At 60.7% G+C, this 56559-nt stretch carries 54 protein-coding genes (2 of these 54 only partly in view); 16 read left to right on the top strand and 38 right to left on the bottom strand.

Annotated features, from left to right (window positions below; genetic code table 11):
* A protein-coding gene (locus ACZ3GY_RS06780) for a GGDEF domain-containing protein (RefSeq protein WP_463564930.1) crosses the window boundary here: on the top strand, nt 1-255 show its 3' end. 702 nt of this gene lie to the left of the window's left edge; the window shows 255 of its 957 coding nt (coding positions 703-957); the start codon falls outside the window, past its left edge; its stop codon occupies nt 253-255.
* Between the two features lie 46 nt (nt 256-301).
* Here ACZ3GY_RS06780 and ACZ3GY_RS06785 read toward each other — a convergent pair whose 3' ends face one another.
* The 7 genes from ACZ3GY_RS06785 to ACZ3GY_RS06815 form a co-directional block, all read right to left on the bottom strand.
* The gene (locus tag ACZ3GY_RS06785) at nt 302-481 is read right to left on the bottom strand and encodes an HPP family protein (RefSeq protein ID WP_465909419.1); all 180 of its coding nucleotides are present in this window, start codon (nt 479-481) and stop codon (nt 302-304) included.
* A gap of 17 nt (nt 482-498) precedes the next feature.
* Nucleotides 499-825: an HPP family protein gene (locus ACZ3GY_RS06790; RefSeq protein WP_465909420.1), complete on the bottom strand. Its 327-nt coding sequence runs from the start codon at nt 823-825 to the stop codon at nt 499-501.
* A 14-nt stretch (nt 826-839) separates the two neighbouring features.
* Nucleotides 840-1088 carry a DUF1272 domain-containing protein gene (locus ACZ3GY_RS06795; RefSeq protein WP_465909421.1) on the bottom strand — a complete coding sequence of 83 codons (249 nt, stop codon included), beginning with the start codon at nt 1086-1088 and terminating at the stop codon, nt 840-842.
* A complete protein-coding gene (locus ACZ3GY_RS06800; protein WP_463564927.1) occupies nt 1081-2091 on the bottom strand; it encodes a GlxA family transcriptional regulator in 1011 nt (336 codons plus the stop codon). Before ACZ3GY_RS06800 ends, ACZ3GY_RS06795 begins: the two co-directional genes overlap by 8 nt.
* Before the next feature lie 95 nt (nt 2092-2186).
* Entirely contained in the window at nt 2187-3212 is a 1026-nt protein-coding gene (locus tag ACZ3GY_RS06805) for a DNA topoisomerase IB (protein WP_465909422.1), read from the bottom strand.
* A gap of 276 nt (nt 3213-3488) precedes the next feature.
* The gene (locus ACZ3GY_RS06810) at nt 3489-3758 is read right to left on the bottom strand and encodes a hypothetical protein (RefSeq protein WP_225832207.1); all 270 of its coding nucleotides are present in this window, start codon (nt 3756-3758) and stop codon (nt 3489-3491) included.
* Nucleotides 3759-4111: 353 nt separating this feature from the next.
* Nucleotides 4112-5191, bottom strand: coding sequence for a patatin-like phospholipase domain-containing protein (locus ACZ3GY_RS06815; RefSeq protein ID WP_465909423.1), 1080 nt, complete (start codon nt 5189-5191; stop codon nt 4112-4114).
* Between the two features lie 128 nt (nt 5192-5319).
* Here ACZ3GY_RS06815 and ACZ3GY_RS06820 point away from each other — a divergent pair, with 128 nt between their 5' ends.
* From ACZ3GY_RS06820 to ACZ3GY_RS06835, 4 genes are read left to right on the top strand one after another with little or no spacing between them, the layout of a single operon-like run.
* Complete coding sequence (locus tag ACZ3GY_RS06820) at nt 5320-5628, top strand: PepSY domain-containing protein (RefSeq protein ID WP_465909424.1); 309 nt, start codon at nt 5320-5322, stop codon at nt 5626-5628.
* Between the two features lie 35 nt (nt 5629-5663).
* Nucleotides 5664-5942 (top strand): PepSY domain-containing protein, encoded by a 279-nt coding sequence (locus tag ACZ3GY_RS06825; RefSeq protein WP_442964012.1) that lies wholly within the window; start codon nt 5664-5666, stop codon nt 5940-5942.
* 1 nt (nt 5943) lies between these two features.
* Nucleotides 5944-6612: a response regulator transcription factor gene (locus tag ACZ3GY_RS06830; protein WP_225832213.1), complete on the top strand. Its 669-nt coding sequence runs from the start codon at nt 5944-5946 to the stop codon at nt 6610-6612.
* Entirely contained in the window at nt 6609-7931 is a 1323-nt protein-coding gene (locus ACZ3GY_RS06835) for a sensor histidine kinase (protein ID WP_463564923.1), read from the top strand. The genes ACZ3GY_RS06830 and ACZ3GY_RS06835 overlap by 4 nt, the downstream gene beginning before the upstream one ends.
* A 148-nt stretch (nt 7932-8079) precedes the next feature.
* Here ACZ3GY_RS06835 and ACZ3GY_RS06840 read toward each other — a convergent pair whose 3' ends face one another.
* Complete coding sequence (locus tag ACZ3GY_RS06840; protein WP_465909425.1) at nt 8080-8676, bottom strand: NADPH-dependent FMN reductase; 597 nt, start codon at nt 8674-8676, stop codon at nt 8080-8082.
* Nucleotides 8677-8914: 238 nt separating this feature from the next.
* On the opposite strand from ACZ3GY_RS06840, the gene ACZ3GY_RS06845 reads away from it, so the two are divergent.
* The 3 genes from ACZ3GY_RS06845 to ACZ3GY_RS06855 all read left to right on the top strand — a co-directional run bounded on the left by ACZ3GY_RS06845 (nt 8915) and on the right by ACZ3GY_RS06855 (nt 13191).
* Nucleotides 8915-10234 (top strand): Na+/H+ antiporter family protein, encoded by a 1320-nt coding sequence (locus tag ACZ3GY_RS06845; protein WP_465909426.1) that lies wholly within the window; start codon nt 8915-8917, stop codon nt 10232-10234.
* Between the two features lie 116 nt (nt 10235-10350).
* Nucleotides 10351-12033, top strand: a complete 1683-nt coding sequence (gene ctpM, locus ACZ3GY_RS06850; protein ID WP_465909427.1) for a methyl-accepting chemotaxis protein CtpM — start codon at nt 10351-10353, stop codon at nt 12031-12033.
* 93 nt (nt 12034-12126) lie between these two features.
* The gene (locus ACZ3GY_RS06855; protein WP_463564920.1) at nt 12127-13191 is read left to right on the top strand and encodes an AI-2E family transporter; all 1065 of its coding nucleotides are present in this window, start codon (nt 12127-12129) and stop codon (nt 13189-13191) included.
* A 268-nt stretch (nt 13192-13459) separates the two neighbouring features.
* Here ACZ3GY_RS06855 and nuoN read toward each other — a convergent pair whose 3' ends face one another.
* The 24 genes from nuoN to cspD all read right to left on the bottom strand — a co-directional run bounded on the left by nuoN (nt 13460) and on the right by cspD (nt 40913).
* Nucleotides 13460-14959, bottom strand: a complete 1500-nt coding sequence (gene nuoN, locus ACZ3GY_RS06860) for an NADH-quinone oxidoreductase subunit NuoN (protein ID WP_465909428.1) — start codon at nt 14957-14959, stop codon at nt 13460-13462.
* A gap of 5 nt (nt 14960-14964) precedes the next feature.
* Nucleotides 14965-16494: an NADH-quinone oxidoreductase subunit M gene (nuoM, locus tag ACZ3GY_RS06865; RefSeq protein ID WP_465909429.1), complete on the bottom strand. Its 1530-nt coding sequence runs from the start codon at nt 16492-16494 to the stop codon at nt 14965-14967.
* Nucleotides 16495-16535: 41 nt separating this feature from the next.
* Nucleotides 16536-18383: an NADH-quinone oxidoreductase subunit L gene (gene nuoL, locus ACZ3GY_RS06870; protein WP_465909431.1), complete on the bottom strand. Its 1848-nt coding sequence runs from the start codon at nt 18381-18383 to the stop codon at nt 16536-16538.
* Nucleotides 18380-18688: an NADH-quinone oxidoreductase subunit NuoK gene (nuoK, locus tag ACZ3GY_RS06875; RefSeq protein ID WP_070883764.1), complete on the bottom strand. Its 309-nt coding sequence runs from the start codon at nt 18686-18688 to the stop codon at nt 18380-18382. Before nuoK ends, nuoL begins: the two co-directional genes overlap by 4 nt.
* A complete protein-coding gene (gene nuoJ, locus ACZ3GY_RS06880) occupies nt 18685-19194 on the bottom strand; it encodes an NADH-quinone oxidoreductase subunit J (RefSeq protein ID WP_465909432.1) in 510 nt (169 codons plus the stop codon). Before nuoJ ends, nuoK begins: the two co-directional genes overlap by 4 nt.
* Entirely contained in the window at nt 19194-19742 is a 549-nt protein-coding gene (gene nuoI, locus ACZ3GY_RS06885; protein ID WP_463564916.1) for an NADH-quinone oxidoreductase subunit NuoI, read from the bottom strand. Before nuoI ends, nuoJ begins: the two co-directional genes overlap by 1 nt.
* A 10-nt stretch (nt 19743-19752) precedes the next feature.
* The gene (gene nuoH, locus ACZ3GY_RS06890) at nt 19753-20745 is read right to left on the bottom strand and encodes an NADH-quinone oxidoreductase subunit NuoH (protein WP_225832231.1); all 993 of its coding nucleotides are present in this window, start codon (nt 20743-20745) and stop codon (nt 19753-19755) included.
* Entirely contained in the window at nt 20742-23486 is a 2745-nt protein-coding gene (gene nuoG / locus ACZ3GY_RS06895; protein ID WP_465909434.1) for an NADH-quinone oxidoreductase subunit NuoG, read from the bottom strand. The genes nuoH and nuoG overlap by 4 nt, the downstream gene beginning before the upstream one ends.
* Before the next feature lie 106 nt (nt 23487-23592).
* Complete coding sequence (gene nuoF, locus ACZ3GY_RS06900; protein ID WP_465909435.1) at nt 23593-24954, bottom strand: NADH-quinone oxidoreductase subunit NuoF; 1362 nt, start codon at nt 24952-24954, stop codon at nt 23593-23595.
* Complete coding sequence (gene nuoE, locus ACZ3GY_RS06905) at nt 24951-25451, bottom strand: NADH-quinone oxidoreductase subunit NuoE (RefSeq protein ID WP_465909436.1); 501 nt, start codon at nt 25449-25451, stop codon at nt 24951-24953. Before nuoE ends, nuoF begins: the two co-directional genes overlap by 4 nt.
* A 10-nt stretch (nt 25452-25461) precedes the next feature.
* Entirely contained in the window at nt 25462-27243 is a 1782-nt protein-coding gene (gene nuoC, locus ACZ3GY_RS06910; protein WP_465909438.1) for an NADH-quinone oxidoreductase subunit C/D, read from the bottom strand.
* A gap of 59 nt (nt 27244-27302) precedes the next feature.
* Entirely contained in the window at nt 27303-27980 is a 678-nt protein-coding gene (locus tag ACZ3GY_RS06915; RefSeq protein WP_463564910.1) for a NuoB/complex I 20 kDa subunit family protein, read from the bottom strand.
* A gap of 10 nt (nt 27981-27990) precedes the next feature.
* Nucleotides 27991-28404 (bottom strand): NADH-quinone oxidoreductase subunit A, encoded by a 414-nt coding sequence (locus tag ACZ3GY_RS06920; RefSeq protein WP_463564909.1) that lies wholly within the window; start codon nt 28402-28404, stop codon nt 27991-27993.
* A 453-nt stretch (nt 28405-28857) separates the two neighbouring features.
* On the bottom strand, nt 28858-30453 hold the full coding sequence (locus ACZ3GY_RS06925) for an isocitrate lyase (protein ID WP_225832237.1): 1596 nt from the start codon (nt 30451-30453) through the stop codon (nt 28858-28860).
* Between the two features lie 476 nt (nt 30454-30929).
* A complete protein-coding gene (locus ACZ3GY_RS06930; RefSeq protein ID WP_465909439.1) occupies nt 30930-31736 on the bottom strand; it encodes a secretin N-terminal domain-containing protein in 807 nt (268 codons plus the stop codon).
* Nucleotides 31733-32353, bottom strand: coding sequence for a DUF7931 domain-containing protein (locus ACZ3GY_RS06935; protein WP_465909441.1), 621 nt, complete (start codon nt 32351-32353; stop codon nt 31733-31735). Before ACZ3GY_RS06935 ends, ACZ3GY_RS06930 begins: the two co-directional genes overlap by 4 nt.
* Nucleotides 32354-32402: 49 nt before the next feature.
* Entirely contained in the window at nt 32403-32828 is a 426-nt protein-coding gene (locus tag ACZ3GY_RS06940) for a GNAT family N-acetyltransferase (protein WP_465909442.1), read from the bottom strand.
* A complete protein-coding gene (locus tag ACZ3GY_RS06945; RefSeq protein WP_463564904.1) occupies nt 32821-33990 on the bottom strand; it encodes a ribosomal protein uL16 3-hydroxylase in 1170 nt (389 codons plus the stop codon). Before ACZ3GY_RS06945 ends, ACZ3GY_RS06940 begins: the two co-directional genes overlap by 8 nt.
* A gap of 80 nt (nt 33991-34070) precedes the next feature.
* Nucleotides 34071-35441 carry an adenylosuccinate lyase gene (gene purB, locus ACZ3GY_RS06950; RefSeq protein WP_463564903.1) on the bottom strand — a complete coding sequence of 457 codons (1371 nt, stop codon included), beginning with the start codon at nt 35439-35441 and terminating at the stop codon, nt 34071-34073.
* Nucleotides 35442-35564: 123 nt separating this feature from the next.
* Complete coding sequence (hflD, locus tag ACZ3GY_RS06955; protein WP_465909444.1) at nt 35565-36185, bottom strand: high frequency lysogenization protein HflD; 621 nt, start codon at nt 36183-36185, stop codon at nt 35565-35567.
* On the bottom strand, nt 36182-37297 hold the full coding sequence (gene mnmA, locus ACZ3GY_RS06960; protein ID WP_225832249.1) for a tRNA 2-thiouridine(34) synthase MnmA: 1116 nt from the start codon (nt 37295-37297) through the stop codon (nt 36182-36184). Before mnmA ends, hflD begins: the two co-directional genes overlap by 4 nt.
* Before the next feature lie 77 nt (nt 37298-37374).
* Nucleotides 37375-37821: an NUDIX hydrolase gene (locus ACZ3GY_RS06965; RefSeq protein ID WP_465909445.1), complete on the bottom strand. Its 447-nt coding sequence runs from the start codon at nt 37819-37821 to the stop codon at nt 37375-37377.
* A gap of 74 nt (nt 37822-37895) precedes the next feature.
* Nucleotides 37896-40124: an NADP-dependent isocitrate dehydrogenase gene (locus ACZ3GY_RS06970; RefSeq protein ID WP_465909447.1), complete on the bottom strand. Its 2229-nt coding sequence runs from the start codon at nt 40122-40124 to the stop codon at nt 37896-37898.
* 519 nt (nt 40125-40643) lie between these two features.
* Nucleotides 40644-40913: a cold shock domain-containing protein CspD gene (gene cspD / locus ACZ3GY_RS06975; protein WP_225832255.1), complete on the bottom strand. Its 270-nt coding sequence runs from the start codon at nt 40911-40913 to the stop codon at nt 40644-40646.
* A 220-nt stretch (nt 40914-41133) separates the two neighbouring features.
* Between cspD and clpS the strand changes: the two genes are divergently transcribed.
* Nucleotides 41134-41496, top strand: a complete 363-nt coding sequence (gene clpS, locus ACZ3GY_RS06980; protein WP_225832257.1) for an ATP-dependent Clp protease adapter ClpS — start codon at nt 41134-41136, stop codon at nt 41494-41496.
* Nucleotides 41497-41525: 29 nt separating this feature from the next.
* Nucleotides 41526-43796 carry an ATP-dependent Clp protease ATP-binding subunit ClpA gene (gene clpA / locus ACZ3GY_RS06985; RefSeq protein ID WP_463564899.1) on the top strand — a complete coding sequence of 757 codons (2271 nt, stop codon included), beginning with the start codon at nt 41526-41528 and terminating at the stop codon, nt 43794-43796.
* Between the two features lie 134 nt (nt 43797-43930).
* Here the strand turns inward: clpA and infA are convergent, their stop codons facing one another.
* The 4 genes from infA to trxB form a co-directional block, all read right to left on the bottom strand.
* A complete protein-coding gene (gene infA / locus ACZ3GY_RS06990) occupies nt 43931-44149 on the bottom strand; it encodes a translation initiation factor IF-1 (RefSeq protein WP_002553999.1) in 219 nt (72 codons plus the stop codon).
* 100 nt (nt 44150-44249) lie between these two features.
* Nucleotides 44250-44957: an arginyltransferase gene (locus ACZ3GY_RS06995; protein WP_465909448.1), complete on the bottom strand. Its 708-nt coding sequence runs from the start codon at nt 44955-44957 to the stop codon at nt 44250-44252.
* 68 nt (nt 44958-45025) lie between these two features.
* Nucleotides 45026-45727: a leucyl/phenylalanyl-tRNA--protein transferase gene (gene aat, locus ACZ3GY_RS07000; protein WP_465909449.1), complete on the bottom strand. Its 702-nt coding sequence runs from the start codon at nt 45725-45727 to the stop codon at nt 45026-45028.
* A gap of 47 nt (nt 45728-45774) precedes the next feature.
* Nucleotides 45775-46725, bottom strand: a complete 951-nt coding sequence (trxB, locus tag ACZ3GY_RS07005; RefSeq protein WP_465909450.1) for a thioredoxin-disulfide reductase — start codon at nt 46723-46725, stop codon at nt 45775-45777.
* 204 nt (nt 46726-46929) lie between these two features.
* Here trxB and ftsK point away from each other — a divergent pair, with 204 nt between their 5' ends.
* The 6 genes from ftsK to cysG all read left to right on the top strand — a co-directional run bounded on the left by ftsK (nt 46930) and on the right by cysG (nt 54501).
* Nucleotides 46930-49338, top strand: a complete 2409-nt coding sequence (gene ftsK, locus ACZ3GY_RS07010) for a DNA translocase FtsK (protein ID WP_225832265.1) — start codon at nt 46930-46932, stop codon at nt 49336-49338.
* 18 nt (nt 49339-49356) lie between these two features.
* Complete coding sequence (lolA, locus tag ACZ3GY_RS07015; protein ID WP_463564894.1) at nt 49357-49983, top strand: outer membrane lipoprotein periplasmic chaperone LolA; 627 nt, start codon at nt 49357-49359, stop codon at nt 49981-49983.
* Nucleotides 49984-49990: 7 nt separating this feature from the next.
* Nucleotides 49991-51316 (top strand): replication-associated recombination protein A, encoded by a 1326-nt coding sequence (locus tag ACZ3GY_RS07020; protein WP_465909452.1) that lies wholly within the window; start codon nt 49991-49993, stop codon nt 51314-51316.
* Nucleotides 51313-51687 carry a fluoride efflux transporter CrcB gene (crcB, locus tag ACZ3GY_RS07025; protein WP_465909453.1) on the top strand — a complete coding sequence of 125 codons (375 nt, stop codon included), beginning with the start codon at nt 51313-51315 and terminating at the stop codon, nt 51685-51687. Before ACZ3GY_RS07020 ends, crcB begins: the two co-directional genes overlap by 4 nt.
* Nucleotides 51688-51703: 16 nt before the next feature.
* Complete coding sequence (gene serS, locus ACZ3GY_RS07030; RefSeq protein WP_463564891.1) at nt 51704-52984, top strand: serine--tRNA ligase; 1281 nt, start codon at nt 51704-51706, stop codon at nt 52982-52984.
* A 119-nt stretch (nt 52985-53103) separates the two neighbouring features.
* Nucleotides 53104-54501, top strand: coding sequence for a siroheme synthase CysG (gene cysG / locus ACZ3GY_RS07035; RefSeq protein ID WP_465909454.1), 1398 nt, complete (start codon nt 53104-53106; stop codon nt 54499-54501).
* Between the two features lie 162 nt (nt 54502-54663).
* Here cysG and ACZ3GY_RS07040 read toward each other — a convergent pair whose 3' ends face one another.
* Both ACZ3GY_RS07040 and ACZ3GY_RS07045 read right to left on the bottom strand, forming a co-directional pair.
* Nucleotides 54664-55659, bottom strand: coding sequence for a TRAP transporter substrate-binding protein (locus tag ACZ3GY_RS07040; RefSeq protein ID WP_463564889.1), 996 nt, complete (start codon nt 55657-55659; stop codon nt 54664-54666).
* Between the two features lie 161 nt (nt 55660-55820).
* A protein-coding gene (locus ACZ3GY_RS07045; protein WP_465909455.1) for a glycosyltransferase crosses the window boundary here: on the bottom strand, nt 55821-56559 show its 3' portion. It continues 563 nt past the right edge of the window; only the last 739 of its 1302 coding nucleotides appear in the window; its start codon lies beyond the right edge, outside the window — the gene reads right to left on this strand; it ends in the stop codon at nt 55821-55823.

Below are 56559 nucleotides of genomic sequence, written 5' to 3' on the forward strand. Positions count from 1 at the left end.
GGCGAAGAGTTCGTGGTGCTGCTGCCCGATATAGATTCGGTAGGCGGTAGCATCTTCGCTGAGCGTCTGCGTGGCGTGGTCGAGCGCTTACAGATCAGCCATGAGGGGCAGGTGATTCCGTTCACCATCAGCCTGGGCGTGGCCGACCTGAGCGAGCCCTGCAACGACCATCAGCAACTCATCGAGCGGGCCGACCAGGCCCTGTATAGCTCCAAGCGCAACGGCCGCAACCAAGTGACCGTTTTCGGCGCCTGATGGCTCGTCCTGTTACCTACCCGAATAGCAGGACGGTCGTCGCATATCACCAGTATTTGGGATAGCGGGCTTGGCGACTTGCGTTGTTATAGATCAACGCCACCAGAACCACTAGTAGAGCGCCACTGAGCGTGGGGTAGAGCAGAAAATCCCAGCCTGGCTGCGCCAGGAAGACGATCACCGGATTGGAACCAGCCGGTGGGTGCACGGTGCGGGTCAGCATCATCAGTGCAATGGCACTGCCTACTGCCTACTGCCTACTGCCAGCGACACGGCCCACCAATGCGGCCCGCAGAGGTTCAGTAAGACCAGGCCCGTGAACGTACTCAGCAGGTGTCCGAATACCACGTTACGCGGTTGCGAGAAGGACACATCGGGAAAGCCGAACACCAGCACGCACGATGCGCCAAAAGAGCCCAGCAGCAAGCTCAGGGTCAACACGTCCCCAAGTCCGGCAATCGCCGCAATCGCTATCACACCGCCCAACCAGGCGATCAGCACCTGGCGGAGGTTGGGGCGCGGGGGCAGGGCCACGGCGTCGCCACGAAGCTTGTTCACGAACTTGAGCATGGCGGTCTTCTGAATCAGGTGCGCTGGGCACAGCCAGCGGGGTTGTGGATCCGTAACGTTGACGGCGGGTTGGCGGGTAGTTTCGTGGCCGGCCGGATCGGGCGACGAACCAGCTCTCCCGTGCAATTCGGGCAACGGCCTTGCAGGTGGGTGTCGGCACAATCACTGCAGTAGGTGCATTCGAACGAACAGATGCGTGCTTCACTGGACTCGGGTGGCAGGTCGCGGTCACAGCATTCGCAATTTGGGCGTAGTTCAAGCATGGGATGTCTCCTGGCCGAAACGTTCGGCGTATTCCTGAGGGCTGATGGACAGATGTTTGTGAAAGACCCGGCGCAGGTTCTCCGGATGGCCGAAGCCGGTCAGGCGTGCGACCGTCGCGACGGAGGCCTGGGCGTCCTGGAGCAGCGCGCGAGCAGCCTCCAGGCGAATGCGTTCCACGTAGCGTGCCGGGCCGGTGCCTAACTCTCTGGCGAAAACCCGCGATAGGGTGCGCGGCGCCATTTTCGCTTCGCTGGCCAGCGCCTCCAGAGATAGGTCTGCACCCAGATTGGCGGGTATCCAGTCCAGCAATTCGGCAAGCCGGGGCGTACGGCTGGGTTCGGGGGCGAGCAGGGCGCTGAACTGTGCCTGGCCGCCGGGGCGGCGCAGGAACATCACCAGGCGTCGCGCCACGGCCAGCGCCATGCTGCGGCCGAGGTCGGCCTCCACCAGCGCCAGGGCCAGGTCGATACCGGCCGTCACACCGGCGGAGGTGAACAGGTGGTTGCTGCCACTGGCGCTGGCGGGGTCGTAGGTATGCAGGCAGTTGCTGTCGACGCGCAATTTATCGTGTTGGCGCAGGGTGTCGATGTCGGCCCAGTGGGTGGTCACGCGCTGGCCGTCAAGCAGGCCGGTGCGGGCGAGGATCAAAGCGCCCGAGCAGACCGAGCCCAGCCTGCGTATATGCGGCTCGGCGTCGCGCAGCCAGTTCAGCAGGGGTTGGTTTTCACACTGTGCGGTTTCACCGATACCGCCGGGAATCAGCAGGGTGTCCAGGCTGGCGGGGTCACAGTCCGCCCACGCGGCGTCTGCCACTACGCGCATGCCTGAAGAGCTGCGCACGGCGCCTGCCTGCTCAGCGAGCATCAGCAAGCGATAGGCGTCGCCCAACCCCTGGCGATTGCGCTCAGCGTTGGCGGAGGCGAACACCTGCAAGGGGCCGACTACATCCAGACTCATGAAGTCGGTGTAGATCAACGCGGCGATGCATCTGCTTTCGTCCATGGCAATCCCTCGGGGAAGATGGACGAAGTGTGCGCGGGCGAGAAGGTGGCGGCAATGACATTATTCCCACAGATCTCGCCACTTCGAAGATGGGCTCAGGCCGTTGGGATCTTTTCCAGAAAGCGCATCAGCAGGCTTTCTTCGGAGCGCAACCCTTTACGTGCTGCTGCCAGGCGCAAATCGGCCAGCTCACCGGCATGGAAGGCGTCTATCAGGGCGGGGTGGATATAGCACTTGCGGCACACCGCCGGGGTGTTGCGCAGCTCCTCAGCAACCTGTTTGACCATCGCCACCACATGCTTCTTGGCCGAGTTCTCGGGCTGCCACTCCAGTTCACGCAACAGCGTCAGGGCCAGAGCGCTTCCTGCCCAGGTGCGGTAATCCTTGGCGGTGAAATCGGCTCCCGTCAGCTCGCGCAGGTAGTTGTTGATGTCGCTGGAGGTAACGGTGTGGCGTACGCCATTCGCGTCCAGGTACTGGAACAGGTGCTGCCCTGGCAGCTCCAGGCAGCGCCGGATGATGCGCGCCAGGCGCCGGTCGCTGACCTCCACTTCGTGCTCGATTCCGCTCTTGCCGCGGAAGTGGAAGCGTATGGCGCTGCCCTGCACCTCGACGTGGCGGTTTCGCAGCGTCGTCAGGCCGTAGGAGCGGTTCTCTTTGGCATAGCGCACATTGCCGATGCGGATCAGCGTGTTGTCGAGCAAGGTAATGACCGTGGCCATTACCTTTTCGCGGCCGTGTTCGGGCAGCAGCAAGTGTTGTTCCACCGTCTGGCGCAATTTCGGCAGGGCTTTACCGAATAGCAGCAGGTTGGCGTACTTGTCGGTGTCGCGGACTTCGCGCCAGCGCGGGTGGTAGCGGTATTGCTTGCGACCACGTGCATCGCGGCCGGTGGCCTGCAGGTGGCCCTTCGAGTCCGGGCAGATCCATACGTCGACGTAGGCGGGTGGAATGGCCAGCGCGTTGATGCGAGCGATCTGCTCGGCATCGCGAATGCGTTCACCGCCGGGTTCGAAGTAGCAGAACTTGCCGCGCAGCTTACGCCGGGTGATGCCCGGGCCGCTGTCATCGACGTAGTGCAGATCGTTGGGTAGTTCGGGGATCAACGGCGAGTCGTTCATCGACGACACTCCAATACGGTAATGGAGGCGCCAACCAAGAGGTAAGCGACGCAATGCGTCATCGGAAACCGCTGTACTTCAACGACGTAATGCATGCAGGCCAGCTCGTTGCGACGGATAAGTACTTAGCCAGCCGAACACGATCTTAAGTTCAGTGTTTCCGAATGCGGTGAACCGGGAAATAAAACAGGGGAGGGATGTTTCAGTACCGAGACAAGTTGCCGCACCGGAGGTGCGGCAACTTTCATGACATAGTGAAAGTGAGCGACTACCGCTCTATTCCGGCATGCTCCACGGCGCGAGGTTAAAGCCTTTGCTGCTCAACTCGTCGCGGGATTTTTTCAGGGCCTTGGCCAGCTCCTGTGGGTCGCTGTAAATGCTGCTGGTGAGTTGCGTACGATCGATCAGGCGAGTGCTGGTACGGTCTACGACCGTAAGGCTCAGCACGCCGGTGCCGTCCTGGGGAGCCCAGGCTACACAGTGAAAAGGTTGAAAGGCACGATCGGCAATCAGCAGTGCATCATTGAAACGCAGCGAAGCGTTCATGGGGTCGGTTCTCCGAGGTTTTCCCAGTGACTCATAGTGTCAGCGAGCTTGTTAACGCTGACGTTCATAGCTGTTGATGTTTCGATGAGCCCTGCAAGTCACATCCGAATCAATTAATTTTTCAAAAAACCGAAAATTAAATTGTGAAGTTGACGAGCGTCAAAGTTTTCAAGGGTTAGGACACTCATTGCGTTACCAACCATTGAAACGACACCAACAGTTAATAGGAAAATAACCTGAGTATTCGGTTCCGTTTGGTTCCGTGTTTTTTATCAATAATGGCAAGCGTTTAACGGCAGTAGGCGAGCCGCTGCCAGTTTTCCGACGTTTACGTCGTGAAACGCTGCCGGAATCTACAGTGGCTGCAGGCGATCAGCCAGGCTGCCTGCCTCTAGCAGCTCGAGAAACTCATCACCCAGGCGCTGGCTTTCGTCCATTGCCAGGCGCCAATATCGCTCGCGCCCGGCGTCATCACCGAGAAAACGGCTGAAATCCTTGCGATCTGGCAGCTTGCCGTAGGGCAGACGTGCCAGGTATTCGCGCGACGGAGCGAGGAGCAGGACATTCTGCAGGCGTGTGGCATCACCGCGACGCCAGGGCATGCCCTTGTCGAACCAGCCGGGAATGATGCGATCAGTAAAATGCGGGTACAGCACGATGTCATCACCGCTGTACGGCAGATCCAGGTGGTAGTCGAGCAAGCCGCCATCTCGATAGGTGCCCGGGCCCACGCCGGGGATGTCGCGTACGCCCTGCATCACGAATGGTATCGAGCCCGATGCCAGCAGCGCATGGCGCAAGTTGCCGATATCCAACGGCAGGCAGCGCGAAGGAAAATCGGTGAGCGGGTGCAGCGGTGGTGCCAGGCGCGCGTCGTGGAGAATCACCCGCTCGAAGTGGCGGGCCAGACGCGGGCGCCCCAGGATATTGCTGCCCATCACCGACGAGAGGCCCAGCCCCAAAGCGCGCCGGCCATCTTCGGCAAGCCGACCATGGCTTTTTACCACCATGATATTGAGCCGGTAATGAGCATTGTCGAGTACATCGGCATCTTGCTGTTGCAGCAGTTCATCGAGCATTTGCGTGCAGCGCCGGGACACCTCGAGCATGCTCACGCCCTTGGTGAAACGCATGCCGGTATACAGCTCGCCCAGGCGCCGTAATGCCACAGCGGGCTCTGGCAGACAGGCACTGGCGAAGCGCCAGGAACCAATCGAGGCGCCGATCAGTGAGCGTTCCCGCGGTGCGCGCGCCAGCCAGTCGCCGAACAAGGCGATATCCAGCCCCTGGATGCCGAGTGCCTTGGGGCCACCAGCCGCACCGGGCAGGGTACCGACATCCGCCGGCTGCAGATTACGTTCGCGAATGCGTGCCAGGGCACGGCGGCCAGCCTTGAGGGTAAGGGCGGGGTACTTGATCTGAATGGCGCTCATGCGGGGCTCCAGTTGCGAGCGGCCAGTATAGAGGGCGCAGGTATGCAGGTCTGTGGAGCAATTCAGTTTGAGTTAAGTCGCCTCCCTTAATCTGAACACCGTCGAAACAGATCACCAAGGAGTTAACCGTGAAGAAATTGACTGCATTGTTCGCCGCTGCCGCCCTTACCGCCACCGCCGGTATCGCCCAGGCCCGTGACCTGGGTCCGGATGAAGCGCTGAAGTTGCGTGACGCCGGTACCATCCAGTCCTTCGAAAAACTCAATGAGGCTGCCCTTGCCGCACATCCGGGCGGTAAACTGGAGGACACCGAACTCGAGGAAGAATATGGTCGCTACCTCTATCAGGTAGAAGTGCACGACGCCCAGAACCGCAAATGGGATGTCGAACTCGACGCGACCAATGGCACCATCCTCAAGAACCATCAGGATGATTGATGAAAGGCAACCCGGTTTTACGCTTCATTTCCATCATGCTGCTGGTGACGCTGACCTGCGCCGCCAGCGCGCGTGACCTCGACCAGGACGAGGCGCGGGATCTGCGCTTGAGCGGCGTGATCCTGCCGCTCGACCAGTTGATGCGTGAGGCGCTGCAGCGTTACCCCGGCGCGACTCTGCTCGAGGCCGAGCTGGAGGAAGAGGACGATGTCTTCGTTTACGAAGTGGAACTGCTGACCCGCGAGGGCGTGGTTCGCGAGTTGGAACTGGACGCCCACGACGGGCGGATTCTGAAGGATGAGGTAGACGACTGACATGCGCCTGTTGCTGGTGGAAGACCACGTTCCTCTTGCTGATGAGTTGATCGCCTCGCTGACCCGCCAGGGTTACGCGGTGGACTGGCTGGCCGATGGCCGCGATGCCGTGTACCAGGGCGCCAGCGAGCCCTATGACCTGATCATTCTCGACCTCGGTTTGCCCGGCAAACCGGGGCTCGAGGTGTTGCAGGAATGGCGTAAGGGTGGCCTCGCTACCCCGGTGCTGGTGCTCACCGCCCGCGGCTCGTGGGCCGAGCGTATCGAAGGGCTGAAGGTCGGTGCCGACGATTACCTGACCAAACCGTTTCACCCTGAAGAGCTGCAGTTGCGCATCCAGGCGCTGCTACGTCGTGCCCGCGGTTTGGCCAATCAGCCGCAACTGCAGGCTGCCGGCTTGCATCTGGATGAAGGCCGGCAGTGCGTCAGCCGTGGCGAGCAGGAGATCGAGCTGACCGCTGCAGAGTTTCGTCTGCTGCGCTACTTCATGATGCACGCCGGGCAGATTCTCTCCAAAAGCCACCTGGCCGAACACCTCTACGATGGTGAAACCGAGCGTGACTCCAACGTCATCGAGGTTCATGTCAATCACCTACGCCGCAAGCTCGGCCGTGAAGTGATCGAAACCCGTCGTGGCCAGGGCTACCGGTTCTGCGGTAGCGCCGCTTGAGATCGATTCAGCGGCGTCTGAGTCTCGGCCTGATCAGCGTACTGTTGATCATTGGCCTGTTACTGGCACAGACCTGCCTGTGGCTATTCGACAACAGCCTGCGCCGCTACATGCAGTCGGGGCTCGAGGAGGAGGCTCAATCGTTACTGATTGCCCTGGTACGCGGCCCTTCCGGTATCCAGTTGGATGAATCGCGGCTCAGTGCAGCCTTTCAGCGACCATACTCCGGGCTTTATTTCCGTATCGACTTTGCCGACAAGAGCTGGCGTTCACGCTCATTGTGGGACAGCGAACTGCAGCCCTCGGATATCGATGGCCTGCAGCCCGAGCTGCAAGACGGGCCACAGGGACAACTGCTGGTCGCCTACCGCGGCGAGTACCGACGCTTTGGTCAACAACTGACCATCTCCGTGGCACGCGATTACACGCCTGTTTTGGAAAGTTTTCGGCGCGTACAGCGCATCGGCCTTGGCCTGGGCCTGGGTAGCCTGGCGCTGATTCTGTTATTGCAACGCATCGCCGTCAGCCGCGCTCTGCGCCCACTGGAGCAGACCCGGGTGCAGATCGCCCAGCTGCAGCAAGGCCAGCGTTCGGAACTGGATGAGCGGGTACCCGAGGAACTCGAGCCACTGGTCGAGCAGATCAACCATCTGCTCGCCCACACCGAAGACACCCTGAAACGCTCGCGCAACGCCCTCGGCAACCTCGGCCATGCCCTGAAAACGCCGCTGGCGGTATTGGTCAATCTGGCCTCGCGGGACGAACTGCGTGCTCATCCAGAGCTGCGCGACAACCTGATCGAACACCTGCAGCAGATCGAACAGCGTATCGCCCGCGAACTGGGCCGTGCCCGGCTGGCCGGCGAAGCCTTGCCCGGTGCGCATTTCGATTGCAAGGAAGAGTTGCCGGGGCTGTTCGCCACCCTGGGCATGATCCACGACAGCGGCCTGGAGTTGAGTTGGCAGACGTCGCCGCCGGATTTGCGCCTGCCACGCGACCGCGAGGATTTACTGGAGCTGCTCGGCAACCTGCTGGATAACGCCTGCAAGTGGGCGGACAGCCAGGTGCGCCTGCAGATCGTACAGACGGGCGATGCTTATGTGCTGAGTGTCGATGACGATGGCCCAGGGATCGAAAGCGAGCGCCGCGAGGATGTGCTGAGCCGGGGCATTCGCCTGGATGAGCAGACCGCTGGGCATGGTTTGGGCTTGGGCATCGTGCGCGATATCGTCGACGCCTGGGGCGGCACGATATCGCTGCATGACAGTGATCTGGACGGCCTCTGCGTCAGGATCGAGCTGCCGCTGCGCGGCCGTTGATCTGTAGCCTGCTACTGAGCGCCGTAACGAGAGTTTCCCCGGATTTCGCTTCACTCTACCCAGGCTACAGGGCCGCGGATCGCTGCTAACGTTTTGATCCCCGTCTTGCCGGAGGCATCCATACAGTCGATGAATGCCTCGCTGTTGCTTACATGCCGTTGGTGAACGCCGGATCGCTCAGGTCGATATTGGCGCGAACCCGCTTCAGCGCTTCACCGTACTGAGCAAGGATGTCCAGGGTGTAGTCGATACGCGCGCGAATGCGGCTGTCGTCTTCGCTGGCCGGCTGCTCGTCATTGAGCACCTTGGTCACCTGGCGGATGATCAGGTGCTCCGGTAGGTAGTTCACGCGGCAGTTCTTGTAGCTCGAGCTGCGCAGCTCGGCGATCGGGCTACCGCCGCCAATACCCGACGATACACCCACCAGCAGACCCGGCTTGTGGGCCAGCTCGGCCTTGCTGGCATAGATGAAGAAATTCTTGATTGCCGGCCCGGCCATGCCGTTCCACTCGGGGGCGATCACCACCACCGCATCGGCACTTTTCAGGCGCTGGCTGTAATCCGGCCACGTGCCTTTGTCTTCGGCAGGCCACAGGGGCAGGGGGCCGGTGCCCAGATCGATGACCTGGCTCAGCTCAGCGCTGGTCTTGCCCAGGGCAATCAGACGTTGACGCAGAAAATGGGCGACTTTTGCGGATTGGCTATCAGGGCGGCTTGAACCGGCGACTAGAACGATATCGAGCATATGGATCTCCATGGGTAAAAAGGCGTGAGGCTAACGCCCGCTATCGCAAGCGCAAAGGACGTTTGTGCTATTTGCTTAGAACCGTTCTCGAGGGAGCCTCATGAATCTGGCCGCAAGGCCTGTGCCGATTTTGACACCTAGGTCAGCTTCCGGCAGAGTGCGACGCTTTTTGTGGCCTGCCACCCTTGGCGGTCATCCCAATGGGCCGTGGCTTGCGCGGCGATTCCAGGAGCCATTCATGAACGCAGTTATCGCCGCCGTCGGCATCATGCTGATTCTCAGCCTTTGCCGAGTGCATGTTGTGGTGGCGTTGATCGTCGGTGCTCTGGCAGGTGGGATGATCGGCGGCCTGGGTATCGAAGGCTCTCTGGCTGCGTTCAACAAGGGGCTGGGTGGGGGCGCTACCGTAGCGCTTTCCTATGCATTGCTGGGCGCCTTCGCCGTGGCGATCGCCAAATCCGGTTTGGCCCATGCCCTGGCCGACAAAGCACTGGTTCTGGTTGGGCGCCAGGACGCACGCGGTGGTGGCGGTGCGCTGAAGTGGATGCTGGTTGGCCTGCTGTTGACGGTGGCGATCTCCTCGCAGAATATCCTGCCGATCCACATCGCCTTCATCCCATTGCTGGTACCGCCGCTGCTTTACGTCATCACTCGGTTGCAGATTGATCGGCGGCTGATCGCCTGCGTGATCACCTTCGGACTGGTTACGCCTTATATGTTTCTGCCAGTAGGCTTTGGCAGTATTTTTCTCAACGAGATTCTGATGGCCAACGTAGCTCGCAGCGGCGCGGATGTCAGTGGCGTGAACGTCAGCCATGCCATGCTGATTCCCGCCCTGGGGATGTTCACAGGCCTGCTGCTGGCACTGTACAGCTATCGCGGCAAGCGCCATTACGACCTGGCGATGGTCGAACGCACAGAACGTGTAGGCGTTGCCTACAGCGCACGCAGCCTGCTGGTGGCTGGCGTTGCGGTGGTTGTCGCCTTCGCCGCTCAGTTGTGGCTCGACTCCATGATCATCGGTGCACTGCTCGGTTTTGTGGTGTTCTCCGCCTCGGGAATCGTGCGGTGGAAGGAAACCGATGACCTGTTCACTGAAGGCATGAAGATGATGGCGATGATTGGTTTCATCATGATCGCCGCTTCGGGCTTCGCCGAGGTCATGCGCGAGACCGGCGAAGTCAAGGGGCTGGTCGATGCCAGTGCCCAGTGGATTGGCGACAGCAAGGGGCTTGGTGTGTTGGTGATGCTGCTGGTCGGCCTGTTGGTGACCATGGGTATCGGTTCTTCATTCTCCACGGTGCCCATCATCGCAGCGATCTTCGTGCCGCTGTGCATGGCGCTGGGCTTCAGCCCACTGGCCACCGTCGCCATAGTCGGGACTGCGGGGGCTCTGGGCGATGCCGGGTCGCCTGCTTCTGACTCGACCCTGGGGCCTACCTCCGGCTTGAACGTGGACGGCCAGCACAACCATATTTGGGACACCGTGGTGCCCACCTTCCTGCACTACAACCTGCCACTGATGGTGTTCGGCTGGGTGGCTGCGATGGTGCTGTAGCACGACAGGCGCAGTTTCCGCGTGGCTGCTCGCGAACTTAAGGTTTGCCGGCGCCTGCCGATGACGTGAGTAGAAGCCTTTCCCGTTGGCTTCGCCTGGCCACAAGGAAAATAACAATGCGCCTGACCTTGAAATCCAAAGTCGTGCTGTTGGCACTGGTTCCCGTTCTGCTGTTCGCCCTGGTGCTCAGTGGCGCTGCCGCCAAAGTGCTATATGGCCTGGCTGAGGAGGAAGTCGCCGAGACCCGCGAGCGCCTGCTGGATGAAAAGCGCAACGAACTGCAGAACTACAGTTCGATTGCCCTCGGTGCCGTACAGAGCCTCTATGAAGCTGCTCCCAACGGCGACCTGGCCAGCCGCGCGCAAGCTATCGCTATCCTTTCGAAGATCAAATACGGCAAGGACGGCTATTTCTTCGGTCACGACTCCAACGTCGTCAGGCTGTTTCGCAGCGACAGCCCAGTGGATGTCGGCAAGAGCCTCACTGACCGGCGGGACGTCAATGGTGTCTACGTCAACCGTGAGTTGGTGCGTGTCGCCAAGGACAACAGTTACTACGTCAATTATTCCTCACCGCTACCTAGCAACGAATCGATCCAGGTGCCCAAACTCGCCTACAGCTATTACTTGCCGAAATGGGATATGGCGCTCGGTACGGCGATCAATCTGGACGGCGTTGAGGCGCAGATCGCTGCTGTGCGTGAGGGTATCGATCAGCGAGTGAGCACCATCATCACCAGTATCCTGGTGATCGCTGTGGTGCTGCTGGTGGTCTTCGGGGTGGTCGGCGCGATTCTCGCCAACACCTTCCTGCGTCCGCTGCAGCAGATCAAGGCCAATCTCGACGATATCGCGGCCGGGGACGGGGATCTGACTCGTCGCCTGCCGGTAACCAGCCGTGATGAGCTGGGTGAGTTGGCCGGTTCGTTCAACCGTTTCGTCGACAAGGTGCACGGCCTGGTACGGCAGATCGCCGACATGACCGGACAACTGACCGAATTGGTCGGTCAGGTTGCCGCCCAGGCGCAGCGCTCCGAGCAGGCCATGGAGCGCCAGCGCCATGAGACGGATCAGGTAGCCACGGCGATCAACGAGATGTCCGCTGCTGCTCACGAAGTGGCGAAGAGTGCCCAAGGGGCTGCGGAAGCTGCCCAGCAGACTGATCGCGAAGGTCAGGCGGCCAAACAGGTGGTCGACGGCAGCATTGCCCGCATTCATTCCTTGGTTGGCGACATTCGCGGTAGCGGCACGTCACTCGATAGCCTGCAAAAGGACGTTCACTCCATCGTCAGCGTGCTCGACGTGATCCGCTCGATCGCCGAGCAGACCAACCTGCTGGCCCTCAACGCGGCCATCGAGGCAGCACGTGCCGGCGAGGCTGGCCGTGGTTTCGCCGTGGTTGCCGATGAGGTGCGAGCGCTGGCCAGCCGCACCCAGCAAAGTACCCAGGAGATTCAGGGCATGATCGACCGCCTTCAGAGCGGCACCCGGGATGCGGTCAATGCCATGCGCCAGTCCAGCGATGCCGGCGACATCACCAGTGAACAGGCCAACAAAGCGGGTGCCTCGCTTGATGCCATCGCCGGGCTGATCGGTACCATCAATGCCATGAACGCGCAGATCGCCAGCGCCGCCGAGGAGCAGACCGCAGTCGCCGAAGAGATCAACCGCAGCGTGCATCAGATCGCCGGCGCGGTGGACAGTGTCGCCGACGAAACCCGCCAGGGCGCGCAGACGGCACGCAGCCTGGCGCAGCTGGGGCAGGGCCTGGAGCAACTGGTGCGGCAGTTCAGAATCTGAGCAATACGGGCAAGGATGCCCTTCTGGAGAAGTTTCTCGCACTTTGTCCGGACCACAGCAGACTAACGGGCATACCCCTTCTGTGATCCGACCATGCCCACTACCTCCCTCGAAAAGAAAACCTTCATCCTGCTGCTCGTCCTCGTGACGATCGCCTTCATCTGGATCCTGCTGCCGTTCTACGGCGCGGTGTTCTGGGCGGTGGCGCTGGCGGTGGTGTTCGCCCCCTTGCAACGGCGTATGGCCCGGCGCATTGGCGGGCGCGGCAACCTGTCGGCTTTGCTGACGTTGGTTATTTGCCTGTTAGTGGCGATTTTGCCGGTGATCTTCATCACCTCGGCGATGGTGGCGGAGGGCACCAGCATCTATCAGCGTATCGAGTCGGGCGAGCTGGATGTCGGTGCCTACGTTACCAGCACCAAGGAAATGCTTCCTGCGTTTCTGCAGCAGCAGATCGACCGCATCGGCATGGGCAACCTGGACGGCCTGCGTGAGCAGATATCCAGTGGCGCCGCAGCCGGCAGCCAGTACCTGGCTACCAAGGTGTTCTCCATTGGCCAGGGCACCATTCAATTCGTGATCAGCTTCTTCATCATGCTGTATCTGCTGTTTTTCCTGCTGCGTGATGGCCAGGAGCTGGTGCGTGATATCCGTATGGCAGTTCCGCTGGGCGACAACACCAAGCGCCGCTTGCAGATCAAATTCACTCGGGTGGTTCGCGCGACGGTCAAAGGCAATATCGTGGTAGCAGCGGTACAGGGTGCACTGGGCGGTTTGATCTTTTGGGTGCTGGGCATTCCCAGCCCACTGCTGTGGGGTGTATTGATGGCCTTCCTGTCGCTACTGCCCGCTGCAGGCGCCGGCATCGTCTGGGCTCCTGTTGCCATTTACCTGTTCCTCAGCGGCAGCATCTGGCAGGCCGTGGTACTGACCCTGTTCGGCGTGCTGGTAATCGGCCTGGTGGATAACATCCTGCGACCGATCCTGGTCGGCAAGGACACTCGCTTGCCCGATTACCTGATTTTGATCTCTACCCTGGGCGGCATGGCGCTGTTCGGCCTCAACGGCTTTGTTCTCGGCCCGCTGATCGCCGCATTGTTCGTGGCCAGCTGGAACCTGTTCAGCGCCGGCAAGAAGACGGTCAGATTGCCTGAATAAGAGCTGACACAAACCAAAACGGCTGCCCTTTGGGCAGCCGTTTTTTGTTGTCACGCAGAGCCATCGGATCATGGGTAGCCTGGGTAGAACGAAGCGAAACCCGGGAGCGGTAGCCCCGCGAGTGAGCGTACTCGTCTTCAAACCCATCCTGCGCATCGCTTCGCTCAGCGGCAGGCTATGTGATGGCTTGTCTGCGGCTGCCCGGCCCGCTTTCGATGCTAGATGAAAAATGGCTGCCCAGTGGCAGCCATTTTTCGTTGCGTTGCGGTCAGAGCGCGGCGCCGAGACCGGCCTGTTGCACCAGCTCCAGCAGTGGTTGCGGGTAAACGCCGAGGATGAAGGCCAGAATGGTTACCAGGATCAGCATGATCCCACCGGCACGCTGGCCCCAGTTGAACTGGGCATCATGGCGATGCAGATTGGGCTCGGCCAGGAATAGCGTGACCATCACCCGCAGGTAGTAGAACACCGCGATGGCACTGCCCAGAATCATCGCACCGATCAGCCACCAGAGCTGCGCCTGGACGCCTGCGGCAATCACGTAGAATTTGCCGATGAAACCTGCGGTGAGCGGAATACCAGCCAGCGACAGCATCATCACCGTGAGTACCGCCGTCAGGTATGGACGGCGCCAGAACAGACCGCGGTACTCGTACAGCGCGTCAGCATCACGGCCGTTGTAAGGCGTGGACATCAGAGTGATCACACCGAACGCGCCAAGACTGGTGAGCACGTAGGTGGCCATGTACACGCCAATGGCTTCCACGGCCAGGCCCTTGCTGGCAATCAGCGCCACCAGCAGATAACCGAAGTGGGCGATGGACGAATAACCGAGCAGACGCTTGAGGTTGTTCTGTACCAGAGCCAGCAGGTTGCCGAACAGGATCGAGGTGATGGCGATGACCGTCAACAGATCGTTCAGCCAACCACCGGCGGTGGCCGGGGAGAGCTGATAGAGGCGCAGCAGCACCGCGAACACCGCAACCTTGCTGGCCGTGGCCAGGAACGCAGCCACAGGAGCTGGAGCACCTTCGTAGACGTCTGGCGTCCACAGATGGAACGGCACCATGGACAGTTTGAACGCCAGGCCGATGAGCATCATGCCGATGCCGATCTGTACCAGTTGGCTTCCGCTGGCACCGGCCAGGCTGGCACCGATTTCGGCGAAGCTCAGGCTGCCGGCGTCTGCATACAGCAACGCCATGCCGAACAGCAGGAAGGCACTGCCGGCTGCCGACAGCACCATGTACTTGATGCCGGCTTCCAGGGAGCGCTTGTTGAAGTAGGCGTAGGCGATCATCCCGTAGGTCGGTACCGAGAGCAGCTCCAGCCCGATGAACAGGCCCGCCAGGTGCTCGGTGCTGACTAGCACCAGGCCGCCGGCAGCGGAGAGCAGCAGCAGGAGATACATTTCCTCGCGGTTGCGCGGGTAGCCCTTGGTCTTGCCATCGTCGACCGTCGCTTCGCCCAGGTAGGCGTGGGTCAGGGTCACGCAAGCCAGTGTCGCGATCAGCACCAGGGCCATGTAGTAGCAGGCGAAGGTGTCGATCTGCATCAGCGGCGTGACCTGCAGCGGGGTGACGCCGATGGCTGGCAGCAGTGACAGCAGCGCCGCGTTGAGGCCGATCACCGAGAGCACGAAGGTCATTGCATGACTGCGTTTCCAGGCGATGGCCAGCATCACCACGACCACGGTGGCGCATGTGACCAGGAGCGGGAGCAGGGCGATCAGGTGTTGGGTGGTGAATTCCACAGCGTGATGTTCCATAACGTCTACTGGCCCGAAGCGAGTTGATTGAGGGCGCCGCTGAACCACTGCTGCACGCCTTGCATGCTGGCGGCGGAAGTGTCGAGCACCGGCTGCGGGTAAACGCCGAGCAGAATCAGCAGCACGGCCAGGCACAGCACCATGCTCAGTTCACGAAATTGCAGACCTGGCAGTGGGCTGTCGTTCTTGACCGGGCCGAAATGCGCACGGTGGATCATGATCAGAGAATACACCGAGCCCAATACCAGGCCGGTCGCCGCGATCACGGTAATCCACGGAGCGGTCGGGAAGCTGCCGATCAGGATCAGGAACTCGCCAACGAAGTTGCCGGTGCCCGGCAGACCCAGTGCGGCGGCGGCGAAGAACAGGCTCAATGCCGGCAGCCAGGACATACGTGCCCAAATGCCGCCCATCTCGCGCATGTCACGGGTGTGCAGGCGCTCGTAGAGCTGGCCACAGAGGATGAACAGCGCAGCAGCCGAAAGACCATGCGCCATCATCTGCACCACGGCGCCCTGCAGGGCGATCTGGCTGCCGGAATAGATGGCGATCAACACGAAACCCATATGCGACACGCTGGAGTAGGCCACCAGGCGCTTGATGTCGGTCTGCGCGAAAGACAGCAACGCGCCGTAGATGATCGCGAACACACCCAGGCCCATGGCGATGGGCGCGAACTCCACCGACGCATTGGGGAACAGCGGGAGTGCGAAGCGCAGCAGGCCGTAGGCCGCAGTTTTCAGCAGGATACCGGCCAGATCCACGGAGCCGGCGGTCGGCGCCTGGGCGTGAGCGTCCGGCAGCCAGGAGTGGAAGGGCACCACCGGGAACTTCACCGCAAAAGCGATGAAGAAACCGAGCATCAGCAGGTACTCGGTGCCTTCCGACAGCTGGGTTTTGAGCAGATCCGCATAGTTGAAGGTGAACACGCCGGTCTGGTTGAAGTGCACGAACACCAGGCCGAGGATCGCCACCAGCATCACCAGACCGCTGGCCTGGGTGAAGATGAAGAACTTGGTGGCCGCAGTGATGCGGCTCTTGCCAGGGCTGCCGCTATGACCCCAGAGCGCGATGAGGAAATACATCGGCACCAGCATCATTTCCCAGAAGAAGAAGAACAAGAACAGGTCGATGGCCAGGAACACACCCACCACACCGCCGAGGATCCACATCAGGTTGAGGTGGAAGAAGCCGACACGGTTGTGGATCTCGCTCCACGAGCAGAGTACGGAGAGCACGCCGAGCAGGCCGGTCAGGGTGACCATCAGCACCGACAGGCCATCCATCGCCAGATGAATGCTGATGCCGAAACGCTCGATCCAGCGCACCTGGAACTCGTGAGCCCAGCGCGGTTCGGCACCCGGCGCAGGCGCCTGGCTGAAGTCGCCGGTGCCCCACAGCCACAGGCCGAGGCCAAACAGCAGGGACATGGTCAGCAGGGCGATCCAGCGTGGCAGGGTGGCGCCAAAGCGCTCGCCTTGCCAGCACAACAGGCCGCCGATGAAGGGAATCAGGATTAGCCAAGGCAGAATCATGACGGACGGGATTCCTTAGAAAAAGTATTCGAGATCATCGGTCAGGCCACCAGCACGGCGGCGAGCACCAGCACGGCGCCCCCGGCGATGGAGATGGCGTACCAGCGCAGCTGCCCGGTCTCGCTGCGGCTCAGCACACCATGCCCGCCACGCGCCAGGCGCGGGATGATGCCGATGGCGCCATCGATGGGGTCGCGGGCGAGCACGCGGCAGAGGAACAGGTAGGGCTGCACGAAAATCTTGTCATAGAGCCAGTCGAAGCCCCAGGCAGCGAACCACCAGGCCGACAGGAAACGCCCCGGCGCACTGTTGGCGACAGCGGTAGCGAAGCTGCGCTTGCCGAGGAACAGCATGGCCGCCAGCAGGATGCCGGCCAGGGCGATGCAGCCCGAGACGATTTCCAGGCTGTGCTTGGCTTCGCCACCGGCATGGCCGGCGCTTTGCGGCAACACGCCTGCCAGCGGCGGAGTGATCCAGGCGCCGATGAAGGTCGACAGCACGATCAGCACCAGCAGCGGCAGGTTGTGAGCGATGCCATGACCGGCATGGGCCTCGGTCTTCTGCTCGCCATGGAAGGCGATGAAGATCAACCGGAAGGTGTAGATCGAGGTCATGAAGGCGCCCAGCAGGCCGGCGTAGAGCAGAGCGGAGTTACCGCTGGCGAAGGCTTCCCAGAGAATCTCGTCCTTGGAATAAAAACCCACGGTGATCAGCGGCAGCGCCGCCAGAGCCGAGCCACCGACGATGAAGCTGGCGTAGGCCAGTGGCAGCTTCTTCCACAGGCCGCCCATCTTGAAGATGTTCTGCTCGTGGTGGCAGGCATGGATCACCGAACCGGAGGCGAGGAACAGCAGCGCCTTGAAGAACGCGTGGGTCATCAGGTGGAAGATCGCCGCGTCCCAGGCGCCAACGCCCAAGGCGAGGAACATGTAGCCGATCTGGCTCATGGTCGAATAGGCGAGGATGCGCTTGATGTCGGTCTGCACCAGAGCGGCGAAGCCTGCCAGTACCAGCGTCACGCCGCCGACGATGCCGACCAGTTGGAGAATCTCCGGGGTCAGCAGGAACAGGCCGTTGGTACGGGCGATCAGGTAGACGCCCGCGGTGACCATGGTGGCGGCGTGAATCAGTGCCGAAACCGGGGTCGGACCGGCCATGGCGTCAGCCAGCCAGGTCTGCAGCGGCAACTGAGCGGATTTGCCGACGGCGCCGCCGAGTAGCATCAGGGTCGCCAGCCACAGCCAGGTATCGCCAGCCATGTACTTCTGCGGGGCCAGCACCATCAGCTCCTGAATGTTCAGGGTGCCGAGGTTGAGGAACAGCAGGAACAGGCCAATCATTAGGAACACGTCACCGATGCGGGTGACGATGAAGGCCTTCAGCGCCGCGTTACCGTTGGGCACGTGCTTGTAATAGAAGCCGATCAGCAGGTAGGAGCACAGGCCCACACCTTCCCACCCGAAGAACAGGGTCATCAGGTTGTCGCCCAGCACCAGCAGCAACATGCTGAAGATGAACAGGTTGGTGTAGGAGAGGAAGCGCGAGTAACCCTCTTCACCACGCATGTACCAGCTGGCGAACAGGTGAATCAGGAAGCCCACGCCGGTCACCACGCCGAGCATGGTCAGCGACAGGCCGTCCAGATACAGGGTGAAGCTCGGTGCCAGACCCTCGACGCTCATCCACTGCCACAAGGTTTGGGTATACACACCGTCTAACGGCGGCACGGTATTGAACTGCCAGATGATCACGGCGGTGGTCAGCGCCGAAAGGCCAACAGAGCCAACGCCAATGATCGCTGCAACAGTTTCTGAAAGGCGGCCACGGGAGAAGGCCAGGATGAACCAGCCAATCAGTGGGAACAGTAAAGTCAGGAATAGGACGTTCATCCGCGCATCTCGCTGGCTGCGTCGATATCGAGGGTGTGGAAGCGGCGATACAGCTGCAGCAGGATCGCCAGGCCGATGCTCGCTTCGGCAGCCGCCAGAGCGATGATCAGGATGAACATGATCTGCCCATCAGCCTGCCCCCAGCGTGCACCTGCCACGACGAACGCCAGGGCGGCGGCGTTCATCATCACTTCCAGGCTCATCAGTACGAACAGGATGTTGCGACGCACCATCAGACCGACCAGGCCGAGGCTGAACAGCACGCCGGCCAGCGCCAGGCCGTGCTCCATTGGAATACCGTTCATGGCGTAGCGTCCTTGATGTCATTGCGGCCCAGGTGATAGGCGGCGACCAGCGCGGCGAGCAGCAGCATGGAAGCCAGCTCCACGGCGAGCAGATAAGGGCCGAACAGGTGAATGCCAACGGCTTTGGCATCGACCGTGGTATGGCCGATGGTGGCGCCACTCGGTACGGCAAACAGCGCGTACAGCAGTTGCCCCAGCAGCACGGCGGAAAGCAACCCAGGGCCGATCCAGATACCCGGTGTCAGCCAGGTGCGTTCCTGCTGCACGGAGGCCGGGCCAAGGTTGAGCATCATCACCACGAACACGAACAGCACCATGATCGCGCCTGCATAAACGATGATTTCCAGGGCGCCAGCGAACGGCGCGCCAAGGCTGAAGAACACCATCGACACAGCGAGCAGGGAAATGATCAGGTAGAGCAGGGCGTGCACCGGATTCTTGCCGGTGATCACGCCAAAGGTCGAGGCAACCGCGACCCCTGCTGAGAAATAGAAGGCGAATTCCATTATGGCAACAACCCCTTGACGTTGATCGGCTCGGCTTCGTTCTGCGCAGCGCCTTTCGGCTTGCCGGCAATGGCCATACCGGCCACGCGATAGAAGTTGTAGTCGGGGTATTTACCGGGGCCAGAGATCAGCAGATCTTCTTTCTCGTAGACCAGATCCTGACGTTTGAACTCGCCCATCTCGAAATCCGGAGTGAGCTGAATCGCCGTCGTCGGGCAGGCTTCCTCGCACAGACCGCAGAAGATGCAGCGCGAGAAGTTGATGCGGAAGAAGTCCGGGTACCAGCGACCGTCTTCGGTTTCGGCTTTCTGCAGCGAGATGCAGCCCACCGGGCACGCCACGGCGCATAGGTTGCAGGCTACGCAGCGCTCTTCGCCGTCAGGATCGCGGGTCAGTACGATGCGGCCACGGTAGCGTGGCGGCAGGTAAACCTGCTCTTCCGGATATTGCAGGGTGTCGCGCTTGCGGAAGCCATGACTGAAGACCATGACAAGGCTGCGCAATTGGGTCGCGGTACCGACCAGTATGTCCCAGATATATTTGAACATCGCTTTCTCCTTACTGGGCCGTGGCCAGCACAACGGCGCCGGTCACCAGCAGGTTGATCAGGGTCAGCGGCAGACAGAACTTCCAGCTGAAGGCCATGACCTGGTCATACCGTGGGCGCGGGATGGACGCGCGCAGCAGGATGAAGATCATGATGAAGAAGCAGGTCTTGATCGCGAACCAGAAGAACGGGATCTGCGGCAGGATGCCGAACGGGCCGTGCCAGCCGCCGAAGAACAGGGTCACCAGCAGAGCGGAAATGGTCACGATGCCGATGTATTCACCGACGAAGAACATGCCCCATTTCATGCCGGCGTACTCGATGTGGTAGCCGTCGGCCAGTTCCTGCTCCGCTTCCGGCTGGTCGAAGGGGTGACGGTGAGTCACGGCAACGCCAGCGATGAAGAAGGTACAGAAACCGAAGAATTGCGGGATGATGAACCACAGATTCTCGGCCTGGTAATCGACGATATCACGCATGTTGAACGAGCCAACTTGAGCGACGATGCCCATCAACGCCAGGGCCAGAAACACTTCGTAGGACACCGTCTGCGCCGAAGCTCGCAGGGCACCGAGCAGGGCGAACTTGTTGTTGCTCGACCAGCCCGCGAACAGCACGGCGTATACCGACAGGCCAGCCATGGCGAAGAAGAACAGGATGCCGATGTTCAGATCCGCCACGCCCCAATTAGGGGTGATGGGGATGATCGCAAAGGCGATGAGCATGGCGCCCATACCGATGATCGGCGCCAGGGTGAATATCACCTTGTCAGCGAACGGCGGCGTCCAGTCTTCCTTGAAGAACATCTTCAGCATGTCCGCAGCGATCTGGAACATGCCGAATGGGCCAACCCGGTTGGGGCCGTAGCGATCCTGCCACCAGCCGAGCAGGCGGCGCTCGACGAAACTCAGCAGCGCGCCGCACACCACCACGGCAAGCAGGATGACAATGGCCTTGAGCACTTCCTGAATGATGTCGAGCAGCGCGGGAGTCAGCCAACTCATTGTGTGGCCTCCTCAGTGCGGGTAACTGACAACGCGGTCACTGCAGCACCGGCAAGCGCCGGCGGAATACCCGGCAGGCCAACAGGCAGGCCGATCAGGCCGATACCCAGCTCGTCGATGATGCGCAGCGGCAGGTGCAGCGCCTGACCATTGACGGTCAGTTGCAGCAGGGCACCGTCGCCCGCGCCCAGGCGACCAGCTTCTTCCTTGGCCAGCGCGATGTAAGGCGCAGGCATACGTTCGGCGATTGGCGCGGCGCGCGAGGAATTTTCCTCGCTGCCGAACAGGTGGTGCAGCGGCACTGCCTGCCAGGTGCCCTGGGCCGGATTGAACGGCGCAGGGGCGGCGAACCAGTCAATGCCCGCGCCAGTAGCTTCGATCAGGCGCACACCTGGGTCACCGGCACGCAGGTGACCGCCGACTTCGTCCTGGAACTTGTTCCAGGCCTGCGGCGAGTTCCAGCCTGGCGACCAGGCAAAGGGGATCTGCTGGCGGTCTTCCTTGCTGCCCGAATAGCCTTCCATGGAGAAGGCGAAGGCCGAGTCCTTGTCCTGGGGCTGACGCGGTTCGTGCACGCTGATATTGGCGCGCATGGCGGTACGGCCGCTGTAACGATGCGGTTCACGGGCCAGTTTGAGGCCCTTGATGCGGAACGAGGCGCCTGGCGCGGCATCACGGATACCGGCCAGTTCGGCACTGCTGGCCGCACAGGCGGCGGTGACCTGATCCAGTTGCGTCCAGTCCACGCCACGGCCCAGCAGTGTGCTGTGCAGGGCGTGCAGCCAGCGCCAGCCTTCACGAACCAGAATGTTGGCGTCGTAGTAGGACGGATCGTAAACCTGGAAGAAGCGCTGGGCGCGACCTTCCTGGCTGACCAGGGTGCCATCGCCTTCGGCGAAGCTGGCGGCCGGCAGCAGCAGGTGCGCTTTGGCGGTGGTGGCTGTGCTCTGGTGATCGGCGACGATGACTACCTTGGCGGCAGCCAGGGCGGCGTCTACACGGGCGGCATCGGCACGGTGGTAGAGGTCGTTTTCCAGCACCACCAGTGCATCGGCCTGGCCCGAGGTGAGCGCTTGCAGCGCGTCGTCCAGGGTGTGGCTGGCGAACTGCTCACCCATCAGCAGGGCCAGGCCCAAGCTGTTGGCTTCCGGCACCACCAGGCTGATGGAGCCGGCCTTGTCGCGATTCTTCAGCGCGCTGGCGATGTTCGCCGCCGCTTCGATCAGCGCCCGGCTACCCAGCGAGGCACCGGATACGATCAGCGGGCGGCGTGCATTGAGCAGCGCCTCGGCGATGCGCTGCACCAGCTCGGCGGCTTCACTATCGATACCACTGACTGCCGGAGCGCTCGGATCGATGGCGTGGGCCACGGCGAAACCGATACGAGCCAGGTCATCCGGCGCCGCCTGTACGCACTGCTCGGCGATATCGTCGAGGCGGGTAGCGGTGACGCTGGCGATGAACAGCGGATTGAGCGCGTGCTGGGCGACGTTCTGCACCGCAGCCATGTGCCAGTCCTGAATCTTCGCACCGGCAGCGATCTCGGTGGCCTTGCCCTTGACCGACTGGCGCAGCGCCAGAGCGATGCGCGCGGCGGTCTGGGTCAGGTCTTCACCGAGCACGAATACCGCGTCGTGATCCTCGATATCGCGCAGGGTCGGCACCGGCAGCGGGCCGTTCTGCAGTACGTCACGGATCAGGCGGATATTGGCCTGCTCGGCCGCGGCGATACCGGAGTAGAAGTTATCGTTGCCGACCAGTTCGCGCAGGGCGAAGTTGCCCTCCAGGCTGGCCCGTGGCGAGCCGATGCCGATCACCTTGCGGTTCTTCAGCAGCGCGGCCGCCTGATCCAGTGCGGAATCGAGGCTCATCTTCATCTTGCTGAGCATCATCATCGGCTGACGTGGCCGGTCTTCGCGGTTGACGTAGCCATAGCCGAAACGGCCACGGTCACACAGGAAGTAGCCATTCACCGAGCCGTTGAAGCGGTTCTCGATGCGGCGCACTTCGCCATAACGTTCACCCGGGCTGGTGTTGCAGCCGCTGGAGCAGCCATGGCAGATGCTCGGGGCGAACTGCATGTCCCACTTGCGGTTGTAACGCTCGGAGTGGGTCTTGTCAGTGAATACACCGGTCGGGCAGACCTCAACCAGGTTGCCGGAGAACTCGCTTTCCAGGGTGCCGTCTTCGACACGCCCGAAATACACGTTGTCGTGCGCGCCGTAGACGCCCAGATCGGTACCGCCAGCGTAGTCTTTGTAGTAACGCACGCAGCGATAGCAGGCGATGCAGCGGTTCATCTCGTGGGCGATGAACGGGCCGAGTTCCTGGTTCTGGTGGGTACGTTTGGTGAAGCGATAACGACGGGTGTTGTGGCCGGTCATCACCGTCATGTCCTGCAGGTGGCAGTGACCACCTTCCTCACAGACCGGGCAGTCGTGCGGGTGGTTGGTCATCAGCCATTCGACGACGCTCTTGCGGAAGGCCACGGCCTCTTCGTCGTCGATGGAGATCCAGCTGTTGTCGGTGGCCGGCGTCATGCAGGACATGACCAGGCGGCCGCGCTTGTCGTTCTCGTCGGTGTACTGCTTCACCGCACACTGGCGGCAGGCGCCGACGCTGCCGAGCGCCGGGTGCCAGCAGAAGTAGGGGATATCGAGTCCGAGGGACAGACAGGCCTGCAGCAGGTTGTCCGCACCATCGACTTCGAGATCTTTGCCGTCTACGTGGATAGTGGCCATTTTCTTCAGTCTTCGTTTGCCCACCCGAAGGTGGACGGGCTAAGGGAATTCTTTGTCGTGACCCGGGCCGGACGGCGCAGCGCGCCCACATGTCCGGCCATCAGGTTCATACCGCGTGTGCCGCCACTGGCGGCTGGATCGCGTCGGTGATCACACCGGCGTCGAACTCCTCGCGGAAATACTTGATCGCGCTGCCCAGCGGCTCCACGGCACCCGGCGCGTGAGCGCAGAAGGTCTTGCCGGGACCGAGGAAATTGACCAGGCCGAGGAGGGTATCGATGTCCTCGCGGGTGCCTTGCTTGCGCTCCAGGGCGCGCAAGATCTTCACGCTCCACGGCAGGCCGTCACGGCATGGCGTGCACCAGCCGCAGGATTCGCGCGCGAAGAACTCTTCCATGTTGCGCAGCAACGACACCATGTTCACGGTATTGTCGATGGCCAAGGCCAGGCCGGTGCCCATGCGGGTGCCGACCTTGGCGATGCCGGCGGCGTACATGGCCGCATCCAGGTGTTCGGGAAGCAGGAAGCCGGTACCGGCGCCGCCTGGTTGCCAGGCCTTGAGCGTGTAACCGTCGCGCATGCCACCGGCGTAGTCTTCGAACAGCTCACGGGCGCTGATGCCGAATGGCAGCTCCCAGATGCCTGGATTCTTGACCTTGCCGGAGAAGCCCATCAGCTTGGTGCCGTGGTCTTCGCTGCCTTCGCGGGCCAGGGATTTGTACCAGTCGACGCCGTTGCCGATGATTGACGGCACGTTGCACAGGGTTTCGACGTTGTTGACGCAGGTCGGCTTACCCCACACGCCCACGGCGGCCGGGAAGGGCGGCTTGGCGCGCGGGTTGGCGCGACGGCCTTCCAGGGAGTTGATCAGTGCGGTTTCTTCACCGCATATGTAGCGTCCGGCGCCGGTGTGCACGATCAGCTCGAAATCGAAACCGCTGCCGAGGATGTTCTTGCCCAGCAGGCCAGCGGCTTTCGCTTCGTCGATCGCCCGATTGAGGTTAGTGGCCGCGTCAACGTACTCGCCACGTAGGAAAATGTAGCCGCGATAGGCTTTCAACGCCCGGGCGCTGATCAGCATGCCTTCCACCAGCAGGTGCGGCAGCTGCTCCATCAGCATGCGGTCTTTCCAGGTGTTGGGCTCCATCTCGTCCGCGTTGCACAGCAGGTAGCGGATGTTCAGGGATTCGTCGTTGGGCATCAGGCCCCACTTCACGCCGGTGGGGAAGCCCGCACCGCCACGGCCCTTGAGGCCGGAATCCTTGACCGTCTGCACGATGTCGGCCTGGGCCATCTCGGCCAGCGCCTTGCGTGCAGCGGCGTAGCCGTTCTTCTGCTGGTATTCCTCCAGCCAGACCGGCTGCGCGTCGTCGCGCAGGCGCCAGGTCAGCGGATGAGTCTCTTCGCTGCGGGTAATACGGTTCGCCGGGCCGAAAGACGTCAGCAGATTCGAGCTGCGACTGATCATTGGAAATTCTCCAGCAATTGCGCCACACCTTCGGGTTGAACGTCACCGAAGGTCTCCTCGTCGATCATCATCGCCGGTGCCTTGTCGCAGTTGCCCAGGCAGCACACGGGCAGCAGGGTGAAGCGGCCGTCAGCGGTGGTCTGCCCGGGCACGATGCCCAGTTCGGACTTGATGCTGCCAAGCACGTTCTCATGGCCACCGATGAAGCAGGTCATGCTGTCGCATACACGGATGATGTGGCGGCCGACGGGCTGACGGAAAATCTGGCTATAGAAGGTGGCGACACCTTCCACGTCGCTGGCCGGAATACCGAGGATCGCACCGATGGCATCGGCGGCGCCGTCTGGCACCCAGCCGCGCTCTTTCTGCACGATCTTCAGGGCTTCGATGGACGCCGCACGCGGATCCTCGTAGTGGTGCATCTCGTGCTCGATGGCCGAGCGCTCGGTTTCGCTGAGGGCGAAACGGTCGGTCTGAATCAGGGCTGCATTGCTCATGGTGTTTTCCTCAGCGATCCACGTCGGCCATAACGAAGTCGATACTGCCCAGATACGCGATCAGGTCAGCGACCATGCTGCCGCGGATCACCGAAGGGATCTGCTGCAGGTGCGGGAAGCTCGGGGTACGAATGCGGGTGCGGTAGCTCATGGTGCTGCCGTCGCTGGTCAGGTAATAACTGTTGATCCCCTTGGTCGCTTCGATCATCTGAAAGCTTTCGTTGGCCGGCATGACCGGGCCCCATGAAACCTGCAGGAAGTGGGTGATCAGCGTCTCGATGTGTTGCAGCGTGCGCTCTTTGGGCGGCGGCGTGGTCAGCGGGTGATCCGCCTTGTACGGGCCTTCCGGCATGTTGCGCATGCACTGGTCGATAATCTTGATGCTCTGGCGCATCTCTTCGACGCGCACGATGCAGCGGTCATAGGCATCGCCATTGACGGCCAGCGGCACTTCGAACTCGAAGTTCTCGTAGCCGGAGTAGGGGCGCGCCTTGCGCAGGTCGAAGTCGCAACCGGTGGAGCGCAGGCCGGCACCGGTGGTACCCCATTCCAGGGCTTCCTTGGTGTTGTACTGCGCCACACCAATGGTTCGCGCCTTGAGAATGCTGTTGCGCAGCGCGGCCTTCTCGTACTCGTCGAGGCGCTTGGGTAGCCAGTCGACGAATTCCTTGACCAGCTTTTCCCAGCCGCGCGGCAGGTCGTGAGCGACACCGCCAATGCGGTACCAGGCCGGGTGCAGGCGGAAACCGGTGATGGCTTCGATCACCTTGTAGGCACGCTGGCGGTCGGTGAAGGTGAAGAACACCGGGGTCATGGCGCCGACGTCCTGGATATAGGTACCCAGGAACAGCAGGTGGCTGGTTATGCGGAAGAACTCGGCCATCATGATGCGGATGGTGTCGACCTTCTGCGGCACCTTGATGCCAGCGAGCTTCTCGACCGAGAGCACGTATGGCAGGTTGTTCATCACTCCGCCGAGGTAGTCGATACGGTCGGTGTAGGGGATGAAACTGTGCCAGCTCTGGCGTTCGGCCATCTTCTCGGCACCACGGTGGTGGTAACCGACTTCCGGCACGCAGTCGACGATTTCTTCACCGTCGAGCTGCAGGATGATGCGGAACGCACCGTGAGCAGAAGGGTGGTTGGGGCCGAGGTTGAGGAACATGTAGTCCTCGTTCTCGCTCTGGCGCTTCATGCCCCAGTCTTCAGGATTGAAGCGTGCGGCTTCTTCCTCGAGCTGTTGCTTGGCCAGGGTCAGGCTGAACGGATCGAATTCGGTGGCGCGCGCCGGGTAGTCCTTGCGCAGCGGGTGACCTTCCCAGGTCGGCGGCATCATTATTCGGGTCAGGCGCGGGTGACCGGTGAAATGGATGCCGTAGAGATCCCACACTTCACGCTCGTACCAGTTGGCGTTCGGCCAGATACCGGTCACGGAAGGCAGGTTGAGGTCGCCCTCGCGCAGGGCCACCTTGATCATCACGTCGCTGTTACGCTCCAGCGACATGAGGTGGTAGAACACGGTGAAGTCTGCGTCCGGCAGGCCGCGGCGCTGCGTACGCAGGCGCTCGTCGACGCCGTGCAGGTCGTACAGCATGACGTAGGGGCGCGCTGCCTGGCGCAGGAAGCGCAAGACTTCGACGAGCTTGTCGCGGCCGACCCAGATGACCGGCATGCCGATGCGGGTGGCCTGCAGCGTGAAGCTGTCGGCGCCAAAACGGGATTGAAGCTCAACGACGACGTCTTGGTCGTCCGCCTTGTACGGCGCAATGGACACGGTGGTGTCTGCAGTCATGGTCTCGATCGCTATCGGTCAACGGTGAGAGTGAATCCGGCCTTGCTTGAAAGCGGGACTCAGACTTCGTCAGGGGAACGCAGGTTGGTAACCGCAATACGCTGCTCGCGGCGCTGTTCTTTCTGGGAAGGCATCTCGGCGCGATAAACGCCTTGATCGCCAACGACCCAGGACAGCGGGCGGCGCTCCTGACCGATCGATTCCTGCAGCAGCATCAGCCCTTGCAGAAACGCCTCGGGACGGGGCGGGCAACCGGGTATGTAGACGTCGACGGGAAGGAACTTGTCGACACCCTGAACGACCGAGTAGATGTCGTACATGCCGCCGGAATTGGCGCACGAGCCCATGGAAATGACCCACTTGGGCTCGAGCATCTGCTCATAGAGGCGCTGGATGACGGGCGCCATCTTGATGAAACAGGTGCCGGCGATGACCATGAAGTCCGCCTGGCGTGGGGATGCGCGGATTACCTCGGCACCGAAGCGCGCAACGTCGTGCGGCGCGGTGAAGGCGGTGGTCATTTCCACGTAGCAGCACGACAGGCCGAAGTTGTACGGCCACAAGGAGTTCTTGCGACCCCAGTTCACCGCGCCGTTGAGAACATCCGAGAGTTTCCCCATGTAGATGTTCTTGTGCACTTCGTCCTCTAGCAGCGGGTCGGAAACGACCTCCCGTTTACCGATCGGGTAGTGCTCGTTGGGAGCATCCGGATCGATCCGAGTAAGTTTGTATTGCATCGCCAAAGCCTCATTGTTTGAGCTTCGCCTGCCGAGCCTTACGACTCTCCGGTGCCCAATCAAGCGCACCGATACGCCAAAGGTAGACAAGACCTGCCAACAGAATGTTTATGAAAACGGCTGCTTCGATAAAGCCGGCCCAGCCGCTTTCGCGAACAGAGACAGCCCAGGCGAAGAGAAAGAGGGCTTCGACGTCGAAGATCACGAAGAGCATCGCGACCAGATAGAATTTTGCGGACAGACGCAGGCGAGCGCTGCCAGTGGGAAGCATGCCTGATTCGAACGGCTCGTTCTTGCTGCGGCCCCATGCCTTGCTGCCCAGCAGGCTGGACAGACCCAACATGAATGCACAAAGGGCGACGACGCCCAGCAGAAAAATGGCCAGCGCCCAATTGTGGGACAGGGAACTGCTTGCTTCCAACATGCCGGGACTCCTCAGGCAAGGAACGGCTTCGCGCGTAATTAAAGTTATGGCAAGACAAATCAAGTCGTCTTGCAATCTATCTGCATAATGTTATGCCTGTATTGCGTGTAAGTAAATTTTTCAGATCAAAAAAATAATATTAAGTCGCTCGAACGCCATCAAGAAAATATATTTTTTCAATAAAAATCAAACGTCTATGGAAATAGGAAGGTTTTGATAGCGGCAAGCGCTATGTATGTAGTGAATAATTAAACTCACTTCAATGGGAATATTTATCATTTGAGAATCTGTTCTTTTACGCTAATAACTGTCGCTTAGTTGTCCATCTATGGCGCACTTGAACACACAGCGGATATTGAGTTTTTCTTTGTTCTAGTTATAGCAATAAAAAGCCCCGGCATCGCTGCCAGGGCCAAAGGGTTAATCAGGCACCTTGCAGTGCCCTGGCAGCTCTCAATGGAACTGGTTCATCGTGTTGTCCTTGCCGCCCGCTTTCAGCGCGGCTTCGCCGGCAAAGTACTCCTTGTGGTTGTCGCCGAGATCCGAGCCGGCCATGTTCTGGTGCTTGACGCAGGCGATGCCTTGACGGATTTCTTGACGTTGCACGCCTTTGACGTAAGCCAGCATGCCCTGATCGGCGAAGTAGCCCTTGGCCAGGTTGTCGGTGGACAGAGCCGCCGTGTGGTAAGTCGGCAGTGTAATGAGGTGATGGAAGATGCCGGCGTTGGCCGAACCATCGCGCTGGAAGGTGCGGATCTTCTCGTCGGCAACTTGAGCCAGCTCGGTCTCGTCGTACTCGACGCTCATCAGCTTGGCGCGGTCGTAGCCAGAAACGTCCTTGCCGTCAGCGACGAACGCATCGAATACCTGCTGACGGAAGCTCAGCGTCCAGTTGAACGACGGGCTGTTGTTGTAGACCAGCTTGGCATTGGGGACGACTTCGCGAACGCGATCGACCATGGCCTTGATCTGCCCGACGTGAGGCTTCTCGGTTTCGATCCAGATCATGTCGGCGCCGTTCTGCAGCGAGGTGATGCTGTCCAGTACACAGCGGTCTTCGCCGGTGCCCTTGCGGAACTGGAACAGGTTGGACGGCAGGCGCTTGGGTCGCAGCAGCTTGCCTTCGCGGTTGATCACCACGTCGCCGTTCTTCAGCTCGGCTGCACTGATTTCATCGCAGTCGAGGAACGAGTTGTACTGGTCGCCCAGGTCACCTGGCTGGTTGGTCACGGCGATCTGCTTGGTCAAGCCGGCGCCCAGGGAGTCGGTACGAGCGACGATCACGCCGTCGTCCACGCCCAGCTCGAGGAAGGCGTAGCGCACGGCGTTGATCTTGGCCAGGAAGTCGACATGGGGAACGGTGACCTTGCCATCCTGGTGGCCGCACTGCTTCTCGTCGGACACCTGGTTCTCGATCTGGATGCAGCAGGCGCCTGCCTCGATCATTTTCTTGGCCAGCAGGTAAGTGGCCTCGGGGTTGCCGAAGCCGGCGTCGATGTCGGCGATGATCGGTACCACGTGGGTTTCGAAATTGTCGATCTGCGCCTGAATTTCGCTCTGCTTGGCTTTGTCACCGGCGCCCCGTGCCGCGTCCAGGGCGTTGAACAGCAGATCCAGCTCACGGGCGTCGGCCTGGCGCAGGAAGGTGTAGAGCTCCTCGATCAGCGCAGCGACTGCGGTCTTCTCGTGCATGGACTGATCGGGCAGTGGGCCAAAATCGGAACGCAGCGCGGCGATCATCCAGCCGGACAGGTAGAGGTAGCGCTTATTGGTGGTCTTCAGGTGCTTCTTGATGGAGATCAGCTTCTGCTGGCCAATGAAGCCGTGCCAGCAGCCGAGCGACTGGGTATAGACGGAAGAGTCGGCGTCGTACTCGGCCATGTCCTTACGCATGATGGCGGCCGTGTACTTGGCGACGTCCAGACCGGTCTTGAAGCGGTTCTGGGCACGCATACGTGCGACGGACTCCGGGTTGATGGCGCTCCAGCTGCTGCCAGCGGCCTCTTTGAGGGCGGCAACGGCTTTGATGTCGTTTTCGTAAGCTGACATGGTCAATCCTTCAAGTGTGTGTTTGGTCGAGCACCGAACGTCGCGCACAGTCCAGGCGCAGGGCTCGGAGCGAGCTCACCGCAGACGTTGAGAGGAAACTGGAAGGAGGGCACTTTGGGCCGGGTGGACGAAACGCATCGCCAGACACCACCCGCCGGGTAGGCGAGTCATTGTGCGTATGGGCCCGTGGACGCCCGCGGCACTGTGCTGATCGATACGTGAAACGCTTCCCCGTCCCTCAGGACAACCTCGTTCCAGTCGCCATCTCGTCGAACTGCCTTGTGGGCTTAACAACACGAATCGATCCTCCGGTAAGCGAGGATGCGACCCGGAGGCTCCGTTTCCGGAGCCCCTGATTAGCGGGAGCGAGGCCATCATGCGACCGACGAAAATGTTCGTCAATCGTTTTTGTAGTGTTTTTTTAGATCTACTACATAAGTCTTAGATCGACCGTATGGTCACGTTTTACGGGGCTCTCAGTCGATTACGTCGACCTTAACGCGCATACTCATATCTTCACGGCCTTCGGTGGAGTAGCGGCGCAATACGCCGTTGCGATCAGCCTGGCTCTGTTCGCTGCTGCCACCGATGCTGATCCATTCGCCCACTCGGCCGCTGACGCGGGTATCGGCCTGCTGGATGTCAATCACCCCAGACTGGGTCTGGCTGACTCGATCACGGTTGCTGCTGATGTCCAGGTGCACGACATCGCCGGCGAGGCTGGCGGTGACGTAAAAGCCCTGGGTGACGTTTCGGTACTCGGTGTTGTTATAGACCTGGCCATAAGGCCCACGACTGCTGGTGGTTACCGGCACGCTCTGGCCGACCTGGATCAGCGCCGGATAGCCTTCACTGGTCTGCACCTGTTGAGTGCCACCTCCACGGCTGTCGGTGCTGCGGCGGATGACACGCGCTTGGTCGCGACCGTTGACTTCGCCGCGGCCAATCTCCACGCGGCCACTACCGGCGCTGATGCTGCCATCAACGCTGTAACCCCGGTCGTCTCTGTAGGTGGATTCACTGGTGTCAACGCTGATCAGCAAGCGCCGCGGTTGAGTATCGAGCTGACCGAGGAGGGCGCGGACTTCTTCGATTTTTTCCGCCGGCGCATTGACGATAAGCTGGTTACCGTAGGCACTGACGCGCCCCTCGTTGCCTAATGCCGACTGCACCACGGGCAGCAAGTCGCCAGCTGTCCGGTAGTTGAGCGCAATGACTTCAGTGGCAGCCACTGCCGACAGGCTGAGCGCGAGCAGGGCCGCACCAAGAAAATGTCGTTTCATAACAGAAAACTCCGCAGGTCAGGATCGGTAATGCTGGTATCCCAGGTTTGGTCGAACAGCCGCTGCAATTGGCGAACATGACCCGGATCCTGGTATTTCGCGTACCCGGCAAATTGATCCGGCTCGGTCCGCATCAACAAGCCCTGATCGTCAGCCAGCAGAAACGCACCTTCGGGGGCGGGATAATTGGGGTTGCAGAGGCGGATCTGGACGTAACTGGACAGTTTGTGCGATAGCGCAATCAGCCGATGACCGTCACGAACCGCACGATTACTGTCACGCAGCAGTATGCGCAGCCGACGGTTGCGATTGCCCAGCAGAAATTGTGTGCATGCTTGTTGAATACTGCTGTGGTGGTAGAGCCAGGGTTCGAGATCCGGGCTGTATAAACACAGCGTACGAGTGGCTTGCTGCATCAAGGCAAGAGTATGGGCGCGGGCCTGATCGGGGAGACTGAAACGCTGCAACGCCTGCTCGGCCCCGAGCACAAACGGAGCCGGCTCCCAGATGGCTGGCGGCGGTAATTCGCTTTCGGGGTTATGCAGGGTAAAACGCCCTGGCGACTCGAACTCGATCAGGTCGAGGGCTTCACCAACGGGCGTATCTTCATCGCTCATGCTGACCTCTGTGGCACTGGCCTAACGTGGCACAGGCCACAGCTGATCATCAGCCGCTGCTGCGCACCATGTCGACGTGGGGAATGCCTGCTTCCAGGTATTCATCACTCACTACAGTGAAGCCCAGCTTTTCATAGAACGGTGTCGCCTGCACCTGGGCGCTGAGCATTTGCTGACTCAGCCCACGCTTTTCCGCCTCGGCAATCACCGCCTGCAGTAGCCTTTCGCCGATCTTTAAACCACGCCAGTCCTTGAGCACCGATACCCGACCGATCTCACCGTCTGCCAGCAGGCGTGCGGTTCCGATCGGGTAGTCGCCTTCGCAGGCGAGAAAATGCACGGCATCACTGTCTTCGGCGTCCCATTCCAGTTCAGGCGGCACCGCCTGCTCAGCGACGAATACCGTTTCACGGATGCGGCGCAGTTCGTCGTAATCCTTGTGCCAGTCGGCGATGCGTACGTGCAGGTCATTCATCGGCAGCAAACTCCAGACTTCCTTGTTTGGTCAGTTCGAGAACCAATTCCCGAGCTTCGTCGTTGGCTATCCATGGGCCAATATTTTCCAGGTGCAGGGCGTCGGCCGAGCAGATCAGTTTCAGCAGTTCACGCAGGCTAGCGGAAACCAGGCGGCTCTGCCCGCTGGCGAACAACACCAGGTCTTCACCGACTTCCGACCACGCCATACGCGCACTGGGGTTACGGATCATCACCGCACCGTCTTCCAACTGGTCGAGGAAGCCGTCTTCGTCAATCTCGATACCGGCGATCAGTTCCGGGTAGCGCGGTTCGGTCATGAACTGGCCGAACCAAGTCATCAGCAGGCGCTCGTCGCTCATATGTTCGGCGAGCAGTGCTTTGAGGCGATCCAGAGCGTCGCGCTGAATTTCGTTGGGGTCACTGACCGGCGCGGTGCCGGCATCGCTGTAGCGCGTTTCGTCGGGCAGGAACTGGCCGAGAAAGTCAGTGAAATGGGTCAGTACTTCGGCCGCGCTGGGTGCGCGGAAACCCACGGAATAAGTCATGCAGTCGTCCTCGGCGGTGCCACTGTGGGCCAGGAGCGGCGGCAGATAGAGCATATCGCCGGGCTCGAGTACCCATTCTTCGGTTTGATCAAATTGAGCCAGGATCTTCATTTCGAGATCAGGCAGCAAGGGGCTTTGCGAATCGCACATCTGGCCGATCTGCCAGCGGCGACGGCCATGGCCCTGTAGGAGAAATACATCGTAGTTATCGTAGTGCGGGCCAACGCCGCCGCCAGGCGCGGCAAAGCTGATCATCACGTCATCGATACGCCACTTGGGCAGGAACTTGAATTCTTCCAGCAGCTCGGCAACCTCGGGAACGAACTGGTCGACAGCCTGCACCAGCAGCGTCCATTCGCGTTCGGGCAACTGCGAGAAGGCGTCCTCGGCGAACGGGCCGCGGCGCACTTCCCACGGCGTTTCGCCGTGCTCGATCACCAGGCGCGATTCGACTTCTTCTTCGAGGGCGAGGCCGGCCAATTCGTCCGGAGAGATCGGGCTTTCGAAATCAGGGATGGCCTGGCGCACCAGCAGGGGCTTCTTCTGCCAGTAATCGCGCAGGAATTCACGTGCGCTCAGGCCACCCAATAGCTGAAGAGGAGCATCAGGATTCATCTGTAAGTCCTTGATATTTATTAAAGCGTATAAAAAGAAACGCCCGGCTTCAGCCGGGCGTCCTTGAGACGGGCTACAGCTTAGATGCGTTTGGCCTGAGCCACCGCGTTGCCGATGTAGTTGGCTGGAGTGAGCTGCTTGAGCTCCTCCTTGGCTTGCTGTGGCATATCCAGGCCGTCGATGAAGGCCAGCAGTGCTTCCGGCGTGATGCCCTTGCCACGAGTGAGCTCCTTGAGCTTCTCGTAGGGGTTCTCGATAGCATAGCGGCGCATGACGGTCTGAATCGGCTCGGCGAGGACTTCCCAGCAGGCGTTCAGGTCTTCAGCAATACGTTGAGCATTGAGCTCCAACTTACTGATTCCCTTGAGGCTTGCTTCGTAGGCGATCACGCTGTGGGCGAAGCCGACACCGAGGTTGCGCAGTACGGTGGAGTCGGTCAAGTCACGCTGCCAGCGGGAAATCGGCAGCTTGCTGGCCAGGTGCTGGAACAGCGCGTTGGCGATACCCAGGTTGCCTTCGGAGTTCTCGAAGTCGATCGGGTTGACCTTGTGCGGCATGGTCGAGGAGCCGATCTCGCCCGCGATGGTCTTCTGCTTGAAGTAGCCCAGGGAGATGTAGCCCCAGACATCGCGATCGAAGTCGATGAGGATGGTATTGAAGCGGGCGATGGCATCGAACAGCTCGGCGATGTAGTCGTGCGGCTCGATCTGTGTGGTGTAGGGGTTCCACTGCAGGCCCAGATCGTTCTCGATGAACTGGCGGGCGTTGGCTTCCCAGTCGATCTGCGGGTAGGCGGACAGGTGGGCGTTGTAGTTACCCACGGCGCCATTGATCTTGCCCAGCAGTGGCACGGCGGCGATCTGCACGATCTGACGCTCGAGGCGATAGACGACGTTGGCCAGCTCTTTACCCAGGGTGGTGGGCGAGGCCGGTTGGCCGTGGGTGCGCGACAGCATCGGCACGTCGGCGAACTTGACCGACAGATCACGGATGGCAGTGGCGATCTGACGCATCAGCGGCAGCAGCACGTTGTCACGGCCTTCGCGCAGCATCAGAGCGTGGGACAGGTTGTTGATGTCCTCGCTGGTGCAGGCGAAGTGAATGAACTCGCTGACCTTGTCCAGCTCCGGCAGCTTGGCAGCCTGTTCCTTGAGCAGGTACTCCACGGCTTTGACGTCGTGGTTGGTGGTGCGCTCGATCTCTTTGACGCGTTCGGCGTGCTCGACGGCGAAGTTCTCGGCCAGCTCATTGAGCAGCGCGTTGGCTTCGGCGGAGAAGGGCGCGACTTCGCTCACACCTTCATGGGCAGCGAGGCGCTGCAGCCAGCGGACTTCAACCTGAACGCGGAAACGAATCAGACCGTATTCGCTGAAAATGGGGCGCAGAGCGCTGGTTTTGCCGGCATAGCGGCCATCTACGGGCGAAACCGCGGTGAGCGAGGAAAGCAGCATGGGAGGCGTTCTCGGACAGTCGGGCGTTGAAAAGGGCGCATATCATACATGAAGTAGGGCAGCTATCGGCGGCGACCCTGAGTCATTCGATGAACGAGATGCACATCAGAAAAAGTGCTGCGCTTAGTTGCGCAGCATTGGGTACAGCTCTCTCAGCAATTTGCGGCGGCTAAACACCAGTTGCCAGCGATGACCGCCGAGCTGTCGCCACAAGCGACCTGCGCGGATGCCGGCGAGCAGCAGGGCGCGGATTTTCGAGGCATTGGCAGGTTGCTGCAGAAAGCGGCTGTCGCCTTGCACCTGAATGCGCTGCTTGAAGGTGCTGATGGTGTCCTGATACAGCGCACCGCATGAGGAGATCACGTTCTCATGGCCAATGCCGAAGTGTTCGGCTTGATTCTGGATCTGATCCAGGCGCCCGCCCATCAATTGCAGGAGGTCGCCACGCTTGTCGAGCTGACGTTCCAGTCCCAGCAGGGCGAGGGCATAGCGCAGCGGCTCGCGCTGCAGGCTGGTGGGGTCGCGTTCCAGCGCGCTGACCATGGCACGGTAACCTTCTCGAAGGTTGAGGTCGTCACCGCCAAAAACATCCAGAGTACCTTTGGCGTCACGCACCAGCAGGCTAGCAATCAGGCAGGTCACTTCGCTTTCGGCGGCCTGGCCGGTCTTGGCGATCTTGTCGACCATCACAGCGGCCTGAAACACCGCACCGAGCGCGATCAGTTGTTCTTGTGTCGGGTTCATCGTGGGGCGCCCTCGCTCCAGGGCTCGGCGCTTTCGATCACGCCACCGCCAAGACAGATATCACCATCGTAAAAAACCACGGACTGTCCGGGCGTAACCGCGCGCTGCGGCTGCTCGAACGTGGCCCGGTAACCCGCTGCGCTGCGCTCCAGCGTGCAGGTCTGGTCTGCCTGGCGGTAGCGCACCTTGGCCGTCAGTTGACGCGGAGCATCGAGCTCAATCGGGTTGACCCAATAGATCTGCGAGGCATTGAGGGCGCGGGAAAACAGCCATGGGTGTTCGTTGCCCTGACCGACCACCAGCACATTGCGGGTCAGATCCTTGTGCAGCACATACCAAGGCTCATCGCTGGCATCTTTCAGCCCACCAATGCCCAGGCCTTGGCGCTGGCCAATGGTGTGGTACATGAGGCCGTGGTGCTTGCCGATGACCTCGCCCTCGGTGGTTTCGATATTACCCGGCTGCGCCGGCAGGTACTGCTTGAGAAAGTCGCTGAAACGCCGCTCTCCGATGAAGCAGATGCCGGTGGAGTCTTTCTTTTTGGCAGTGGCCAGCTCGTATTTTTCGGCGATAGCGCGTACTTGAGGCTTTTCCAGCTCGCCGACGGGAAATAGCGTCCTGCCGATCTGCTCACCGCCAACGGCGTGCAGGAAGTAGCTCTGATCCTTGTTCGGGTCGAGGCCCTTGAGCAGCTCGCTGCGCCCGTCGATATCACGGCGACGCACATAGTGGCCGGTGGCGATCAGGTCGGCACCAAGCATCAGGGCGTAGTCGAGGAACGCCTTGAACTTGATTTCACGGTTGCAGAGGATGTCCGGGTTAGGCGTGCGGCCAGCCTTGTACTCGGCCAGGAAGTGCTCGAACACGTTGTCCCAGTACTCGGCCGCGAAGTTGGCGGTATGCAGCTTGATGCCAATGCGGTCGCACACGGCCTGGGCGTCTGCCAGGTCGTCCATGGCGGTACAGTATTCGGTGCCGTCGTCCTCGTCCCAGTTCTTCATGAACAGGCCTTCGACCTGATAACCCTGCTCAAGCAACAGCAGGGCCGATACGGAGGAGTCGACGCCGCCGGACATGCCGACGATTACGCGCTGAGTGGCTGGATCTTGCATGGTCGGGATCAATACAGGCTTCAAAGGGGCGAGATTCTAACAGGATGCGCAGGACGTTTCAGTTCTGCCGATTGTGGTTACATCGGTTCGTGAATGAGGCTGAGGGGAAAGCGGGCACCCGCCAGGTAGTCATCCAGGCAACACATCACCAGCTCGCTGCGCAGATGATCGGACTCGACCTTGAGCTCTTCATGGTTGAGCCAACGGATACCGCTGATGTCGCTGTCCAGCACGCGCTCGGGGTGATGCTGGAGCAGGTTGGCGGTGAAGCAGATGCGTTGGTAGGTCACGCCGTTGCTCGGTGCGGTGTACAGGTAAATGCCGGTAACGCCGGTCAGCTCGACATCGCAGCCGGTCTCTTCCAGGGTTTCGCGTACTGCGGCCTGCAGCAGGCTTTCCCTAGGCTCCAGATGGCCGGCAGGCTGGTTGAGCACCAGGCGGCCGCCCTTGAGTTCTTCGACGAACAGAAAACGCCCGTCGTGCTCGACTATCGTCGCAACGGTGACGTGTGCATGCCAGGTCATAAAGCTTCCTTCTAGAGGATATGAAAATAAAAACCCCGGCACAGGGCCGGGGTCTTTTTACCTCAACGAATCACTCAGGCCAGAGAGGCCAGAGCTGCGTTGAGGGTCGCGCTTGGACGCATGACTTTTTCGGTCAGCTCCTTGTTCGGCGCGTAGTAGCCACCGATTTCAGCCGGCTTGCCCTGTACTGCACCCAGTTCGGCAACGATCTTGGCTTCGTTGTCGCCGAGGGTCTTGGCCAGTGGTGCGAACTGCGCTTGCAGTGCGGCGTCTTCGCTCTGCGCTGCCAGAGCCTGAGCCCAGTACAGCGCCAGGTAGAAGTGGCTGCCACGGTTGTCGATACCGCCGACCTTGCGCGCTGGCGACTTGTCGGTGTCGAGGAACTGGCCGGTAGCCTGATCCAGGGTCTTGCTCAGTACCAGTGCCTTCGGGTTGTCGTAGGTGTTGCCCAGGTGCTCCAGGGAAGCAGCCAGAGCCAGGAACTCACCCAGCGAATCCCAGCGCAGGAAGTTTTCCTCGACCAGTTGCTGTACGTGCTTAGGCGCGGAACCGCCAGCGCCGGTTTCGAACAAACCACCGCCATTCATCAGCGGCACGATCGACAGCATCTTGGCACTGGTGCCCAGCTCCATGATCGGGAACAGGTCAGTCAGGTAGTCGCGCAGTACGTTGCCGGTCACCGAGATGGTGTCCTTGCCTTCGCGGATGCGTGCCAGGGAGAACTTGATGGCTTCGACGGGGGCGAGGATACGAATGTCCAGGCCGCTGGTGTCGTGATCCTTCAGGTACTGCTCGACCTTTTTGATCATTTCGGCGTCATGCGCACGTGCCGGATCCAGCCAGAACACCGCAGGGGTGTCGCTCAGACGTGCACGGTTGACGGCCAGCTTGACCCAATCCTGGATCGGCTCGTCCTTGGTCTGGCACATACGGAAGATATCGCCTTCCTCGACCGACTGTTCCATCAGCACTTTGCCATTGGCATCGCTGACGCGAACCACGCCATTGGCCTGGATCTGGAACGTCTTGTCGTGGGAACCGTACTCTTCGGCTTTCTGCGCCATCAGGCCAACGTTAGGCACGCTGCCCATGGTGGTCGGGTTGAAGGCACCATTGGCCTTGCAGTCCTCGATGACCACTTGGTAGATGCCGGCGTAGCAACGATCCGGAATCACGGCTTTGGCGTCTTGCAGCTCGCCTGCGGTGTTCCACATGCGGCCCGAGTCACGAATCATCGCTGGCATCGAAGCGTCGACGATCACGTCGCTCGGCACGTGCAGGTTGGTGATGCCCTTGTCGGAGTTGACCATCGCCAGCGCCGGACGATCGGCGTAAACGGCGTTGATGTCGGCTTCGATCTCGGCCTGCTTGTCAGCGGGCAGCTTCTTGATGCTGGAGTACAGGTCGCCGATACCGTTGTTCAGGTTGAAGCCGGCTTCCTGCAGGGCAGCAGCGTGTTTCTCGAGGGCGGCCTTGTAGAACTCGGCAACGATCTGGCCGAAGATGATCGGGTCGGAGACCTTCATCATGGTGGCCTTCAGGTGAACCGAGAACAGTACGCCCTGTTTCTTGGCGTCTTCGATCTCTGCGGCGATGAAGCTGCGCAGTGCCTTCTTGCTCAGCACCGAGCAATCCAGGACTTCGTTGGCCAGAACCGAGGTTTTCTCTTTCAGCACGGTGGCGCTGCCATCGGTGCCGATCAGCTCGATCTTCACGCTGCCTTTGGCGTCGATCAGGGCAGCCTTTTCGCTGCCGTAGAAATCGCCGCTCTCCATGTGTGCCACGTGGGACTTGGAGTCAGCGCTCCAGGCGCCCATCTTGTGCGGGTGCTTGCGGGCGTAGTTCTTGACCGACAGCGGGGCGCGGCGGTCGGAGTTGCCTTCACGCAGTACCGGGTTAACGGCGCTGCCCTTGACCTTGTCGTAACGGCTGCGGATGTCGCGTGCTTCGTCGCTGTCGCCAGTGTCCGGGTAGTCTGGCAGTGCGTAACCCTGGGCCTGCAATTCTTTGATCGCGGCCTTCAGTTGTGGAACCGAGGCGCTGATGTTCGGCAGTTTGATGATGTTGGCTTCTGGCGTAGTGGCCAGTGCACCCAGCTCGGCCAGGTGATCACCCTGTTTCTGAGCATCGGTCAGAAACTCGGGGAAGAGGGCCAGGATGCGGCCGGCCAACGAGATATCGCGGGTTTCGACGGCGATATCCGAGGAGGCGGTGAACGCTTTTACGACGGGGAGCAGGGAGTAGGTCGCAAGCGCAGGGGCTTCGTCGGTGAGGGTGTAGATAATCTTCGAGCGTGTGGTCATATTTGATTTAACTCTCTTTTTGCTGAACTTGCACAAAGCACTGATCCGGGTGAGGTGGCTTCTGACCACAGCTCGGCATCAATGATGTGAATTCGAAGTTCCATCCCGATGATGTTGGGTGTCGCAATCGACCGACGGCGATAGCGGATCGCCTCTGACGGTCGGCACGACGAGTGCTGGAAGCCGTACTCCAGGCTAATGCGCCTTTATGACTACTCAGTCAGCGCCCGAGTATATCAAACCAGAGGGCGATGGCAGTGACCAAGTTGCTGGCAGTGCGGAGAGGATGGGCGTTTCCAGCTGCCGAAGCCGGTGCGAAGGGGCCTTTTCTAGATCCGGGATGGGCAAGAATGAACGGTATGTTTTCCGGCCGGGCTCAATTGTTTCGCGGCCTGTCGCGGTCAATACGACCAAGGTCGGATCATGCTTGCCCAAGGCTGGGCTGACAAAGTCTTCCTGGCAGCACGAAAAAGCCGACCCTGGGGCCTGCTTTTCCGTGCAGCTAAGCAGCTTAAGAAATCAAACCTCGACCGTCTCCCCGCGCACTCTACTGGTGGCGGTGGTGGTAGTAACTTCAGAAGCCGCCTGGGCAGCGCTGATATTCACGGCGTGGAGGCCCTTGGGGCCTTGAATAATATCGAAGCTCACGGCTTGTCCGGCTTTCAGGGTCTTGTACCCGTCCATCTGGATGGCCGAATAATGGGCGAACAGGTCCTCATCTCGGCCATCGGCCAGGATGAACCCATAGCCCTTGGCGTTGTTGAACCACTTGACCTTACCACTTAGCATGCTGATATCCCTCTGCAAGGAACTCCATTGCTGGAGTATCATCCACATTAGATCCCGCGTCCGTTAGATCACTCGTACGAGCGCAAGCCCTTTCACCCCGTAGGGGTATCCATTGGTTGTAACACCCTTTTGCCGATAGTCAAGGCAACGCACGAAGCACCGATAAACGGGTCTTATTTTTGTTACCCGTATCCATTCACCCACGAACCTTTTATCCAGCATGCATGCAAGTAGCCAGATTCGACTAACATTCAATCAGGATCGACCCGCACCGCATGAGGACGACTCTTCAGGCTTGGCCGTCGAGGAATCCAAGCCGGCATTGCAGGCGCCTCCGCTTTATAAGGTGATCTTGTTCAATGATGACTACACCCCCATGGATTTCGTGGTCGAGATACTCGAGACCTTCTTCAGCCTCAATCGGGAGGTGGCGACCAGAATCATGTTGACCGTGCACACCGAAGGTCGCGCCGTTTGCGGTCTCTATACCCGCGATATCGCTGAGACCAAGGCCACACAGGTCAATCAATACGCGCGGGAAAGTCAGCATCCATTACTCTGTGAAATCGAGAAGGACGGTTAACGCCGGCCATTTGGGCATGAGGTGAAGCTATGTTAAATCGAGAGCTCGAAGTCACCCTCAACCTTGCCTTCAAGGAGGCGCGAGCCAAACGTCATGAATTCATGACGGTTGAGCACCTTCTGCTGGCTCTTTTGGATAACGAAGCAGCAGCCAGTGTGTTGCGCGCTTGCGGTGCAAACCTGGACAAGCTGCGCAACGATCTGCAGGAATTCATCGACTCTACGACCCCGCTGATTGCACAGCATGATGAAGAGCGTGAAACCCAGCCAACGCTGGGCTTCCAGCGCGTTCTGCAGCGTGCGGTGTTCCATGTGCAAAGCTCCGGCAAGCGTGAAGTGACTGGCGCCAACGTACTGGTCGCGATCTTCAGTGAGCAGGAAAGCCAGGCCGTGTTCCTGCTCAAGCAGCAGAGCGTGGCGCGCATCGACGTAGTCAATTTCATTGCCCACGGCATTTCCAAGGTGCCAGGCCAAGGAGCATCGCCGGACGCCGAGCAGGAAATGCAGGACGAAGAGGGCGGTGAGTCCTCATCTTCCAGCAACCCGCTGGATGCCTACGCCAGCAACCTGAACGAACTGGCGCGTCAGGGCCGTATCGATCCGCTGGTCGGCCGTGAGAACGAAGTCGAGCGTGTGGCGCAGATTCTCGCCCGGCGTCGCAAGAACAACCCACTACTGGTCGGTGAGGCGGGCGTCGGCAAGACGGCCATCGCCGAAGGGCTGGCCAAGCGCATCGTCGATAATCAGGTACCTGATCTGCTCGCCGACGCGGTGGTCTACTCCCTCGACCTGGGTGCACTGCTGGCAGGCACCAAGTACCGTGGCGATTTCGAGAAGCGCCTCAAGGCACTGCTCACCGAGCTGCGCAAACGCCCTCATGCGATCCTGTTCATCGACGAGATCCACACCATCATCGGTGCCGGTGCAGCGTCGGGTGGCGTCATGGACGCTTCCAATCTGCTCAAGCCGGCGCTGTCGTCGGGCGAGATCCGTTGCATCGGCTCCACCACCTTCCAGGAGTTCCGCGGCATCTTCGAGAAGGATCGCGCCCTGGCGCGGCGCTTCCAGAAGGTCGACGTGGTCGAGCCCTCGGTGGAAGACACCATCGGTATCCTCAGGGGCCTCAAGGGGCGCTTCGAGCAGCACCATGACATCGAGTACAGCGATGAGGCTTTGCGCGCAGCTGCCGAGCTGGCCTCGCGCTACATCAATGATCGCCATATGCCCGACAAGGCGATCGACGTAATCGACGAGGCAGGTGCCTATCAGCGCCTGCAGCCGCAGGACAAGCGCCTCAAGCGCATCGACGTCCCGCAGGTCGAAGACATCGTCGCCAAGATCGCGCGGATTCCGCCAAAGCACGTCAGCAGCTCCGACAAGGAATTGCTGCGTAACCTGGAGCGCGACTTGAAACTGACCGTATTCGGTCAGGACGCTGCCATCGATTCGCTGGCCACCGCCATCAAGCTGTCGCGCGCCGGTCTCAAGGCGCCGGACAAGCCGGTGGGCTCGTTCCTGTTCGCCGGCCCGACCGGCGTCGGCAAGACCGAGGCGGCTCGCCAGCTGTCCAAGGCTCTGGGTGTCGAGCTGGTGCGCTTCGACATGTCTGAGTACATGGAGCGGCATACCGTTTCTCGCCTGATTGGCGCGCCTCCTGGTTATGTCGGTTTCGATCAGGGCGGCTTGCTCACCGAGGCAATCACCAAGCAGCCGCATTGTGTGCTGCTGCTCGACGAAATCGAGAAGGCGCATCCGGAAGTCTTCAACCTGCTGCTGCAGGTGATGGATCACGGCACCCTGACCGACAACAACGGGCGCAAAGCGGATTTCCGCAATGTCATCCTGATCATGACCACCAACGCCGGTGCAGAGACAGCCGCGCGTGCGTCGATTGGCTTCACGTATCAGGATCACTCTTCCGACGCCATGGAAGTCATCAAGAAGAGCTTCACGCCGGAGTTCCGCAACCGCCTGGACACCATCATCCAGTTCGGCCGCCTCAGCCACGAAACGATCAAGAGCATCGTCGACAAGTTTCTCATCGAGCTGCAGGCGCAGCTCGAGGACAAACGCGTCATGCTCGAAGTCAGCAACGCTGCGCGTGACTGGCTGGCGGAGCAGGGCTATGACGTGCAGATGGGAGCACGACCGATGTCACGCTTGATTCAGGATCGAATCAAACGCCCATTGGCCGAAGAAATTCTCTTTGGTGAGTTGGCTGAGCATGGTGGCACGGTTCACGTGGATCTCGACAATGGCGAACTGACGTTCGATTACGAGACAACTGCGGAAATGGCCTAAGGCGATTCGGCGGGCTCACAGAGCCCGCCAGTCGCACCTAGTTGCATAATGATGAAAACGAAAACGCCCGGCATATGCCGGGCGTTTTCGTTGCCGCTGCGCTTGGCAGACTGGGAAGCGTTGCTTCCTGCCTGTTAGCGGGCGCGGTAGGTGATACGACCCTTGCTCAGGTCGTAAGGCGTCAGCTCTACGCGCACCTTGTCACCAGTTAGAATGCGGATGTAATTTTTGCGCATCTTTCCGGAGATATGCGCGGTAACGACGTGCCCATTTTCCAACTCCACGCGAAACATGGTGTTGGGCAGGGTGTCGACGACAGTGCCTTCCATTTCGAAGCTGTCTTCTTTCGACATGCAGTAAAGCCCTCGGTATCCAATGAATGGCCCGGCGCAACTGGCCCCAGGCAAAAGCGGCATGCATTGTGCCCGAAAACCAGGGTTGACGCCAAGAGATTCAGGTGAGGGTGACCCAATGTTGATTGACGAACAGCTCGATGGGGCGGTATTGCGTCTTGTAATTCATCTTTCGGCAATTCTTGATCCAATAACCAAGGTAGACGGCCTGGAGATCCAGTCGATGAGCCTCGCTTATCTGCCAGAGGATCGCGAAGCGGCCGAGGCTGCGGCGTTCTTCGTCAGGGTCGTAGAAGGTGTAGACCGCTGAAAGCCCATTGGGCAATACGTCCGTCACGGCAATGGCCAGCAGTCGGCCATCGTCTCGAAACTCGTAAAAGCGCGCGAAGGGCAGGTCGCGTATCAAAAAGGTGGAGAACTGTTCGCGGCTGGGCGGGTACATATCGCCATCGGCGTGGCGCTGCTCGATATAGCGCACATAGAGGTCGTAGTACTCTTCGCTGAATACCGGCCTGACCGCGCGAACTTGAACCGACTCGTTGCGCTTGATGATTCGCCGCTGCTGTCGATTGGCCGTGAACTGGGCAACAGGAATACGCGCGGGCACGCAGGCGGTGCAGCGCTGGCAGTGGGGGCGGTAAAGGTGATCGCCGCTACGCCGGAAGCCAAGTTCGGAAAGCTCGGCGTAAACGTGCACGTCCATTGGCTGACTGGGATCGAGGAACAGGGTGGTGGCCTGTTCTTCGGACAGGTAGCTGCAGGGATGCGGTTGGGTGGCATAGAACTTCAGGCGAGCCAGCTCGGTCATGGTCGGCTTCCGGGATTAGCCTTGAATCAGTGTATGCCAGCTGGCAAGAGTCGACCAGAAAGAGCGGGTCATCTGTCGGCCTGCATTGCATTGCTGGACCAGGTGGCGGTGTTGGGCTGATCCAGGAAACGCTGCAGGTAGTCAGCGAATACGGTTCTGGTAATGGCGCGTGCGCCGAGGCTGTGAAGATGCTGGGTTGGCATCTGGCAGTCGACCAACTCGAACCCCCAGGCGTTGAGGTGCTCGATTAGCGTTACGAAACCCACCTTGGAGGCATTGTCGGCCCGGCTGAACATCGACTCACCAAAAAACAGTTTGCCCATGGCCAGACCGTATAGCCCGCCGACCAGTTGTTCGTCTTGCCAGACCTCCACGCTATGGGCCAGGCCGCGCCCGTGCAGCTCGATGTAGGCCTGCTGCATGGGCGTGGTGATCCAGGTGCCGTCAGCGTAGTCACGTGGTGCAGCGCAGGCCTGGATGACGTCCGGGAAGGCTTGGTCGAAGGTGACCCGATAATGCCCCTGGCGAATCACCTTGCGCAGGCTGCGCGAGACATGCACTTCGTCGGGAAACAGTACGGTGCGCGGATCAGGCGACCACCACAGCAAAGGCTGGCCATCCTGATACCAGGGAAAGCAGCCGTGCTGGTAAGCCGCGATCAGCCGCTCGGCACGCAGATCGCCGCCAGCAGCCAATAAGCCGCTAGGCTCGCGCAGCGCCTTGTCGAGGGGCGGGAAGGTCAGTGAGTCGCGTTGCAACCAAGTGAGCATTGGCGAAACCGCAGCGGGGGAGGGCGGGTTGATCCCGCCCAGGATCATCAGTTGTCGTCGAGGAATTTTTCGACGTCGAGAGCAGCCATGCAGCCAGCACCGGCGGAGGTGATGGCCTGACGGTAGACGTGATCGGCCACGTCACCAGCGGCGAAAACACCTTCGATGCTGGTGGCTGTGGCGTTGCCTTCGTTGCCACCCTTGATCAGCAGGTAGCCATCGCGCATTTCCAGCTGGCCCTGGAACAGATCGGTGTTGGGCTTGTGGCCAATGGCGATGAATACGCCAGCCAGCGGCAGGTCACTGGTGCTGCCGTCCTGGGTGTTGCGCAGGCGGGCACCGGTCACGCCAGTGGCGTCGCCGAGCACTTCTTCCAGCGTGTGGTTCCAGTGCAGGCGCATGTTGCCGTTGGCGGCCTTGTCGAACAGTTTGTCCTGCAGGATCTTCTCGGAGCGCAGCTTGTCGCGGCGGTGCACCAGGTGCACTTCCTTGGCGATATTGGAGAGGTAGAGCGCCTCTTCGACAGCCGTGTTGCCACCGCCGATGACCGCAACTATCTGGTTGCGATAGAAGAAGCCGTCGCAGGTCGCGCAGGCGGAAACGCCCTTGCCGGCGAAGGCCTCTTCAGACGGTAGGCCCAGGTACTGAGCCGATGCCCCAGTGGCGATGATCAGCGCGTCGCAAGTGTAGGTACCGCTGTCGCCCTTGAGGGTGAACGGACGGCTCTGCAACTCGGCAGTGTGGATGTGGTCGTAGATGATCTCGGTTTCGAAACGCTCGGCGTGTTTCTGCATGCGTTCCATCAAGCCCGGGCCTGTCAGGCCTTCTACGTCACCTGGCCAGTTGTCCACTTCGGTGGTAGTGGTGAGCTGGCCGCCCGGTTGAATGCCGGTTATCACGACAGGCTTCAGATTGGCACGAGCGGCGTACACAGCGGCACTGTAGCCGGCGGGTCCGGAGCCCAGGATTATCAGGCGGGAATGCTTGACTTCGCTCATAAAAACACCTCATAAGCCTTTGTCACAAAAGAGAATGCGTGCTCAAATTGAGCCGCACGGACGAATAGTGGCCGCTATGCTACACCGAAGCATGAAGCAAGCGGGAGATCAGCTCCCCATCAGCGGAGCGGCATGCCGTACAATGGCGACGTTTCGTCCTCTACCGATCATGCGGCGCGCTACCGGCGCAGGAACAGATGCGTTTTGAAGAATTCTAGCTCTACAGCACCGACACCAGCTTGGCGTCAGCAACTGCCGTACCGCCTCAAGGAGGGTGCGCTGATCGCCCTCGGGGCCTTGTGCCTCTACGTGTGGATGGCGCTGCTCACCTATGATCCGGCAGACCCGGGCTGGACCCATACCAGCAACGTCGAGCAGGTACACAATGCTGCTGGTCGTGCCGGCGCCTGGTTCGCCGATGTGCTGTTCATGGCGCTGGGCTATTTCGCCTATCTCTTCCCGCTACTGCTCGGTATCAAGGCGCTGCAGGTGTTCCGTGCCCGTCACGAACCCTGGCACTGGAGCGGTTGGCTATTTTCCTGGCGTTTGATCGGCCTGGTTTTTCTGGTGCTGTCAGGCTCGGCACTGGCCTATATCCACTTTCAGGGTGGTGCAGGCCTACCGGCATCTGCAGGCGGCGCACTGGGTGAGAGTCTGGGGCAACTGACCGTAGCGGCCCTGAACGTGCAGGGCAGTACACTGCTTTTCATTGCCCTGTTTCTGTTCGGTTTGACGGTATTCACCGACCTGTCCTGGTTCAAGGTGATGGACATCACTGGCAAGATCACTCTGGATCTGCTGGAGCTGGTACAGAGCTTGGTCAACCGCTGGTGGAGTTCGCGTCAGGATCGTAAGCAACTGGTCGCCCAGTTACGCGAAGTGGATGAGCGTGTTCATGACGTGGCGGCGCCGATGGTGCGTGACCGTCGTGAGCAGGCCAAGGTCAAAGAGCGCCTGATCGAGCGTGAAGAGTCGCTCAACAAGCACATGAGCGAGCGCGAAAGCCGTCCCGCTCCGGTCATCACAGCTCCGAGTGCGCCCAAGGCGCCCGAGCCGAGCAAGCGCGTGCAGAAAGAGAAACAGGCGCCGTTGTTCGTCGACAGCGCGGTGGAGGGCACGCTGCCGCCGATCTCGCTGCTCGACCCGGCAGAAGCCAAGAAGATCGAGTACTCGCCCGAGTCCCTGGCGGGCGTCGGCCATCTGCTGGAGATCAAACTCAAGGAGTTCGGTGTCGAGGTATCGGTCGACTCGATCCATCCTGGCCCGGTGATCACCCGCTACGAAATTCAACCTGCCGCGGGCGTCAAGGTCAGCCGGATCTCCAACTTGGCCAAGGACTTGGCGCGCTCGCTGGCAGTGACCAGCGTCCGTGTGGTTGAAGTGATTCCCGGCAAGACCACCGTCGGTATCGAAATCCCTAACGAGAACCGCCAGATCGTGCGTTTCTCCGAGGTGCTGTCGACCCCTGAGTACGACGACGCCAAATCACCGGTCACCCTGGCTCTGGGTCACGACATCGGCGGCAAACCGGTCATCACCGACCTGGCGAAAATGCCTCACCTACTGGTTGCCGGTACCACCGGTTCCGGTAAGTCCGTGGGCGTGAACGCGATGATTCTTTCGATCCTGTTCAAGTCAGGTCCGGAAGACGCCAAGATGATCATGATCGACCCGAAAATGCTCGAGTTGTCGATCTACGAAGGCATTCCCCATCTGCTCTGCCCGGTCGTCACCGACATGAAGGAAGCGGCCAACGCGCTGCGCTGGAGCGTCGCCGAGATGGAGCGCCGCTACAAACTGATGTCGAAGATGGGCGTGCGTAACCTGGCAGGCTTCAACCGCAAGGTGAAGGATGCCATCGAGGCCGGCGAGCCGCTGTCCGACCCGCTGTATCGCCGCGAAAGCATGGAAGACGAAGCGCCGCTGTTGAAAACGCTGCCGACCATCGTAGTCGTCGTGGACGAATTCGCCGACATGATGATGATCGTCGGCAAGAAGGTCGAAGAGCTGATCGCCCGTATTGCCCAAAAGGCGCGAGCGGCGGGTATTCACCTGATTCTCGCTACCCAGCGGCCGTCGGTGGACGTGATCACCGGTCTGATCAAGGCCAACATTCCGACCCGCATGGCCTTCCAGGTATCGAGCAAGATCGACTCGCGCACCATCATCGACCAAGGCGGTGCCGAACAGCTGCTCGGCCACGGTGACATGCTCTACATGCCGCCTGGTACCAGCTTGCCGATTCGTGTGCATGGCGCGTTCGTCTCCGACGATGAGGTGCATCGCGTTGTAGAAGCCTGGAAGCTGCGGGGCGCGCCGGACTACAACGAAGACATCCTGGCCGGCTCCGAAGAGGGCGGTGGTGGCTTCGATGGTGGTAGCGGTGGCTCCGACGGTGGCGACGACAGTGAGTCGGATCCGCTGTACGACGAAGCGGTCAACTTCGTATTGGAAAGTCGCCGCGCGTCCATCTCCTCGGTGCAGCGCAAACTGAAGATCGGCTACAACCGCGCAGCCCGTATGATCGAAGCCATGGAAATGGCTGGCGTCGTCACACCGATGAATACCAACGGTTCGCGCGAGGTCATTGCACCTGGTTCGAGCCGCGATTAACCCTGACAGAGGATTCACATGCGCCTGATACGTTTGATGTTGCTCGCCGTCCTCACCACCGCGAGCCTGTTCGCCCACGCCGACGATGAGGCCGCCGTAAAACGGCTGACCGAGTTGCTCAACCAGGCGCAGACCATCACCGCGCGCTTCTCCCAGCTGTCCCTCGATGGCAGCGGTACCCAGCTGCAGGAAACTGCGGGTGAGTTGGCACTCAAGCGTCCGGGCCTGTTCCGCTGGCACACCGATGCGCCGATGGAGCAGTTGCTGGTTTCCGATGGCAAGCAGGTGTGGTTGTACGACCCGGATCTCGAGCAGGTGACCATTCAGTCCCTCGATCAGCGTCTGACTCACACCCCGGCCTTGCTGCTTTCCGGTGATGTCTCGCAGATCCGCGAGAACTTCGAGATCACCTTCAAAGAAGGTGGCAACGTGGTCGATTTCATTCTCAAGCCCAAGTCCAAGGACACGCTGTTCGACAGCCTGCGCCTGTCCTTCCGTAATGGCGTACTGAACGACATGCAACTGATCGATAGCATCGGCCAGCGCACCAACATTCTGTTCATGAGCGTGAAGATGAACGAGCCCCTGGATGACAAGCAGTTCAGCTTCGAAATCCCAGAGGGTGCGGACGTCATCCAAGAGTAGGTAAGTCGTGGATCTGTTTCGCAGCGCGCCCGTCGCCCAGCCACTGGCCGCCCGTCTGAGGGCGACCACGCTGGACGAATACGTCGGTCAGGAGCATTTGCTGGCCCGCGGCAAGCCGCTGCGCGAAGCGCTGGAGCAGGGCGCCTTGCACTCGATGATCTTCTGGGGGCCGCCCGGTGTCGGCAAGACCACCCTGGCCCGCTTACTGGCTCAGGTCACCGATGCGCATTTCGAGACCATTTCCGCGGTGCTGTCCGGGGTCAAGGAAATTCGCCAGGCCGTCGAGGTCGCCCAGCAGCACGCGGCCCAGTATGGCCGTCGCACCATTCTGTTCGTCGACGAAGTGCATCGCTTCAACAAGTCGCAGCAGGATGCCTTCCTGCCGTACGTCGAAGACGGCACGCTGATCTTCATCGGTGCGACCACGGAAAACCCCTCGTTCGAACTCAATAACGCCTTGCTGTCCCGCGCGCGCGTCTACGTGCTCAAGAGCCTGGATGACGCGGCGCTGCGCAAGCTGGTCGACCGCGCACTGAGCGAAGCCAAGGGCCTCGGTGAGCGCAAACTGACACTGCCGGACGACAGCTTCGACATTCTAAAGAGTGCTGCGGACGGCGACGGCCGACGCTTCCTCAATTTTCTCGAGAACGCCGCCGACCTGGCCGATGACGGTGGTGAGATCAGCACCGAACTGCTGCTCGACCTGCTCGGTGATACCCGACGGCGCTTCGACAAGGGCGGTGAGGCTTTCTACGACCAGATTTCCGCGCTGCACAAGTCGGTACGCGGCTCCAGCCCGGACGGTGCCCTCTACTGGTTCGCGCGCATGCTCGATGGCGGCTGTGATCCCTTGTATATCGCCCGGCGCGTGGTGCGCATGGCCAGCGAGGACATCGGCAATGCCGACCCCCGCGCGTTGACCCTGTGCCTGAATGCCTGGGACGTGCAGGAGCGCCTCGGCAGCCCGGAAGGTGAGCTGGCCGTGGCACAGGCCATCGTTTACCTGGCCTGTGCGCCGAAAAGCAACGCCGTGTACAGCGCCTTCAAGGCTGCCATGCGTGATGTCGCGGAGAACGGCTCGCGGGAAGTACCACTGCACCTGCGCAATGCACCGACCAAGCTGATGAAACAGCTCGGCTATGGCGATGAATACCGCTACGCCCATGACGAGCCCGATGCCTACGCCGCTGGCGAAGATTACTTTCCCGAAGACGTCGAGCCGCGCCGCTATTACCAGCCGGTGCCACGCGGCCTGGAACTGAAGATTCGCGACAAGCTCGCCCATCTGGCTGATCAGGATGCCAACAGCCCTCGGCAGCGGAGAAAATCATGATTCTTACGGTATTGGCGGTGGCGCTGGGTGGTGCTCTGGGCACACTGGCGCGTTTTTTCACCGGTAACTGGATCAGTGCCAACTGGCCGCAACATTTCTATGGCGCGACCCTGATCGTCAACCTCGTCGGCTGCCTGCTGATCGGGGTACTCTATGGCCTGTTTCTGCTACGTCCCGAAGTGTCGCTGCCGTTAAGAGCAGGGTTGATCGTGGGCGTGCTGGGTGGCTTTACCACCTTTTCTTCATTTTCCCTCGACACCCTGCGCCTTCTCGACAGCGGCCAGGCGCCAATAGCCATAGGCTATTTGGCGGTAAGTGTTGTGGGCGGCCTGCTCGCTACCTGGGCAGGCCTTTCGCTAACCAAAATCTGATCGACGAGAACCTGAAATGCTCGATTCCAAACTGGTGCGCAGCCAACTGCACGAAATTGCCCAGCGTCTGGCCACCCGTGGCTATGAACTGGACGTGACCCGCGTCGAAGCCCTTGAGGCCCAGCGCAAGTCCGTTCAGACCCGTACCGAGCAATTGCAGGCAGAGCGTAACAGTCGATCCAAGTCCATCGGCCAGGCCAAGCAACGCGGTGAAGACATCGCGCCGTTGCTGGCCGAGGTCGACCGCATGGGCAGCGACCTGGAGGAGGGCAAGCGCGAACTGGACGCCATTCAGGTAGAGCTCGACAACCTGCTGCTGAGCATTCCCAACCTGCCGGACGATTCGGTACCGGTCGGTGCCGACGAAGACGGCAACGTCGAAGTACGTCGCTGGGGCACGCCGAAGGCCTTCGACTTCACCGTGCAGGATCACGTCAGCCTCGGCGAGCAGCACGGCTGGCTGGATTTCGAAACCGCCGCCAAACTGTCCGGCGCGCGTTTTGCCCTGCTGCGTGGCCCAATTGCCCGCCTGCACCGCGCCCTGGCGCAGTTCATGATCAACCTGCACACCGCCGAGCACGGTTACGAAGAGGCCTATACGCCTTATCTGGTTCAGGCCCCGGCGCTGCAGGGTACAGGTCAGCTGCCGAAGTTCGAGGAAGACCTGTTCAAGATCAGCCGCGAAGGCGAAGCCGATTTCTATCTGATTCCGACTGCCGAAGTGTCGCTGACCAATATCGTTGCCGGCGAGATCATCGATGCCAAGCAGCTGCCGCTGAAGTTCGTCGCGCATACACCATGCTTCCGCAGCGAGGCCGGTGCATCGGGCCGTGATACCCGTGGGATGATCCGCCAGCACCAGTTCGACAAGGTCGAAATGGTTCACGTGGTCGAGCCGGGCAAATCCTTCGAGGCGCTCGAGGAACTGACCGGCCATGCCGAGAAGGTTCTGCAACTCCTCGAACTGCCGTACCGCGTGCTGGCCCTGTGTACGGGTGACATGGGCTTCAGCGCGACCAAGACCTACGACCTGGAAGTCTGGGTGCCGAGCCAGGACAAGTACCGCGAAATCTCTTCCTGTTCCAACTGTGGCGACTTCCAGGCCCGCCGCATGCAGGCGCGCTATCGCAACCCGGAAACCGGCAAGCCGGAACTGCTGCACACCCTCAACGGCTCTGGCCTTGCGGTGGGTCGTACCCTGGTGGCGGTGCTGGAAAACTACCAGCAGGCCGACGGCAGCGTCCGTGTTCCCGAGGTGCTGAAGCCCTACATGGGCGGTATCGAAGTGATCGGCTGATCCATGCGTGACGGCGGCACCTCAGTGTGTCGCTTGCCGCCGCATTTCAGGCCCCGAGCTGAGTCTCGGGGTCGTCATTTTCACCATGTCGCTCGCGAGCGACCGTAATGGGCATCGTCATGGACTTTCTTCCCCTGTTCCACAAACTGCAGGATCGCCGCGTGCTGGTGATCGGCGGCGGAGAGATCGCCCTGCGCAAGGCGCGTCTACTGGCCGATGCCGGAGCCTGCCTGCGTGTCGTATCGCCTGAGGTGGGTAGCGAGCTGCGCGAACTGGTGGAGCAGGGCACTGGCGAGTTGCGCTTGCGCAACTACCAGGCCGACGATCTGAATGGCGTGTCGCTGGTGATCGCCGCGACCGATGATGAAGCCTTGAATGCCCAGGTTTCCCAGCAGGCCCAGGCAATCGGCCTGCCGGTCAACGTAGTGGATGCGCCTGCGCAGTGCAGCGTGATCTTTCCTGCCATCGTCGACCGTTCGCCGTTGATCGTCGCGGTCAGCAGCGGCGGTGATGCCCCCGTGCTGGCCCGGCTGATCCGCGCCAAGATCGAAACCTGGATTCCCTCGACCTACGGTCAGTTGGCCGGTCTGGCGAAAGTCTTCCGGGCACAGGTCAAGAGCCTGTTTCCTGACGTGCAGCAGCGCCGAGTGTTCTGGGAAGACGTATTCCAAGGGCAAATTGCGGAAAGCGTATTCGCCGGCAAGCTCGGCGAAGCCCGCCGCCTGCTGGAGGAGAAGGTCAGTGGCGCCGCGCCCCGTGCTCTGGGTGAGGTCTATCTGGTCGGTGCAGGCCCGGGTGATCCCGATCTGCTGACCTTCCGCGCCCTGCGCCTGATGCAGCAGGCCGATGTGGTGCTCTATGATCGCCTGGTCGCTCCTGCAATCATCGAGCTGTGCCGCCGTGATGCCGAACGCATCTACGTCGGCAAGCGTCGCGCCGATCATGCCGTCCCTCAGGAACAGATCAACCAGCGTCTGATCGACCTGGCCAAGGCCGGCAAGCGCGTGCTGCGATTGAAGGGCGGTGATCCGTTCATCTTTGGCCGTGGTGGGGAAGAGATCGAGCAACTGGCATCCCATGGCATTCCTTTCCAGGTAGTGCCGGGGATCACTGCGGCCAGTGGCTGTTCGGCCTACGCGGGTATTCCGCTGACCCATCGTGATCATGCGCAATCGGTACGTTTCGTCACCGGCCACCTCAAGGACGGCAGTACCGACCTGCCATGGTCGGAGCTGATAGCCCCCAGCCAGACGTTGGTGTTCTACATGGGGTTGGTTGGTTTGCCGACCATCTGCCAGCAACTGGTCGCCCATGGTCGTGCAGCGAGCACGCCGGCAGCGCTGGTGCAGCAGGGCACCACGGCGAATCAGCGGGTTTTTACCGGCACCCTGGCCAATCTCCCGGATCTAGTGGCGCAGCATGAGGTGCATGCACCGACGTTGGTGATCATCGGAGAAGTAGTGCAACTGCGTGACAAGCTTGCCTGGTTCGAAGGTGCTCAGGAGACGGCTCGATAGAGTCGTGTGCCGCTTACCCGTAGCCTGTGGTTGAGCGTAGCGATACTCAGGGCAGTCATTACCGGGTATCGCTACGCTCAACGCCGGGCTACAAGAGCGAGCTACTCTGGAGTGATGTTTCCCAGGGTTCGCAGCGCTCAACGCAGGCCACTGGCGAAGCGATCAATTCTTGCGATTGACCGTTTGCGCTGCCTTGATCACGTCTGCACCGATCTCAGCCTCGAACTGCTGCCACACGGGGCGCATGGCCTCACGCCAGGCGTTGCGTTGTTCCGCCGTGAGGCTGATGATTTGGCTCTTGCCTGAGGCTTCGATACGGCGACGATCTGCCTGATTGGCCTCTTCGGCCTGACGGTTAACCGCATATGTAACCTCGTCGATGATGGCCTCAAGCTCGGTGCGAATCTGGTGAGGAATGCCGTACCAGAAACGCGCGTTGCTGATCAGCATGTAATCGAGCACGCCATGGTTGGTTTCAGTGATATAGGGCTGAACCTCGTGCAGACGCTGGCTGTATAGGTTCGACCAGGGATTCTCCGCACCCTGCACCTGGCCGCTCTGCAGCCCCTTGTAAACTTCTGCAAACGGCATTTTTACCGACGTCGCGCCCAGTTGGGCGAACTGGGCATCCAGTACGTTGGAATTCTGGATACGGAAACTCAGGCCTGCAGCATCAGCAGGCACACGCAGGGCCTTGGTCGCCGACATCTGCTTCATGCCGTTGTGCCAATAGGCCAGACCCACGATGTTCTGATCTTCCATCGAACGCAGCAACTGGCGGCCTTTGGCGCGCTTCTGGAAGCGGTTGACCGCCTCCAGATCGTCGAACATGAAGGGCAGATCGAATACCTGCAGCTGCTTGGTGTATTTGTCGAATTTGGCCAGTGAAGGGGCCAGCATCTGTACCTCGTTGTTGCGCAGCGCTTCCAGCTCGTTAGCGTCGCCATACAGGGACGAGTTGGGGTAGACCTCAACCTTGACCTTGCCTTCCAGGCGCTGGTCGACCAGGCGCTGGAACATCAGCGCTCCCTGACCTTTTGGCGTGTCGTCAGCCACCACATGGGAAAGCTTGATCACCAATGTGGCTTCTTGGGCAAAGGCAGTGTGCGAGCTGAGCGTCAGGGCGCAGGCGGCCGCAACGGCGATCTTTTTGAACATGCGGGTGACCTTATTCTTATCGACTATTTTTAGGTCGGACGCTGGTTGGCAGAAACGTCCGTGCTGGAACCGGTTACGGTTATTTGCGAAGTCTACTGCAATCATGACGCCATATTTGTGACATCCGTCTGAGGAGCTGCAGGAAACCTGGCAGATTGCCCTCAAATGCTTGCTTTTACCGGTATAGCTGCATTCTTGGCCGCGATCCACTGCGACATGTACTGGGTGCTCTTGTGCTGATGGTGACGCAGCATGGCGCCCACGAAATTGGCCTGACGATGTTGCTCTCGCGTCGCGAACAGCAGATTCAAGCGGGCCACCAACGTTTCGCCGAGTCGCTGGCGATCGAAACGGGCAGCGAGCAGGGCATGGCCTTGTCGCTGCGCGTCGAGCCAGCGAGCTTCGTTCTCATACAGCTGCACCGCAGCATCGGCGATTGCAGTGGCATCAGCAGCGATGCTGCCGGGCCATGGCAGCTCGCCGTGCATGCCTTCGCTGCCGATCAGGGTGGTCACGCTAGGCGTGCCGCAGGCCATGGCGTCGGCCAGTTTGCCTTTGATGCCAGCGCCGAAGCGCAGAGGGGCCAGGCAGATCCGCGCCTGAGCCATCACTCGATGAGCGTCGTCGACCCAGCCGAGTACATGGAAGCCTTGTTTGGGATTGTGCAGTGCAGTGGCCTTGGGTGGCGGGTAGGCGCCGTAAACATGCAGTTGCGCCTGGGGCAGGCGCGCGCGGATCAGCGGCCACAGCGCATGCTTGAGCCACAGCACGGCATCCCAGTTCGGCGCATGGCGAAAGTTGCCGATGCTCAGGAAGTGCTGTCGCTCGGCAAACGGCAGACTCTCGAGCGCAGGCGGAATCAGCATCAGCGCACAGTCATGCAGCAGCGCTGCCGGCACC

This window comes from Pseudomonas sp. PME37.24/006, from assembly GCF_055556635.1.

Coding starts and splice junctions, on each gene's coding strand:
- purB (WP_463564903.1), bottom strand. CDS start 35,441: ATGCTGCTTTCCTCGCTCACCGCGGTTTCGCCCGTAGATGGCCGCTAT.
- ACZ3GY_RS06785 (WP_465909419.1), bottom strand. CDS start 481: ATGATGCTGACCCGCACCGTGCACCCACCGGCTGGTTCCAATCCGGTG.
- ACZ3GY_RS06805 (WP_465909422.1), bottom strand. CDS start 3,212: ATGAACGACTCGCCGTTGATCCCCGAACTACCCAACGATCTGCACTAC.
- aat (WP_465909449.1), bottom strand. CDS start 45,727: ATGCTCACTTGGTTGCAACGCGACTCACTGACCTTCCCGCCCCTCGAC.
- mnmA (WP_225832249.1), bottom strand. CDS start 37,297: ATGCAAGATCCAGCCACTCAGCGCGTAATCGTCGGCATGTCCGGCGGC.
- serS (WP_463564891.1), top strand. CDS start 51,704: ATGCTCGATTCCAAACTGGTGCGCAGCCAACTGCACGAAATTGCCCAG.
- ACZ3GY_RS06830 (WP_225832213.1), top strand. CDS start 5,944: ATGCGCCTGTTGCTGGTGGAAGACCACGTTCCTCTTGCTGATGAGTTG.
- nuoE (WP_465909436.1), bottom strand. CDS start 25,451: ATGAGCAATGCAGCCCTGATTCAGACCGACCGTTTCGCCCTCAGCGAA.
- ACZ3GY_RS07040 (WP_463564889.1), bottom strand. CDS start 55,659: ATGTTCAAAAAGATCGCCGTTGCGGCCGCCTGCGCCCTGACGCTCAGC.
- crcB (WP_465909453.1), top strand. CDS start 51,313: ATGATTCTTACGGTATTGGCGGTGGCGCTGGGTGGTGCTCTGGGCACA.
- nuoJ (WP_465909432.1), bottom strand. CDS start 19,194: ATGGAATTCGCCTTCTATTTCTCAGCAGGGGTCGCGGTTGCCTCGACC.
- ACZ3GY_RS06800 (WP_463564927.1), bottom strand. CDS start 2,091: ATGGACGAAAGCAGATGCATCGCCGCGTTGATCTACACCGACTTCATG.
- cspD (WP_225832255.1), bottom strand. CDS start 40,913: ATGCTAAGTGGTAAGGTCAAGTGGTTCAACAACGCCAAGGGCTATGGG.
- infA (WP_002553999.1), bottom strand. CDS start 44,149: ATGTCGAAAGAAGACAGCTTCGAAATGGAAGGCACTGTCGTCGACACC.
- ACZ3GY_RS06840 (WP_465909425.1), bottom strand. CDS start 8,676: ATGCTCGATATCGTTCTAGTCGCCGGTTCAAGCCGCCCTGATAGCCAA.
- trxB (WP_465909450.1), bottom strand. CDS start 46,725: ATGAGCGAAGTCAAGCATTCCCGCCTGATAATCCTGGGCTCCGGACCC.
- ACZ3GY_RS06825 (WP_442964012.1), top strand. CDS start 5,664: ATGCTGCTGGTGACGCTGACCTGCGCCGCCAGCGCGCGTGACCTCGAC.
- ACZ3GY_RS06845 (WP_465909426.1), top strand. CDS start 8,915: ATGAACGCAGTTATCGCCGCCGTCGGCATCATGCTGATTCTCAGCCTT.
- clpA (WP_463564899.1), top strand. CDS start 41,526: ATGTTAAATCGAGAGCTCGAAGTCACCCTCAACCTTGCCTTCAAGGAG.
- nuoC (WP_465909438.1), bottom strand. CDS start 27,243: ATGACTGCAGACACCACCGTGTCCATTGCGCCGTACAAGGCGGACGAC.
- ACZ3GY_RS06970 (WP_465909447.1), bottom strand. CDS start 40,124: ATGACCACACGCTCGAAGATTATCTACACCCTCACCGACGAAGCCCCT.
- hflD (WP_465909444.1), bottom strand. CDS start 36,185: ATGAACCCGACACAAGAACAACTGATCGCGCTCGGTGCGGTGTTTCAG.
- nuoK (WP_070883764.1), bottom strand. CDS start 18,688: ATGAACGGTATTCCAATGGAGCACGGCCTGGCGCTGGCCGGCGTGCTG.
- ACZ3GY_RS06940 (WP_465909442.1), bottom strand. CDS start 32,828: ATGAATGACCTGCACGTACGCATCGCCGACTGGCACAAGGATTACGAC.
- cysG (WP_465909454.1), top strand. CDS start 53,104: ATGGACTTTCTTCCCCTGTTCCACAAACTGCAGGATCGCCGCGTGCTG.
- nuoI (WP_463564916.1), bottom strand. CDS start 19,742: ATGTTCAAATATATCTGGGACATACTGGTCGGTACCGCGACCCAATTG.
- ACZ3GY_RS06795 (WP_465909421.1), bottom strand. CDS start 1,088: ATGCTTGAACTACGCCCAAATTGCGAATGCTGTGACCGCGACCTGCCA.
- ACZ3GY_RS06925 (WP_225832237.1), bottom strand. CDS start 30,453: ATGTCAGCTTACGAAAACGACATCAAAGCCGTTGCCGCCCTCAAAGAG.
- ACZ3GY_RS06935 (WP_465909441.1), bottom strand. CDS start 32,353: ATGAGCGATGAAGATACGCCCGTTGGTGAAGCCCTCGACCTGATCGAG.
- ACZ3GY_RS06920 (WP_463564909.1), bottom strand. CDS start 28,404: ATGTTGGAAGCAAGCAGTTCCCTGTCCCACAATTGGGCGCTGGCCATT.
- lolA (WP_463564894.1), top strand. CDS start 49,357: ATGCGCCTGATACGTTTGATGTTGCTCGCCGTCCTCACCACCGCGAGC.
- ACZ3GY_RS06930 (WP_465909439.1), bottom strand. CDS start 31,736: ATGAAACGACATTTTCTTGGTGCGGCCCTGCTCGCGCTCAGCCTGTCG.
- ACZ3GY_RS06945 (WP_463564904.1), bottom strand. CDS start 33,990: ATGAATCCTGATGCTCCTCTTCAGCTATTGGGTGGCCTGAGCGCACGT.
- ACZ3GY_RS06790 (WP_465909420.1), bottom strand. CDS start 825: ATGCTCAAGTTCGTGAACAAGCTTCGTGGCGACGCCGTGGCCCTGCCC.
- ACZ3GY_RS06995 (WP_465909448.1), bottom strand. CDS start 44,957: ATGACCGAGCTGGCTCGCCTGAAGTTCTATGCCACCCAACCGCATCCC.
- nuoN (WP_465909428.1), bottom strand. CDS start 14,959: ATGGAACATCACGCTGTGGAATTCACCACCCAACACCTGATCGCCCTG.
- clpS (WP_225832257.1), top strand. CDS start 41,134: ATGCATGCAAGTAGCCAGATTCGACTAACATTCAATCAGGATCGACCC.
- nuoG (WP_465909434.1), bottom strand. CDS start 23,486: ATGGCCACTATCCACGTAGACGGCAAAGATCTCGAAGTCGATGGTGCG.
- ACZ3GY_RS06915 (WP_463564910.1), bottom strand. CDS start 27,980: ATGCAATACAAACTTACTCGGATCGATCCGGATGCTCCCAACGAGCAC.
- nuoM (WP_465909429.1), bottom strand. CDS start 16,494: ATGATTCTGCCTTGGCTAATCCTGATTCCCTTCATCGGCGGCCTGTTG.
- ACZ3GY_RS06815 (WP_465909423.1), bottom strand. CDS start 5,191: ATGAGCGCCATTCAGATCAAGTACCCCGCCCTTACCCTCAAGGCTGGC.
- ACZ3GY_RS06965 (WP_465909445.1), bottom strand. CDS start 37,821: ATGACCTGGCATGCACACGTCACCGTTGCGACGATAGTCGAGCACGAC.
- nuoL (WP_465909431.1), bottom strand. CDS start 18,383: ATGAACGTCCTATTCCTGACTTTACTGTTCCCACTGATTGGCTGGTTC.
- nuoF (WP_465909435.1), bottom strand. CDS start 24,954: ATGATCAGTCGCAGCTCGAATCTGCTGACGTCTTTCGGCCCGGCGAAC.
- ACZ3GY_RS06855 (WP_463564920.1), top strand. CDS start 12,127: ATGCCCACTACCTCCCTCGAAAAGAAAACCTTCATCCTGCTGCTCGTC.
- nuoH (WP_225832231.1), bottom strand. CDS start 20,745: ATGAGTTGGCTGACTCCCGCGCTGCTCGACATCATTCAGGAAGTGCTC.
- ctpM (WP_465909427.1), top strand. CDS start 10,351: ATGCGCCTGACCTTGAAATCCAAAGTCGTGCTGTTGGCACTGGTTCCC.
- ACZ3GY_RS06810 (WP_225832207.1), bottom strand. CDS start 3,758: ATGAACGCTTCGCTGCGTTTCAATGATGCACTGCTGATTGCCGATCGT.